The organism is Bradyrhizobium sp. Bra78 (assembly GCF_024519855.1).
In the GTDB taxonomy this organism is placed as follows: Bacteria; Pseudomonadota; Alphaproteobacteria; order Rhizobiales; family Xanthobacteraceae; genus Bradyrhizobium; species Bradyrhizobium japonicum_G.
Genome location: NZ_JALJRE010000001.1, coordinates 735,301 through 792,971 on the forward strand (window position 1 = coordinate 735,301; position 57,671 = coordinate 792,971).

The window sequence follows — 57,671 nt, forward strand, 5'->3', positions numbered from 1 at the left end:
CGCAAATAAGCAATATGCCGCGTTTATTTGCAGATATGCTTCCTGCCTTGCGTGTGCTGTAGGCGCAAGCGCCTCTCGAAACGTCGATCGACTTAAATGCTGCATCTCGCGATTAGTTGCAAAGACGCAGTGTTAAAGCGATCGCGATCTGAAAGCCTGGTTAAGCCAAGAAAGAGCTACGGCAATATGGAATGTCGCACAACGCACCTCTTTCGCGACAACCGGCCAGGGTCTGGGGCGAAAGCGATCCGCGACGAGGAGGCGATTAGCAGAGCAGGTGCCTGCCTTGGTTTCGTCGGGAAGCGCAAGTTTGACAGGCATTTGTGATATTCTCCGACCGTCCGCGTGAGATGACGTCAGTCGAGTGCCGGAGATTGAAGCCGATTCACCTCGCCAGATCGACAAGTCGGAGTGGAAGCTTTAGCCTGCTAACGATCTTTCTCACAGCTTGTGGTGTTCTTCCAAGGCGTCGTGAAACGGCGTGCAAGCTCTTTCCCTCTAAAATGAGGAACCGTACCTGCTCGATCTCGTGATGACTCCATGGCGGAGCAACCTTTCGCTTGGTGGTCTGCGGGGCCAACACTATAGCGCTCCTTTTCAGGCTGTTACGAAGAGGCAAGGGTCTCGGGGTCAGGGAAGCGGGGTGAGCTGGTAAGTCGTGACAATCGGGCTTGCTTGCTCCGCATCATAGTTCTGGCTGGCTATAGCTTGGATGGCCTCGCGATGCCGATGAAAGGTCGCTCGAATGTCCATTTCATCGGCGCCATCGACCGCTGCGCGATCAATAAGAGCGTCCCAATCAACTTTGCAGATCACTCGTTTGGGACCGTCAAACATCGCGAACAGGATGCCCGAATGTTGGTCAACAACGGTCATCTCTCCGGAAGGGTCATGTCGAAGGGGCATCGCAGCGGATCTCCGTTGTGCAATTCTTCGTTGGAGTTTGCTCCGGGGTTCAGGAGTTTCTTTCGCACTACGCCCTATGCCGGCGAAGACTGCCTTGCACGAGATGGAAGCTAGGGAAATAAAGCAATGTTGAATCTGATCACGGTCAAGTTGTGGGACCGGCCCCGGCATCAAATCGCCTCATGCCAAAGGAGTTCGCTATCGGCTCTCCGCAATAGCTGTCTCTGGTCCGCTGGTCCGAACCCGCGTCGCCCTCGATTGCGCCGCAAAAGGATCATGGATGGTTGAAGCTCGTACTGGTGCGCTCTGCTCAGATTTTATGCTGTCGACGATTGATTGGCGATTAGTGACTTCGCTTCGGGGTAGCAACCATGACCGACCGACCGACTGTCCTCGTCACGGGAGGCGCCGGCTATATTGGCTCGCATGCCTGCCGCGCCCTGGCCGCCGCCGGCTATCAGCCCGTCGTTTATGACAATCTTTCGACGGGTCATCGCAGCTTCGTTGCCGGCCCCCTGGTGACCGGCGACCTTCTCGACGGCGCAGCGCTGGCGCGCGCCTTCGCCGATCACAAGGTCACGGCCGTGATGCACTTCGCGGCGGCGAGCCTTGTCGGCGAATCCATGACCGACCCGCAGAAGTACTACATCAACAATTTGCAGGGCACGCTGTCGCTGCTCCAGGCGATGCGCAACGCCGATTGCCATCGCATCGTGTTCTCCTCGACCGGCGCCGTCTACGGCAACGCCGATTCCAAGGAACTGCCGGAAGACTTCCCCTGTGCGCCGATCAATCCCTATGGCGCGTCGAAATGGATGATCGAGCGGATGCTCGCCGACTACCGCGCGGCCTATGGCTTCGGCGCGTTCTGCCTGCGCTATTTCAACGCCAGCGGTGCCGATCCGGCCGGCGGCATCGGCGAGTTGCGCGACAACGAGACCCACCTCATTCCGCGCGCCATGATGGCTCTCCAGGGCCACGTCGACTTCGCGGTGTTCGGCGATGACTACGACACGCCCGACGGCACCGCGATCCGCGACTACATCCATGTCACCGACCTCGCCGCCGCGCATGTCGCGGCGCTGAAGCTGCTGGAACAGGGACATGCCGGCGGTAGCTTCAATCTCGGCACCGGCTCCGGCTTTTCGGTGCGCGAGATCCTGGGCGCGATCCGGCAGGAGACCGGCCGTGAGGTGCCGCACACCGTCAAGCCGCGCCGCGCCGGCGATCCCACCTATCTGGTCGCCGACGCCTCCGCCGCACGAAAAGTTCTTAACTTCGTGCCGCGCCATTCCGACCTGCCGACTGTGATCCGCACCGCCTGGGCCTGGCACCAGAAGGCGCATCCGCTCACGCGATTATAACGTACGAGCCAGTAGTCCGGCTTGGCGCATCGAGGTCAACCGTGCTGATGGGTTGCGACAAGCCCGGGGCATCGCTGTGCACGGGGATTGCTATGGAGCGGGGAGAACCACCGGTGGATTGCCGGCACGCCCGGTACGGTGGCCGGTCGCATGCAGGAGTGGTTAGAGGCCGGCGCCTGACGGCATCAGGTTGCAGGTCCCCTATCTTCCGAGCGGCTTGGAGGAACTGGTCCACGGGCTACTACCGGAGCGCAATGTAGCGGCTTATTCCGCACGGATTACGACGGTCCGAGCTTGCGCCAAGCGCTAGGCCTCCCCCGCCTGGCGAGTTAAGCGGCGCCTCTTGATCTATCCGTTGTACTCTTCAATTGCAGTCGTTCCCAACATCCTCAGCGCAGCGAGTATCGTGGTCGTGCGACAGATGCCCGATTGCGGCCGGATAAGCCCTAGTTCGCGACCGGTAAGTCATTGATGGTTCTCAACCCGTCGCTATCTCTTAATCAGCGGGTCCCAGGTTCGAGCCCTGGTGCGCCCACCATACAAGATCAAGACCTTAGCGAGAGAAACCGTTTGAGAGCGCCGAACTAAAACGGTTCTTCAAACGGTGTTTTTGGCGGCCGACCGGCGAGTCCCCTCGCGGCATCGTGCTCTACTTTGCTCGCTCAAGCAGAGGCGAAGCCGACTCGAAGGCCGACCGGAAGAACCGCTTCCTCAGTTCTCTATCTGGGTCAGAGCCGCCCGACGTAGCGGGTATTTTTCCACTTTTGTTCTACATCATCAGCGACGCATTGGGGCGGCTGTGCCGCGCTGCTGCTGAAATAGTGCTTGAAGTGGATGTGAACCCTCATGTTGTCCGGCCGATAAGCCGCCATGCAGTCGTAGAGGAGAACCGATCCCGCTTCGAAGGACCATATGGCGCTGTGCAGGATTTTGAATCCCAGGGAGCAGGCAAGTGCTTACCTGCAGTCTCAGCTGTTCGAGGCGGAATGATCGTGTGCCTGCTGGAGGTTGGGCAGGCGAGCTCGCGCCGGGCGAGATATCGTGCCGGACGAAGGCGCCGGCGTGAGCGTCTCTCCCTTCCCACCGACACCTCGGGCAGAATCGAAGAATACGCAGAGGTTTGCTGAAGAACGGGCTGACGCTGCATGACGGAGTACAGATCGTGATCGATGAAGGCGCAAACTCTTCGCGTCCCCGCCGCAGACGACCACAAAGGACGAATTCATCTTCGCGCGGTGGGCAGGAGGTAGTGCCTGAAGCTGACGTCGTCCTTCATGACCGGCCACGAATTCGACAGCCCAAGTGGAAGCACGCGCTGCGCGGTGTTGATGCAAGCATTTTGGGAGGCGCCATCCAGGAGAGTCGCGGAGCCGTCGATCGCCAAAAGGCAGCGCAAAACATCATCCGTGAAGCTGCCGGGATGAGGTACCTCGTAAGGGGAGTGCGACAAGGCGGCATCTTCACGGGCTTCGCCGGGCGCCTCAATATGTCGAGGTGGGCGGGAGTTGGGGCCCAATGTCTATCAAGCAATGCGAATGATGCATTCGAGGCGTTGATGCGCGAACTTGTTGAAGCGGCATATTGCGAGATGGTCAATCTGAAGCCTGCTCCGATTGAGCCGTCGTGGATCATTGAAGGCAATCCGGAAGCTTGTTCGCACCTTGTGTCGACGAGCGCATGTAAGACTGCCTGGACCATGATCTGGTCCTGCACCCAGGGCAAGTTCAACTGGCATTACGATTTCGACGAGACCGTCGTGATTCTCGAAGGATCAATCCTGCTCGAGGTCGATGGGGCGCCGCCGACGCGTTATGGAGTCGGAGACGTGATCGTGTTCCGTACCGGGGCGCGTGCCAAATGGCACGTCGAAGATAGTGTGAAGAAGGTCGCCTTCTGCCGGCTCAACAATCCGTCTCCGCTGGGCCTCGCCATCCGTGCCGTCAACAAGCTCAAGTCTCTGATGCCTAGCCAACCTGCAGCGTCGCGACTTACTTGATGGGATGCAACTTAATAGCCGGACACGAAAGAAGTCGCTCAATGCGAGCATCACTTCTCTCGATCGAATTGGAACGACCCTGGCGCGGGAGTCGATTCCAGTCAGGCCCCGACCCATGCTTTAATCCGGCTTCCCCGGGTCGATGTCGTCATCGATCGCCGCCACATAGTTCACATGCAGAGTGATTGGGACCTTCGATCCGTCCAGAACCACACGCAGGCTTCTCGGATAAAATCCGCCGCCGATGACGCGTCCGGTCTTTCCAGCCAAGCGAGCGCCGGCTTCAGGCTTTACCTGGACCCGTGAGCCCGGAGGAAACCCGAGATTGGTGCAGGCTGATTCCGGCATGGCCTTCTCAGTAGTGAAAGAGACAGTGCTCGACGCCGCGAAGTTCAAAGGAAATGTTCTTAGGCATGGCGGCCGACGTCGCTGTAGGTACCTGTCACGGCTTGACGTAGGTCCAGCCCAGCTCCTGCAATTCCATGACACGCACGACGCCAGATTTCACGATTTCCGCCTGACGAACAATCGGTATGTCCTTATCCTCGGCCTTCTTCATCTTCTCCTGGGTGTTGCCGCAGGCCTTGAACGAGACCTCGGGCGTGCTCAGGGCCATCTCCTCGATGCGTGCCTTTACCGGCGAGGTGTCGCCACGCAGCATGTGCAGGCCGGGCCCGAACGTGACGACCTCGATCTTCACCTTCTCGCCAGCGTCCTTGTAATATTGCGCCACATTGGTTGCGTTGTTAAGCGCGAGATTCATCGCTGCGGGGTCGTTGGTATTCACCTGCAGGATCAAATGATGTTCTCTTTTCTTCGGTGTGGCCGAAGCCTCCATGCGGGCAAACGCGGAGTGCTTCCACGTCGCCGTCGTCGGCTTCGCTACGTGCTGCCTCTCATGGCTCGCCTTATGCGGGACGGGTTGCCCGTCTGCCGGGGTCCAGTATTTTCCGCCCTGCTCCGCGGCCGCAAACGATGCGGAAACCAGAACGGTGATCGCTGCCATCGCGGCCGCTTTGGCAATATGTTGAAGCCTGATCATTATCCGCCTCCATTGAAGAAAATCATATGCACGCCATCAATGATTTGGTGTCGCGATCGCGCGCGGCCATTTGCACGCCGCGGCCATCTTCGCACGCGCCGCGTCCAGCCCGGCGAGGGAGAACGTTCCGTCATGGGCAGCGCCGCCCCGCGGTGAAAGCAGGACAATGAGGTCCCCGCTGTCTGGAAGCGACTGCAGCAAGCGAACGACGTCTCCTGCGAACGCGACGCCGGGACCGAATGCCGGGATGGCTGCCGCGACCTGCACCGCAGGACTATCATTGACGCGATAGGAAATTGCATCGTCACCGTCTCCGCGGGAGATGCCGGGTCCCGCGAGCACTAGCTCCGTCCGGCCGCTGCGACAGCGGATCGATAATTGCATTGAGGGCTCGCCGGTCCCACCGTGCGACGATGTCGTAGCGGTCGCGATCGGTGAGTAGTCTATGGGGGAGGTCGTTTGGCTGACGATCCAGTCGTCTTCCGGCGTCAGGCGATGCTGAGGCGTGACGGTACGCGTCAATTTATTCAGACACGCCAGGCGCTCCGCGTGTTCCTTCTGAAGACAGGAACGGAGCTGCGTCATGGGGTCCTGGGCCAACGCAATGCCGCCTGCACCCCCGAGCGCAACAAGAAGAAGCATCACGGCCCGTGTCATTGCGATGCTTGTGTTGCGCGGGGCTGGCGATTCAGCCACGCCTGCGCCGCAGGGACGCGCGTGAGACCCGGAACCGTTGCGGCGAGGTTGATGGATCTCCACTTTGGATCGAAACCGGGCCCCTGTAATCTGTCGATCCGGGAGAACAGGTGGTCGATGAAGCGCGCGACGCGCTCGGAGCGCTTCGAGTTGGCCGGCCAATTGAAGGCGACCAGAGCGGTCGGCACCGCGATCGTTGAAACCCGTTCGCCCGGTTTGATCAGATTGGGATAGTCAGCCCCATCGAGGGCGGCAGGAAGATAATAGTCCTCGAACTTGCTGTCGTATGTGAGGGGCAGGAACTTGAAACCCGGCTCCCAGCGGCCGCGCACAAAGGCATCCACCGGCTTCGAGGTAATGAAGACGACGGCTGCCATCTCGCCCTTGCGCATCTGTTCGAGCGCGATTTGATGCGGAATGAACGTCTTTTCCACCTCGAGATTGAGCCGGCTGAAGATCAGCGGCCCCGAATAGGCCGCGGCTGTGCCCTGCGTATTGAAGTTGACCTTCTTGCCGGCGAGATCACTCAAGCTCCGAATCTCGGGTCGAACGAAGATGTGCAGCTCGGACGGGAACAGATTCAGGACATACGCAATCCGTCGCTGGATGTCCGGCACCTGGCTCTTGTATTCCTCGAGCGCGTCGGAGTTGATGATGGCCGCATCGATGCCGCGCAAATAGAGCAGGGAATTCAGATTTTCAGTGGCTCCGCGAGTGACGACCGGCAGAACATGCATGTTGTCTCCGTCGTCGACCACACGGGCGATCTCCGCCGCCAGGCGGATCGGGGCGCCCTCAAGCAGGCCTCCAGCCAGGCCGATCGTCCAGGCGTTCATAGAGATCGCCTCAGGCCTTGGCTGCGGCGGCTCGGGCCGCGCCAGACGAACCTTGTGAGGCCGATTATTCTGCGGCCGGGCATCCGCCCAAGGCGGGAGGGCCAGGAGGAATGGTGCAAACGCCGCGAGCAAGATCAGCCGATGCAATCCAGTAAGCCTTTTCATTGCGCAAGGTCCTCTACACATGCCTCATGCGCGTCAGCGCTTTCGGATCTCGATAGCGCGTGGTCGTTTGGAAAAATGGCCGCACGGGACCGCGCTATCGACCCAACGCTTCGAATCGCGCCTTCGCCTCCTCGACTCCTCCGGCTTCGGCCCGCGCATAGAGATCACGCGCCTTGCTCGCGTCGCTGTGGGTTCCATAAGTTCCAAAACTGGGAAGCGTCAGCGGATCGTAGGTTTCCGCGAGCACGAACACTGCCTGCGCACTGCCCATTCGGGCGACGTGCTCCAGCACGATTCGCGCCGCGCCGATGTCGCCCCGTTCAAGCAGCAAGCTTGCGCGCGCGATCAGCCTCGCTACTTGCATCCCTTCGTCAGGATTGACCTGCGCATCGTCTGGGCTGCGCGCCACCATAGCCTGGTCTTGGACTGGCTCATCTTGGGCAGGCCGGTCCTGGAGTGGCCGTGCCGGCGCCTCGCGCGCGGCCTGGCCGGTGGTAGCGAACTGAGACGCAGCGGTGAGACCTTTCGCCACAAGTGCGCCGTTGTCGTCGTGACGCGCCAATGCAAGAGTTCTTTCCAGTCCCTCGGCCCGCTCGCGCTCACGCTGCAACAAGCTGCGCAACTCGGCCGAGTCGCGCTCTCTGGCCTGCTTGATCCACACGACTTCGTCGCTCGCCTTGGACGCCCGCTCGGTCTGCGCGTCGAGCTCGCGGCCTGCTTTAGCAAGATCCCGAGCCAGCTGCTCGACCCGCTCGCGCTCCCGTTGCTGCGATTGCCCCAGCGAGGCGGTATCGCTCGCCTCCGCCTGTTTGAGCTGTGCCGCTTCCTCGCTGGCTTTGGCGGCTTGAGCTTCGTAGGCGTAGACCTTGCTGCGTGCCATCGAGAGATCCTGCGCCAGCGCATCGGCTCTCTCGCGCTCCTTCTGCATCGATCGTCTCTGTTCCGCGGCGCCAGCTTTTTCAGCTTGCGTCAGCCTGGCGACCTCGTCGCTCGCCGCTGCCGCTCGCGCCGTTTGCACATCGATATCGCGTCGCGCGGCTGCGATCACCTGCTCCAGCTGACCGTTCCGATCCCGCTCCTGTTGCAGGGATTGCTGCAACTCCGCCAAGCCACCTTCCGCTGCCTGCTTCAGCTGGGCGGCCTCGTCGCTCGCCTTTGTCGCGAGTGCTGTCTGAGTATCGACGTCTCGATGCGCGACTGCAAGCGCCTGCTCGAGCCGGCCGGCCCGGTCGCGCTGCTGTTGCAGGGATTCCTGTAATTCCACGCGGCCACCTTCCGCCGCCTGCTTCAGCTGGACAACCTCGTCGCTCGTCTTTGCCGCAAGTGCTGTCTGAGCATCGACGTCGCGTCGCGCCGCCGTCAACGCCTGCTCCAGCTGTTCGGCTCGATCGTGCTCGTGTGCGAGACCTTGCAGGAGCTCGATATCGTGTTTCGCATTGCCGAGTTCGCAGGACAGCGCGTCAGGCCCGCGCGGCTCCAGTTCCGGAGACTGCTGCGGCTCTCCTCTTTCGGTTGTTGCCGCTTGCGCGAGCCGCATTGAGTCGCGATGGTCGGAAACACTCGCCTGTCGTGCATCCACGACGTATCGCGCGTGATCGGCGGACGCCTGCGCGTCCGGCATGGACGTGATCACGAGCATAGCCGCCGCCAGCCACAGGGGCGCGAACCATCCCAGCCCGGACAGGTGTCTTGCCGTCTCCGGCGCGAACAGCGTCTCGTCGCAAGCACGGCGCGACGTAGCTGCGACGTCGCAGGTGGTGTTCAAATGAAGAATGGCCGTGCGACCCATTTGCAGTGACCCGTCGCATGATGGTGCGGTTCGTTACAGGTGCATCATTATGCGCGCCGCCTATCCGTGATTCCTATTACTCGCATGGAGGACCCTCGCTTCCCCCTTTCCCTGCTCAGAAGAGGTACCTCCAGGGATGCCCACAAAGGGTCGTTGTGCCTGTGATCTTCAGAGGCCACGATGGGCAGCGTTATCGTACTTGTTGTCCACGTTTGCACCCAGTGACGGATGCGGCGGGATTGCTGCCATCGAAATCGAGAACCATTCACCATGGATGCCAAGGGAAAATCCGAGCCCGTCATTCGACTGCCCAACGTAGCTTTGCGCAGGGCAAAGAAACCCCTGCTGTTGTTCCTGGGGGCCGTCTCCGGGCTCGCGCTTCTGGGGGCCGGAGCGGCCAGGAATTGGGAGGCGGTCGAGGTTGCCTCCGGAGCCCTCGTGCAGAAGGTGTCCGCTGCAATCGGTACACAGCAAGACCAGCCGGGTCAGGCCATGGCTGAATCCGCCGGCGTGCTCGGAGCTCAGGCGCCGGGCGCAGCGCTGATCGAACGGAGCGCCGTCCTTGCCGTCCCCACCATGACTGAGCGCCCGAGAACGGTCGGCATGCCGCTGGACGCGCCGGCGGCTGGCCTTTTCGTCGTCGGCGACCGGCTCAAGCTCGCGTTCTACGAGCGCGTTGACGTCGAGGAAGACAAGTGGGGGCGCTCATCGTCCGCGTCGGCTCTACGCGGCATCCTGCAGCGCCCGGAACTGAGCGGGGAATACGCCGTCGAGGAGGACGGCAAGATTTCTGTGCCCTTGCTCGGCTCCATTCCGGTCGTCGATCGGTCAGCGCAACAGGTGCAAACCGAGCTGCTGGAGCGATTCGATCAGCTGCTGGGCCGCAAAGGAATGATCAACATTCTGTCGGTGGAGCGCTCGCCTATTTACGTGCTGGGACCGGTCAAGAATGCGGGCTCGTTCAAATACGTGCCCGGCATGACGGTCCTTCATGCGATCGCGCTGGCCGGGGGGCTTGATCGGGGTACCAATGAGCCATGGCAAAAGATCGAAGCTGTGCGGGAAATCCAGAGGCGCAGTGCGGCGGTCGATGCCATGCTGAAGTTATTGGCGCGTGCGGCGGTGCTGAAGGCCGAGCGCGAAGGGACCGAACCAAAGATTCCGCTCCGGCTGCTGGAATTGGTCGGCTCGACCGAGGCCGCCAATCTCGTCAATGAGCAGAGCGACCGACGCAAGGCCGTCGCTACGGCCCGCAAGAACCGCGAGCACGCCATCTTGACCGCATTGGATTCGGCCAAGCAGGATGTTGCTGTATACGGGCGCACGGAGGCGCTCGACGAGCTCGTCAAGCTGCGCCAGGATCGCGTCAGCAGCATGCGGACGCTCGTGGACCGCAACGTTCTCAGCATGACGGTACTTAATCAGGTCCAGAGCGAGTTGACCGACGCCGAGCAACGTCGGCGGGATGCCCTCAATCAGTACGGGATGGCCAAGCAGCGCCTCGCTTCCATGGAGGCCGAGGCAATGAAGGTCCAGGCCGATGTCAAGAACGATCTGGAGGTCGAGATCGAGACGATCGAGCGCCAGATTGCGGACAATGAGCGCGAGTTCAACATCAGCGAAGGCGTGCTTAGCACATTGCCGGCGACCCGTGCCCAGTTTGCGAAGGAGGCGAACCGGGTGACCTACGAGGTCGTGCGGCAGACTGCAGCCGGACCGGTCGCCATCGCCTCCGCGGGGATGAGCGTGTTGCTACCTGGTGACCTCGTCAACATCATCACGGGCGAAAGCGAGACAAAAGAGCGGGCCGGCGCGCCGGTCGCGACCTCGCCGGCGGGCGAGAGACTGCCGGCCGGGCGTCCGGCCGATCGTGCCGATACGACCGGTCGCGCTGTCGCGGACAAGAGGGCCGGTCCGAAGTGATGGCGTTCGGGAGATTGAACCGCAAAGGTGATGGGCCTGCTGGCAGCCAAATCGGATCGGAAGCGCCTGTGTCGACGAAGCTGAAGCCCGACTATAGGGCGATCCAGCGGCGCTTGAAGGACACTCGATCGCCCGAGCGCCTGATCGCGCACTACGAACTCGAGCGCCGGCTCGCGGATCGTCTGCGGGCCGCCACCCGCGACGAGCGCTCCCGTCTCTACACCGAAGTCTATTCGGAACTGTTCAACAGCCTGCCGGACCATCCGCAAAAAGCCGCCGTCAGCTCGCGGCCGGACCGGGTTGCGAGACAAGTCAGGCTGCTCAAGCCTCTGATGGAGCGCGGCGGCGTGTATCTGGAGATCGGCGCCGGTGACGCCCTGCTGCCCTACGCGCTGTCCAGCGTCGCCCGTGAGGTGCTCGGCTTGGATGTCACGGATGCTCTTGTGAATTTCCCCGCCGCTCCGGCGAATTTCCGATTCGTGAAGACCGATGGGGTCGACATTCCGCTCGCGGACAACTCCGTCGATCTGGCGAATTCGGATCAGCTCATGGAGCATCTGCATGTCGAGGACGCCAAGGACCAGCTCCGGGAGATCCACCGTGTGCTCAGGCGTGGCGGGCGTTATGTGTGTACGACGCCGAGCATCGTTACGGGGCCGCACGACATTTCTGCGCTCGTCGACGATGTGGCGACGGGCATGCACATGCGCGAATATGACTACCGTTCGCTGCGCGCCCTGATGCTCAGGGCCGGCTTCCGCCGGGTCGAGTTCCCCCTGGTGACCGCCGGATATCGGCTCGCCACGCCACCCTATCGCCTGATGCGCGGCGTCGAATGGGCTCTGCAACGCCTCCCGGCGCGTTTGCGGCGCAATCAATTGGCCGGCGTCCTGATGGGCATCACGGCAATTGCAACCAAATAATCGCGCGAGACTCAGAACAAGCCTCCGGCGGCGCCGATCACGATGGTCCGCAGGCATCCAATTTTGCGGATGATGCCCCTACACCGTGATCGGAGTTTTCTTGGGGCGGGCCATGCCTTCGCGCACTGAGCCGGCGGCAGAATCCAGCTTCGTTGCGAGGGCCAACACGAGGGCCGCACACGTCCCCTCGATGCTGACGGCGAGTATCCAGCCCAGGACCAGGCCTTGCAGTCCGCCAAGTTTTGCGCCAGCGACCGCGAAGCCGAGATCCAGCAATCCGCCAAGCGCGAACCAGACAGACGCCTTGCGCATCTTGTCGCCAAGCCGCGCCAGCGTGCAGCCATGAAACTTGAGCGTAAGTCCCAGAAGGCTGAATCCGAGCAAGCGCATGCTCGAACCGGCGATCTCCGGATAGGCCGGATTGAAGAGCGCAAGGAGTTGCCGCGAATAGGCGAAGACAACGACGGCGCAGACCAGGGAGAAGAGCAGTGACGCGGTCAGCGACACCAGCAGGTCGTGACCGAATTGTCTGGAGTTTGCTCTGACCACGGGGAACAGGACTGTGGCCAAGGCTGCCGGAATCAGCGCGGCCATCGAGACCAGCATCCACAAGGTTGCGAAGGCGGCGTTGATGGTCGGGGACAGGAGGACCAGCACAAGGTATGGCATGATGATGGCGGGAGCCTGGACGGAGACATCAAGCGCGTAATGGCCGAGCACCTTGCCGCGAAGAGCATGGAGCAGCCCGAAATCGGGCGCTCCGACGAGGCTACGCGCACCACCTCGAGTCAAGAGATCGAGACCGATCCAGGATGCGAGCAGGCCGACCACCCAGGTGAGAAGAATCGCGGCATTGGAGGCAAGTCCGGCGGTGGCGGCAGCGGCGATCAGCATCAGCTTGAGCGTCGAGAACAGCACTTGCCGGACCATCCTGGCGCCGCTGCGCAGACTGCCTACCAGCGCCTGCTCGAGCACGAAGCTGAGTGCGGTCAGGCTACAGCCAAGGACGAACAGGCAGGCCTCGGACCAGCCGCCGATCGGGCTGGCCGAGCTGAGTTGTCCTTCGGCGATGACAAACAACAAGGCCAGGCCGAGCGCCAGCGTCGCCGCGATACATGCCGCCGCGGCCGCAAGCCCGGCCCCTTGGCCGGGATGCCGGACGATTTCGCCGATCAGCAAGGTCCCGACTCCGGCCTCCCCCAGGAGAGCAATGAGGCCCATCACGGACAGAAGGCCGGAGGCGTTGCCGATCACCTCCGGCGGGAACATCCGCGCGGCGAGCCACCAATAGACAAATCCAAGACCCGCCGACGCTATCGTTCCGATCGCCAGTGCGCCCGAATTCGTGAAGAGAATCGCGCTCTTTCGAAGCGTCCTGGGTAGGCGCGCGATGAACGTCCATGCGAGCGCTAGCATGATGGCTCTCCCGAACATTGCTTTGCCGGCGGCTCGACCCTGCTGGCGGCCGGGCGCAGCACGTCGCGGTAGACCTGCTCGATCCGGGTCACGACCGCACCGGCCTTGAGACGCCCCACCCGGGCGAGACTTTTCGACTCGAGGTGGGCCAGCAAGGTGCGGTCGTCCAGAAGTGATTGCATCGCGCGGGCCAAGGCTTGCGGGTCGCCCGGCGGCACGAGAAGGCCCGTTTCGCCGTGATCGACGAGATCCGGCATACCACCGACGTCTGTCGCGACGACGGCTTTGCCGGACGCCATTGCTTCCATGATGACGGTCGCGCAAGCTTCCGGCCCGACCGAGGGCAGCACGCCGAACAGCGATCTGTGCCATGCATGCATGATGGCGGAATGTGGCCAGTTGTTGAAAACGCGAACGTTCGGCGGAAACGCGGTTGGCGTATCGGCGACCCGGCGTCCGATCAGGATCAGCGGCGGCGCCCGCTCGAGCCGGGCATAGGCCTTCAGGAGAACGTCGATGCCCTTGAGCCGCATCATGTCACCGACGAACAGGATGAATCCATTTTTCGGCAGCTCCCGCAGGCAGGGATCTTCCGAGCCAAGTACGCCGACATCATCGGGCACGAAGTTTGGGATGACCTCGTAGGGCGTGCGGCCTCCGGTGAGACCGGTGTGTCGCGCCACCGCGTGGCTCACCGCGATGAAGCGGTCGACCACGCGCCGCGCGACGAAACTTGATGCCCAGTTGCCAAGCGTCGTCGCGGTGGCTTTCACGGCGCCGTAGTGAGCGGTGGCGCAGGGCAGGCACTTCGCGAGTCGCGGGCCATCGCACAGATGCGTGCCCAGGTGCATGAAGTTCTTCCTGGCGCAGACGAGGCCGTAATCATGGAGCGTCACCACGAGGGGCGCGCCACCGAGAAGCCTGAGCGGCAGAAAGGAGGCGTAGATCCAGTTATGGGCGTGGACGATGTCCGGCCTCTCCTCTGCGACTAGCCGCTTCAGCGCCAGCAGCAATCCGGGATCGGGGAAGGGTGGGGCGTGGCGGCGCTCGGAATCGGCGTGGAGATTTGACAGGCGCTGGACTGTGCCGCGCAGGCGACGCACGCGGACTGCGCCGTCGAACTCAGTCTCTGGTGATCCGGGATGCATGAAGGTCCCGACGCTTACACTATGGCCGCGCTGCGCCAGTGCCCTGCCGAGGTTACGGACGTGTCGCTCCTCGCCTCCGATCACCGGAGGATAGAATTGCGACAGCAGCAGGATGCGCATGATCGGCCTCGTTTCAGGTGCGCGGCACCAGCGTCGAGACGCTGCGATAGAGTCGATGGTCGTCCGGCCTGTAGAGCCGGGCTTCGGCCCTTTGGGAGGTGGCCGAGACGGGTACCGGGATCTGTCGCGCCCAGGTCTCGCCCGGCGCGATGGTAAGCGAGCGGAAAACCGCGGACAGTCGCCCGTCGATGGTGATTTCCACGTCGAAACGGTGAGTCTGGGTCTCGGCGCTGCGGAGGCCGACGGTGAGCCGGCCCGGGCGATCGCCGGCCGGTGGCAACATCCACAACTCCGTGTAGCTGAATTGTCGGTAAGTCGTTTCGTCGCGGACAGCCAGCGCATAAGCGCCGGTCGCCAAGAGCAACGCGAGTACGATCGCTGCGCCCTGCCAGAAGCGGACCCGCACCGGACCTGGCCAGGGAGGCAGATCGGGAGCGTCGCTGCGACTGTCGGCCACGAGCGCAGCGCCGATGGTGATGGCGCAAAACCAGATCGCCCAGCCGAGCGGCCCCAGGAAACCTGCGGCGTTCAAGGCAAAGCCGCCGGCGATGCCGATGGCGAGGCTCGTGCCGACCGCGTAGGCGAGATGCTCGGATACGGAGGTGGTCCTGATGCCGATCGCCCGCAGCACGGCGTGACCAGAGACGAGGAAAACGATGGGTGCGCCCAGGATGGTGCGCAGGAACAAACTATCGCTGACGGCCACCGCAGCCAGCGTGACGGCCGCCCAGACGCAGGTGGCCAGAAGGTCCCGGCTGCTAGGAATTCCCATGCAATCCTCTCACGTCGTAGATGACGATCCAGCCGTTGTCGTAGATGCGCGTGATGCCCTTGATGTCGTCGAACTTGAGCAACATGTCGCTTGAAAGCGGCTTTCCTTGCTGCACCTGCCACGGCTCGAAGTAGAAGCCGAGCACCGGCGGGGCCGTGCACAAACGCAGATCCACCAGCAGGAAGTCGATGTCGCTCCTGGCCAACGCCCAGAAGTCATCGGGCCCCAACGTTTCGGCTTCGAACAAGCGCGCGGTATCAACGCCTGCGGCGATCTTGACCCTCACGTCCTGTCGCCCGTAGCTGGCAAGCAGCAGGCGATTGACGCGGTCGGCGGTGAAGCGATTGCCGGCCGCGAGCCACTGCTTGGTCCAGAGTGCAGTTTCGATTCCCATGGGCTCGACCGATTGCTGGTCGGCTGCCACCCTGTACGGTCCACGGATCGGATCGAGCGCAGAGCTCGTGACGCCGCCCATGACAATAACGGAGAGCGCGATTGCCGGCCCAATGAGGCGCCACCCACGGGGCTCGCGGCCTTGCCAGAAATGCACGATGCTCACCGCGACGACCAGCCCGACGGCGATGAACACGAACGTTCCCATGCGGTTGCCGATTTCCCATCCGGCGCTGGTCAGCCGGAACGCCACCGAGATCGGGAATCCGAAGGCCAATAGGGTGAGGAGCAAGATGCGGCCGTCGCGCCAGCGACGCCTCAGAATGTCCTGGATCGGACGCCAGCCTGCGCGCGCGCTGCTCGGTGCTGTCGTCGCCAGCGACCTGAAGAATCCTGTCGCCAGTCCCAGTGCCAACAGCAGGATCGCCACCATGGTTGTCAGCCGCATGCCGAGGGGCTGGGCCGGGGGGCCGAGATGCTCCGACCGTGGGGTGGGTGCGCCCATGATCTTCCCCAGCAACGTCCTAAAGCCGCCTTCGATGACCGGGCCAAGATAACCCGTGAGAAGGTTACCGTGGGCTTCCATCCACAGGAACGGCAGGGCGATGGCGAGGAGAGCCGTGGCGCCCATGGCAAATCTTGCCTCGATCTGCATGGGGCCGCGCCGCAAGGCTTCGAAGCCGGCCAGTGCTCCGAAATAGATGGCCGCGAAGGCGGCCGAGAGGTGATGCGTGACCGCAAGGGCCCCCAATAGCAAGGCGATCAACCCAAGCGCTCGCAGCCGCGGTCGCCCATCGAGATCCCTGGATGCTACTTCGACCGCGATGGCCAGCACGCACAGTACGACGCCAAGGCTCTCGTAGGAGAACATTGCCTCGAACACTGCGAAGGTTGTGCAGCCCATATAGACGAGACAGGCGATGGCCGAGGTGCGCGGTGATCCGGAGAGCTTTTCGTAGAACAGGAACAGACCGGCGACGAAGGTGCCCTTCAGGATGACCAACAGCAGCGTCCCCGCCGCAAACAACGACAGTCCGGTGAGATCGACGATCGCAGTCGTCAGAATTTCCAGTGCGGGATACGCCGGGCCGATCGGCAGAAGCGGGTTGGACAGGAATAGCCGGCGTGCCGTCAAGAGATCGTCGGCAGCGACCCAGTGCAGGAATTCGTCGTGACCGATGAAGCTCGTCGGAGAATAGACAGCCTTGCAGTAGAACAGGGCTTCGGCAAGCAGGAACAGCAGGAAGAGTCGTTCGCCCCGGGCGACCCTGGGCCAGCCGGTGCGAAGGCTGATTGGGACGACCAGCAGGACCACGCCAGACCAGAAAAGCAGTGGCGCCACGTCGTTGGACCGGCGCCCGGCGGCGTGCCCCGCCACCACGAGTAGCAAGGCCATAGCCGCCGTCAGGCACAAGGCCGCGATCCATTCGCAACTCACCGGTCGCGTCGGGGCGTCGGAGCTGCCGCCGTGAAGATCGGGGCCGATGACCGCCGAGACGAATTGGACTCCGGTCTGGAGCGGGTTTGTCCCGGTTGCTGCGGTTAGATGAGCCCGCGTCATCGGCGTGGTGCCTTCGTCGCAGAAGGCCACGAGGGGATGCCGCCGAGCGGTAGGCGCCCCCTGGACCGGCTGCTCAAAATGTCGTTGCAGACATCGTTGTAAACTTCGCTCAGCGCTTGTGCGCAGTCATCCCAGTCCGGCAACGCCCAATCCGGGACCTCCCGCTGGGCCTTTAGTCCCTCGGCCATAGCGGCAGCTAGCGCGATCGGGTTTGCGTCGCGCGCAATCGCCCGGCACAGACCTTTGGACGCAAGCTCTCCAAGCCCGGACGTGTCACTCACGAGGACCGGGCGCCGCAACGACAAGGCTTCCATCACGGCGACCGGATGGGCTTCGTATTCGCTGAACAGTACAAACAGCCCGGCGCTCGCCAGGAGGTCGGCCATCTTCTGTCGCTCGGATCCGGGAAGGGTTGAGATGCTGACCCGATTTTCAAGGCCAAGCGTCGCGACGAGGCGCCGCAATTCTCCCTCATATGGGCCCGATCCGACGACATGCAGTCGGACGTCTGGTACCCGGCGGATCAGTTCGGGCATAGCTGCAATCGCCCGGTGATGGCCCTTGTAGCGCTCGAGCCTGCCGCTGGAGACGATCAGGTGGGGATCGACCTTGACACCGGGACTCGCAGCCGGCATCGCCGCGCCGTTTGGAATGACGACGAAGCGTTCGCGCGGCACGCCCATCCTGGCGCTGAAGAACCTGGCTTCGAATTCGGAGACGCCGATCAGCCGCGCGGCTCGGGCCACGAGCGGCCGGAGCAGCGCGTGCTGCGTCCCGCGCACTGCATTGCGCAGCCGCGAGGAATGTCCGCCACTGTGGAAGGTCATGACGAATGGTATATCGCCGCGGATGGCCGCGAGCAGCCCGATCGGCGCCACGAAGGTGTTGTAGCCCTGGAAATGGATGAGATCCCAGACACCGCTCCGGATCGCAGTGTAGATGCCGGGCGACACATAAAGGTCCCGTTCCCTCGGCCAAGCCGGCACCCGCTGCACGCGCATGCCACGCATATACTCCTCAACCGGCAGTTCTCCCGAGGGGTCGGTGGTGAGCACGTCGACCACATGGCCACGCTCCACGAGGCGGGGGCCGACCTCATGGATGTGGGTTTCGATGCCTCCCGTGAAGGGGTAGCAGCGAGCAGCAACCATCAGGATTTGCATCGGGCTATCCCTTCACCAGACGATTTCTCGATCGTCCCAGCCCTTCACGGATATCCATAGGCTACCAGCGAGACCGGCGACAGCACGCGCTCGCGCAGGATCGTCTTGAGGACGCGCCAGCCGTCCGGGATCGCGCGTAGATTGCTCTCACCACTGATGCGCGGAGCCTCGAAACTCGCGACCTCGACTATGTTGAGGTGGTTCTTCAAGGCCCGCACGCTGATGAGGGTCTCGATCTCGAATCCGTCGCAATCGCAGTCGAGCGTGGCGACGTGCTTGGTCCAGAACGCTATGTATCCGTAGCAGAGATCGGAGAACACGCCGCCATAGAGCAGCCGCACGGTCTGGGTCAGCCCCCAGTTGCCGAGCATGCGGAACGGTGACATGTCGTCGGTACCGGCTCCCTGGAGGAAACGCGAGCCCTTGACCAGATCAGCGCCGGCCATCAACGCACTCACGAAGACGACGGCCTCTTCCGGGATCATGGAGCCGTCGGCGTCGATCATGACGATGATGTCGCCGGAGGCTGCCCGGAATCCCGCTCGCAGTGCCGCGCCTTTGCCTCGTCGGGGTTCCATGACAACCTTGACGTCACGCAGGCGGCGCGCCACCACGACGGTATCGTCCGTCGAACGACCGTCCACGATAATGATCTCATGTGCCCAGTTCGGGATGCGCGGCAGAAGCCAGGGGAGGTTCTTGGCTTCGTTGAGTGTCGGGACGATGAAGCTCACGCGAGGCAGAATCAGCGACCGCCCCATAGCGATATTGATCGGGGCGGGCGCCGGAGCGCCCCCGACATGGGCGAGAATGCTGGGGACAGGGGCGTTCATGGCGACACCGTACGGTCGAGCGGCCGAAGCTGGAACGCGGGCCGGTAGCGTACCAGGACAGCCGACAGGTGGCGGGCTAGATGACGGGCCGGGTGATATGTGCCGTAGACGAAGCGACACACCGGACCAAAGCTGTTTGCCGCGGCCGGACCAATGAAATGCAGGCCCGGCACGGTCGTCTCGTAATGCGCCGAGAGTTGCGGCGCTCCATCGATCAGCTGCATTCGACGCAACAGCGTTTCGTTCAGGAAGCCCAGCCGGCTCACGTCGACCTTGTAGCCGGTTGCAAAGATGACGTGGTCAGCCCGCATCGAACGCGGCGCACCAGCGAAGTCGACGAGATCGAGCATGACTTTACCATCGTGCGTCTCGATGCCACGAATGGCCTGACCGAGCCACACCGGCACTTGTCCGAGAACGCGGTCCTTCACGAAAGCGCCGCCCAGCGGGCCCAGCGCCCCGTGGTCGGCGAGCCGGACTCGCAAGTCCTTCGACAAAAGCCGGATCAGTTGCGGATATTTGGCGCAGGTCGCCAACGCCCAGCCATGGCCGATGCCGCTCATCGGAGCCGTGGTGCGCGCGAACAAGGAGCGGTGCCGGGGGCCGTCGGCGAAATTCAGCTTTGGCCGGCGCGCAACGAGCGAAACCGCAATCCCTCGCTCATGGAGCAGCGCCGCCAGATCAGACGCCGATGATCCGGATCCGACCACGATGACCTCTCTGCCGTTGAGGGCCTCCAGCGAACCGTACTCGCCGCTGTGCGAGCACAGCTCGACCGGCAGATGCGCAACCTCCTGCGGCAGGCACTTGAAGGGATTCAGGCCGATCGACACCACGACGCGGCGCGCATGGACCGTTTCGCCGTCGTCGAAAGTGGCGCGAAGAATGCCCGGGCCGGGCTCCAGGGCGATCAAAGTCTTGCGCTCAACGGCGGGTACGTAACGCGCCTGGAAAGCTTCGCCGTAGTCGATGAACCGGCTGAGCGGCAGCGGCATCAACTCGTCATGATAGGGCAGGGCACGTTCGTTGCAGAAGCTCTTCAGGCCGAATTCCGACTTCGGGTCTGAGAGGCTCGTGGCCCAAGGATAGGATTTGAGCAGCATGCCGCGGGGCATGTTGGTTTTCCAGGGCCCCATGGGCTCTCCGAAAATCCGGTGCTCCACGCCGCGTGCGCGCAGGTGCGCGGCCAGCGACAATCCGTAGGGGCCGGCTCCAATGACCGCCACATCTACGGACGTGCTTGACCTCGCCATTATGCAGACTCCGTACAGGGGGCAATGAAGATCAGATGATAGATCCTTGGAGAGGAAGGTTCTGGGGCCCTCTGACCTGACTTGACTGGAGCATCCCCGATGCGATGGTGCGATGGAAGCACGATAGATGGTTAGCTCATTGTGGTTATGCGTTCAGGTCGGTCTCGGCCGTACCACGGTCAGCTTCCCTCGGCCGCGGAACTCGGGGTTGCCGTGCAACTACTTTCGCAACGTCGCAAAATCCGAATCGACCGGTGCAGGAGTTTGGTCATAGGCGATCGATGGGCGGGATGAGAGCGGACCATAGGTGACTGTAACTTCCCGTAGGCCGCCGACGTGACCGAACAGGTCGACAACCTCCAGGCCGGACTGGCGGTTGTACGTGTGGCACCCGAACGCTCCGGACGTGATGCGGCCGACCGGAGTCTGCACAAACTTCGACCGGTCGAGCGCATCGATCTGGCAAAATGTCACCGCGCCGCCATAGTAGCGCGAGCAATCCTGGACCGGGCGTAGCGTGCGCCCGCCTTGCCGGATGAAGGCGCCTGCGGGACGGCTAAGTGTTGCATCGATCAGCACTGGGTCTTCTGCCTGGGGCGTCCATACTCCTGTCAGGCTCTCGGCACGGTAGATGCTGAGGACATCCCAGGACGTCGATCCCCACACCCTTCGACTGACGAAGAACCAGAAGGCGCCCGCATGCTGCAGCGGTGTGGTGTCGTAACACTCGATGCCTTCGACGAGGCAGGCTTCGCGCGTCCATCGATGTGGGAATTCCACGGCCCTGTAGAGGCTCACACTCCTGGCCGCCCCTGATTCCGGAATCATCCAGATCTGTCCGTCCTGCTCGAATACGAATGGGTAGGACAGATGATGCGGTTCCTCGACGACGATCTGTGGTGGGGTGGTGGTTCCATTCCGGTCCGCTGTCACGACCGCAATGCATCCCCGGCTCTTGGTGTTGAGATACTGTTCGACAAAGATGTAATCCCGACCCTGATGTCGAAACGGGAACGGGTCGGCAAGATAGCCATTGGCGTGCGAAGTGAGGACACGAAAGCCTGCGTTACCCTTGTCGAGCAGGCTGGCGTTTTCGTCGAAGCGCCAGCCGATTCCCCACGTCTTGCCGCCCCGCGCCAGGACATCCAGGAACCTGATTGCCTTCGATGCCACGGTGCTGGTCGCAAATGCGAGGGCCGAAAACGCGCCAAGGCACCGGGTGGTTGTCAGGGCGGCGCGGACATCGGACGCGGTCCCACCGGCTTCCTCGCGCAAGGCCTTGAGGATCAGCACCACAGCGCAGGAGAGCGCGCTGTCGAGGCCTGCTGCGAACACGTCGCGGTCCAAACGGGCCGGTCGCGCCGTCCATGAGCCCGAGGGGAAAGCCGTGTCGTGTAGGTCGATGAGGAGGTCCTGGTCATTGGCGAGCGCGGTCATGACGCCGATCTCGCCGGGTACGCCGTTGAAGAGTGGCGTCAGCAGACGTCCTCCTCCCGTGAGCGGCTCCTCTCCGCTGAAATTGATCACCACATCGACATCCCCGGCCGGAGCCGTCGGCAGGGACCGCAGCGCCGTTTCGACGGGATCGGTGGCGCGGTTCGCGCCAAAGCCATGGATCAGCCGTTCGAGGTCGATCAGAAGACGGCACATCGACGGGAGCGGGCGTCGGGTGGTTGCGAACGCGCAGGAGACCTCGTTGCCGGGCGTCCCGGCAAGCGCCTCCGCCAGCCACTGATGCCAGCGAAAAAGTCGAGACGGATCGAGATACAGGCAGATGCGCATTGTTGGTCTCACGCCTCCGAAGGACGCCGGCACGTGGCGGCGCCAAGTTTCCGCTGCGACTCCGCAATCCAAGGTTGCAGATGCAAGGCTACGCCGTGTGCCGCGTTGCGCGGATAGTGCGCGAGTGCTGGCAGCGGATCGTCGCGGCGCCAGTAGCCATCCACCACAACGGACCGAGGCGGGATCGGTGTCGCACCCAGGCGGATCCGCTCGATCCAGGAACTCTGCCACACCATTCGGCCGTCGATCGGGCCGTCAGGAAGGGGCGGCAGGCCGAGCTCGTGCCGATAAGCTATCAGCGGGATGTTGACCCCGGCGAGCGTCGCCGCCTCCTCCTGCCAGTCGGTGCGCCCGACCGTCGGCTCGATGATCAGGAAGCGTTCGCTCCTGGCATCCCGCTTGTATTCGATGCCACCAAATCCGAAGTAGTTCACCTGATCGAGAATGCCTTTCGTCGTGCGCTCCAGCTCCTCGTTGGTCGAAGCCGTACAGAAGGCCGTGCTGCCGCTGCCCGGCGGTGTGCTGGCGAGCTTTTGTCCGGTGAACAGGCCGAGCGTCTCACGGTCGCGGCCCCGGTAGAACAGGCAGAAGTAGATGTTGTCGTCCGGTCCCTCGATGGTTTCCTGCACCAGGACCTCGCCGGCCTGAGCCAGCAACCTCTCGGCCGTCGCGATTGCGTCGGCGTGACTGTGCGCAGTGAGCAGGCGGGGAGCGTGTCCTTCATGGACGTGGCGCTTGTCAGCCGGCTTCAGAATCATCGGCAGGCGGAGTGTCGCGATTTTCTGGACGTCCGTGAGAGCCCGCACGACCACGCCGTTCGGTATCGGCCAGCCGTGCAGGCCGGCGCTCTCGTGAAACCTGGCTTTGTCGTGCAGCATGAGAACCGTCCCGTGAGCCGGCAATCGGAAACGATAGAGTCTCTCGAGCTCTTTACGATGTTCCGAAATCGTGAGCAGTGCCAACTCGTCCGTGACGACCAGGAAGGGCGGCTTACCGAGCCGGCGTTGTAGATCACGCAGAAAGTCAATGAAGCCTGGACCGTGCAGGGTGTCCGTGAGGACCTGATGGGCGTAGCGTGACCACAGCGCCGGGTTCGAGCGCTTGCAGTCGACCACCCAGATGGGCATCCCGCCCACCGCAAGGCTGCGGCACACTCCGAGGCCGTTCAGCTCGCCACCGATTACGACAGCGGGGACGCGCCGCTCCGACGAGCCGGACATTTGGTTGGTTATTGACACCGCTGGGCTCTACCGAAACGACCGGAACCGGCAAAGCGCCACTATGCCTCATCGGCGACGGATCGTGCGACGCCAGTGGAGGTAATCCTTCGGGGCGGTTGCGTTCGGCCTCGGGCGAAGGTCACGTGGAGATATGATTGTCGACTGGCAACGGGCGAGAGACGGGCTGCGCGACGCCGGAATGCGTGTGCTGGTGCTCGCGTTGCTGTTTGCCCCGGAATCCGTGAGCGTCGCGCACGATATGTCGGCAACGTCCTTCGTCAAAACTTCCGGAACGGATTTCACGGTCGACGGCCGGCAGTTCTTCGTTGTCGGCGTCAACAACCATTATCTGACCTTCGGCTCGCGGAACGAGGTGACGCGTGTTCTCGACGACGCGGTGGCCATGGGCGCCAATGTAGTCCGTACGTTCCTCCAGCCGGTAGTTGGGTCGCTCGATGGAAGAAACGCAACGATCTGGAACTGGAAGGCTGATGGCGATGCCAATGATCTCGCGGTCAGGGGTACGTACCTACTCTACTGGGACGCTCGCGCTGGTGAGATGGCGATCAATGACGGCGCGAACGGTATGCAGAAGGTTGACTTCCTCATTGCCGAAGCGGGCAAGCGACGCCTGAGGCTAGTCATCGCCTTCCTGGATTTCTGGGCTTACACGGGCGGCGCCCAGCAGATGCGGGCTTGGTATGGGAGCCAGGACAAGTCCGGATTTTTCTTCAAGGATCCTCGCACGAAGCGCGACTACAAGAGCTGGGTCAGCCATGTCGTGCAGCGGGTCAACCCGCTCACAGGGCTCGCCTACCGGGATGATCCGACCATCATGGGCTGGGAGCTGATGAACGAGGGCAATGCGCAGCCAGAGGCCTTGCGTTTGGCCTGGACTGCCGAGATGTCGGCCTACGTAAAGTCGCTCGATCCCAATCACCTCGTCAGCTCGGGGCACGCGAACGTCGACGCGAAGCTATCCGATCTGACGATTCCGACTCTCGATTTCGGGACCTGGCACGGCTACCCGCTCTTCTACAAGCTGACCGTCAAGCAATTCAACGACACGATTACCGAGTTTTGCCAGCTGGCAGCGCGTGCGAAGAAGCCGGTCCTACTGGAGGAATTCGGCTATGCCCGCTCCAACCCCGGCTCGGCCGAGGCTTACGCGATGTGGCTTGACACGCTTGCGCGCGATCCAAACTGCGCCGGCTGGATGGTGTGGCGGCTGGTGTCGCGGCAGGACAGCGGACGCTATCCCGTCGACGAGCACGACCAGTTCGATATCCGTAACGATGGAAGCACGATCTGGAACATATTCAAAGCAGCGGAGCGGACGGCGCGGATCCGGGAGACCACCGGGAGCATCCGATGATCGAAGCTTCCGTCGTGATCTGCGCGCATACGCTCGACCGCTGGGACGAGCTGACACGCGCCGTCCAATCTGTCCGCAACCAAACGCGTGCCCCGCGCGAAATCGTCGTCGTGGTGGACAACAACGATGCCTTGCGAGAGCGCGCAGCACGAGAGCTTGCCGGTGTGACCGTCCTAGCCAATGCCAAGCAAGCGGGCTTGTCGGGCGGACGCATGACTGGGGCGGAATACATCACGGCGCCTGTGATCGCCTTTCTTGACGACGATGCCGCCGCCGATCCGCACTGGCTGGAGGAACTGCTGGAGGCCTACAAGGATCCAGCCGCGCTCGGAGCAGGCGGCCCGGTCGAGCCACTGTGGCAGGCGCCACCGCCCCCCTGGTTTCCGGGTGAATTCCGCTGGGTCGTCGGCTGCACCTACACGGGCATGCATGTGCAGGACGGCCGTATCCGCAATCCGATCGGCGCCAACATGTCGGTGCGTGCCGACGTGCTGCGGCGCGCAGGTGGCTTCACGTCGGAGCTCGGACGCCGCAAGCTCGGATTTTCCGTCAGCGGCCGCGCGAGGATCGGCGGCAAGGCCGAAAGCTGCGAAGAGACGGAGTTCTGCATCCGGGCTACCCGCCTTCACCCTGGAGGCTACTGGGCTTATCGGCTCGGTGCACGGGTGCATCACGCGGTGCCTGCCCAGCGTACGACATGGAAATACTTCGTCCACCGCTGTTTGGTGGAGGGCACCGCCAAGGCGGTCTTGACGGGTCTCGCAGGGTCCAAAGATGGCCTCGGAGCGGAAGGCCGCTACGTCAGGGACGTGTTGCCGCGCGCGGTCGCAAGCGATTTGAGGGCAGCCATGCGCGGCAAGGTCGGCGCCGCGCGTCGGGCCGGAGCGATTGTCGCGGGCTTCGCTCTTACCGCGTTCGCCTACGCCACGACCCGCCTAGGCGGAGCCGCGGAAGCGTTGTCGCAGCAGGTGTTATCGCGGGTCTGGGTCTGGAGAGCATAGCTGGCGTCGTACTGAGGCCCGGTTAGCGAATGCGGAAGGTGTCCGAGATGATCTTGGTGACCGGAGGTGCCGGCTATATCGGATCCCACGTCTGTATCGCGTTGCTGGACGCCGGGTTCGACGTCGTCGCGGTCGACAATCTCTCCAACAGCAACAAGGCCTCGCTCGAGCGCGTGCAATCCATCTGCGGACGTTCGCTCGTTTTTCGGCACGCCGATATCCGGAATGAAGAGGTACTCCGCGACATCCTCCATGCCTGCAGAGTGACTGCGGTCATTCACCTCGCAGGGCTGAAGGCGGTGGGCGATTCCAACGTACGGCCCATGATGTATTACGAAAACAACGTCCTGGGAACGATGCGGCTGGTGTCGGCCATGAGGAGGGCGCATGTAAAGACTCTCGTCTTCAGCTCGTCTGCGACCGTTTACGGGTTGCCGAGATACTTGCCGCTCGACGAGAAGCATCCCCTCGGTCCGACCAATCCGTACGGCCGCACAAAGCTCGTCATCGAAGAAATGCTGAAGGATCTCTGCAGGTCCGACGACGGTTGGCGGATCGGCAATCTGCGCTACTTCAATCCGGTTGGCGCGGACGAAAGCGGGCTCGTCGGAGAAGACCCACTGGGCGTTCCCAGCAACCTGCTACCGTTCGTGGCGCAGGTAGCGATTGGACGGCGGGAGAAGCTGCAGATCTGGGGAAACGACTATGACACGCCCGATGGGACTGGAATCCGCGACTTCATTCATGTGGTCGATCTCGCATCCGGACATTTGAGTGCCTTGCGCCACCTCACACAGCCCGGTGTGCTCACGGTCAATCTTGGAACGGGTTGCGGCAGCAGCGTTCTGGAGGTCATTCGCACATTTGAGGCAGCGAGTGGGCGATCGGTCCCCTATGAAATCGGGCCGCGCCGGGCCGGTGATGTCGCCGTCTGCTATGCCGACCCTACCTTTGCGAAGGACGCGCTGGGCTGGACATCGACGCGGTCGTTGCAGCAAATGTGTGAGGACCATTGGCGTTGGCAATTGCAGAACCCCAACGGCTATCAGCGTAGCGAGCTTCCGAAGGTTCGGGAGCGGTCCAGGCATCTCCGCCGTCATGGCTGAACTCGCACGCCCGAGGTGGTTGGCGAGCACCGAGGGCCTGACAGCAAGAGTGGAGTTCGAGGCGAGCCGCCGCCGCAAGTAAACCGCCCATCAGAGGTAGCTCGCAATGACCCGAAATCTCCACGCCGCAGAGCAAGCCTGCAGGTAAGATGCCGTCGCGTATGGGAATTTGCGATGCCACACTATCGTGCATACGTTCTGGACGAACACGGCCGGTTGGGGGGCGTGGTCAACCTTTACTGCCCAGACGACGCGTCCGCAACCAAGCGGGCCGGGCAGTTAGCGGACGGTCATGAGGTTCAGCTTTGGCGACTGGTCGCTGAGCTCAAATTTGACGATCCGCAGCATCGACCCAAGCGGCGGCGGAGTGTCCGCGCACCAATGCACTAGGATCGATTGGCGCGTGTGCGTTTGTTTCGCGCATCTTTGACAGTTTGGGGCGCTTCGACCGCGATGTCATCAAATCCGGAAACAGCGGCTCGCGCGTGGGAAATGGACGCACGATCACGCGGGCCGAAAGCGGTCGCCGGTAATCCGGTCTAGAATGGCCTGCACGGCATACCAACGTATGCCTGTATCCGCGTTTAGAAATCACATTTCGAAACTTTTTTCGCCATGTTTCATTAATACCTACCCTCCCAGCAGTCGGGGGGGCGCTTTCAAAAACCCACTGCACTGAAATCTGTTCGCCAAGCAGAGCTTGCGAGCATGCGGTATGTCGCGCGCGTTCACGCAGCGGCAGTGGAATTCCCTGTTATCAACGTCAAGAGGATACCGGAATGACCCTTTCCGCACCTGCGGGCTATACTTCGAGCGATCTCATCTTCCAGGAAGACTTCTCCGGCACGACGCTCGACAGCTACTGGCACAATTACATCACCAGCAACGCCGCCAACGGCTGGCCGTGGAACAGCTACGGATCAGGCGGTAGCGGGGTCGGCGGTCCGTATGACGCCGACTACTTCATGCCGAGCCAGGTGACCGTGAACAATGGAGTATTGGATCTCACGGCGATCCGGCAGTCGGTGTCCGGCATGAACCAGGGGACGCAACAGACATTCCCGATCACGTCTGGCACGGTCAGCAGCTACGGCAACTTCGAATTCAATGGCGGCTATCTTCAGATCAGCATGAAGGCGCCGAGCGGCGATGGTGCGTGGCCGGGCCTCTGGCTGATGCCGGGCAAAGGCGCGGGCAGCAGTGGCGATAATTTCGAAATCGATATCCAGGAGGGTGGATATACCGGCTCCGGCCCTGCAAACCAGGCCTTCAGTTGGCATCTTCATACGCCCTCCGGGACCGTCGGCGGCACCGTCGACACCGGCGTCGACCTGACGGCGGCCTTCCACACCTATGCCATCGACTGGCAGCCCGGGAAATCGATCACCTGGTACCTCGATGGGAAGCAGATCGCACAGGTGACCAGCGCGCAGGTGCCGATCCCGAATGAGCCGATGGAATTGATCATGGACAATCAGGTCGCTAATTCCAACACGACCGGATGGCATACGGCTCTTGACAGCTCGACCCCTTCCTCGATGCCGATGCAGATCGACGCGATCCAGCTCTATCAAAAAGCAGGGAGTGGCGAAACCGTCACGGGTGCGAACGTCACGGCCACGACGCAGCCGACGGTCCAGCCGGCGGTGACGCAGGCCACGGCTTCTCCCGCAACGGGCATCGAGCATGCCGGCGATACCATCACTCTGTCGCTCGCCTTCAACGAGGCCGTGACGGTGACGGGTACGCCGACGCTGTCGCTCAATGACGGCAATACCGCCACCTATGTGGGTGGTTCGGGCACAGGTACGCTCACTTTCCGCTCCACAGTTGCGTCCACCGACAAGGATACCTCGGCGCTCGCCATCACCGGCGTCAATCTTCCGAGTGGTGCGACCATCAAGGACGCGAGCGGCGTCGCTGCGAACCTCGCTGGCGCCGTGAAGACGTTCACCGGTCTCCAGATCGATCCAATCTTGCCGGCGGTGACACAGGCTACGGCTTCTCCGACAACCGGCACCGAGCACGTGGGAGACACGATTACGCTGTCGCTCGGCTTCAACGAGGCCGTGACCGTGACGGGTACGCCCACGCTGTCGCTCAATGACGGCGGCACGGCCACTTATGCCGGTGGTTCGGGCACGGGCACGCTCACCTTCAAGACCACGGTCGCCTCGACCAACACCAGCACCTCGGCGCTCGCCATCATCGGGGTCAATCTTCCGAGCGGTGCGACCATCAAGGACGCGAGCGGTGTCGCTGCGAATCTCGCTGGCGCCGTGAAGACGTTCTCCGGTCTGCAGGTCGACCCGACGTCATCGACGCCAACGTCGCCGTCGACCCCATCGGCGACCACGCCAGTCCTCACTATCGCGGATAACTCGCTCTGGGTGGCCGGGAGAGGTGGTACCGTCGATCTCGGGGCCAAGGTAACGACGACCGACGCCAACGATCTCGTGACCGTGAACATCACGGGGTTGCCGAGATATGAGTCGATTACCGACAAGCTGGATGGTCGGACCTTCACGGGGAAAAACATCACCCTGACGGCCGCGCAGGTCGACAGCGGACTGACACTGACCTCGCAATATCGGGGCGGGGGTCAGCCGGTTGCGACACTTTCGCTGACGGCAAGTGCAACGGATCCGTCAACCGGCGCGGTTTCGACGGCTTCGCCGCAGACCATCACGGTGACGGATCCTCGACCCGCAGACGTCACGACCACAACGTCGTCGCACCACCAACACACCGCGACGGATCATCAGCCTGCTGCCACCGCGACGGCCGTGGCTCCGATGGCGCCGCAGACGGTCGACTTTGCGAATCATCCGCAGCCGACCACTGCAAGCACGGTGGTCTTGGCAAGCCGGGCCTCTGCACTGCTCCAGCAACATGTGGACCCGGCCACCAACACCCTGGCAACGACCGCGCCGCAGCCGATCACTGTGGCAGATCATCCGGCTGCGAGCGGCACGACGACGGCGTCCATGGCAAGCCAGAGTTTTGCGCTGCTGAACCAGTATCTGGCCGCTCACACCGGCCAGGTGGATTCCGGCCAAATCGTGGCGGCTGTCTCGCAAGCGATCGGCTGGGGTCACGAACCGTTGCTGGCCCGACCGCAACATTAGTGCTCCGCCGCACCCAGGCTCAACGCCTGGGGTGCGGCTCCGTCTATGTTTGTGAATGCATGAGAAGGAACATCGTACGCGGCCGGTAGCCGCGAAGGGTTGAGTAAAAAATGGCGATCCAGAATGGAAATGCCCATGCCGCAGATCTCGGGCTTCGATCCCTGGCTCTGTTCTTGCGCCTTCATGGCGTGAATGCCGAATCCGACCAGATCCGCTACCGTTGCGGGGAGAGTGAAATCGGCATCCGTGCGATGCTTCGCTGCGCCCGCGATTTCGGACTGAAGGTCGGTTCGCGCACGACACATTGGAAAGAGCTCGCAGGCATCAGCTTGCCCGGAATCGCAGCGCTGCGTGATGGCGGATTTCTGCTGCTCGGGAAGGTCGAGGACGATGCGGCGCTCGTGTTGCATCCGACCTCGACACATCCGACGTTGATGCCGCGTGCGGAATTTGAAGAGATCTGGGACGGCCGCTTGATCCTGACCGGATCTCAAAGCCTCGCCGGTCGGGCGCATCATGCCTTTGCCGGTCTGATTGCGCTCGGGCGTGATGTGGTTGGCCGTGCCGGTGACGTCCTGACGCATGCCTTTTCCGCCCTTCGTCGCGATATGCCCGTCCATGAGCCGGTTCCTGAGCCTGCGGATGGCGATGAGTCTGGGCTCATCGCGGTGGCGATACTGCTGCGTTGCCATGGCATCGCGGCCGACCCGGAGCAGATTCGGCATCGCATGGGCACGTCTCGGGTCGGTGTGACCGAAATCCTGCGCAGTACGAGGGAGTTCGGGCTCAAGGCTCAAGCACAGCGGTCGGGCTGGAACAGGCTTGCCGTCACGCCGCTGCCGGCAATTGCCGTGCTGCGCGACGGCAGCTTCCTGATCCTGGGCAAGGTCATCGACGACAAGCTTCTTGTTCAACGCCCATTGTCTCCACGACCCGAATCCGTGACTCAGGCCGAACTCGAGGCCGTCTGGGACGGCGACATCATCCTGATGACCCGACGCGCCGCCCTGACGGATCTCTCCCGGCGATTCGATATCAGCTGGTTTCTCGGTGCGGTCCACAAGTATCGCCGTCTTCTCGGCGAAGTTCTGATCGCGTCTTTCTTCCTTCAGGTCTTTGCCCTCGTCGCGCCGTTGTTTTTCCAGGTCGTCATCGACAAGGTGCTCGTGCATCGAAGCATCAGCACGCTCGATGTTCTGGTCGCGGGCCTCGTTGCGTTGACGTTGTTCGAGACTGTTCTCGGCACGTTGCGCGTCTATCTCTTCGCGCACACGACGAACCGCATCGATGTAGAGCTCGGCGCTCGATTGTTTCGTCACCTGATGGCGTTGCCGATCGCATACTTCCAGACACGCCGTGTTGGCGATTCGGTCGCACGCGTTCGCGAGCTCGAGAACATCCGCCAGTTCCTGACGAGCTCGGCGCTCACACTCGTCGTCGATCTCCTGTTCACCGTCGTCTTCCTTGCGGTGATGTTCTACTATTCGACGCCGTTGACGCTGATCGTTCTGGCCTCGTTCCCCTTCTACATCGGAATTTCCGCCAGCGCCGCGCCGCTGTTTCGCCGACGCCTCGATGAGAAGTTCAATCGCGGCTCGGAGAACCAGGCCTTCCTGGTCGAGAGCGTCACGGGCATCGAGACGCTGAAGGCGATGGCGGTCGAACCGCAGATGCAACGCCGCTGGGAAGAGCAACTCGCCGGCTATGTAGGTGCGAGCTTCCGCGTGCTCAGCCTGAACAATACGGCGAGCCAAGCGGTTCAGATGATCAACAAGCTGGTCACCGTCGCAACGCTCTACTTCGGCGCCAGGCTCGTGATCGGCGGTGACCTGACCGTCGGCGAACTGGTCGCGTTCAATATGCTGGCGGCGCGGGTGAGCATGCCGGTACTTCGGCTCGCGCAGATCTGGCAGGATTTCCATCAGGCCCGTTTGTCGGTCGATCGTCTGGGCGACATCCTCAACACCATGCCAGAGCCAAGCTTCAGTTCGGCCCGCGCCGCGCTGCCGGCGATCCGCGGCAAGGTCACATTCGAGCACGTAACCTTCCGCTACCGCGTCGACGGCCCCGAAGTGCTGCACGATGTGTCCTTCGGCGTCGAGCCCGGCCAGGTCGTCGGTATCGTTGGCTCTTCGGGCTCGGGCAAGAGCACCATCGGCAAGTTGATCCAGCGTCTCTACGTGCCGGAGAGCGGACGCGTGCTGGTCGACGGCGTTGACCTCGCGACGGTCGACCTGACCTGGCTTCGGCGCCAGATCGGCGTGGTTTTGCAGGAGAACGTGCTCTTCAATTGCTCGATCCGCGAGAACATTGCGCTCGCCGACCCGGCCATGCCCATGGAGCGCGTCATCGAGGCGGCGGCGCTCGCCGGCGCTCACGACTTCATCCTGGAGCTGCCCGAGGGCTACGACACCATCGTGGGTGAACGCGGAAGCAGTTTATCCGGCGGGCAGCGCCAGCGTGTCGCGATCGCTCGCGCACTCATTACCAACCCCCGCATTCTTATCCTCGACGAGGCGACCAGCGCGCTCGATTACGAAAGCGAGCGCGCCATCCAGCAGAACATGAAACGGATTGCCGCCGGTCGGACTGTATTCGTCATCGCTCATCGGCTCTCGACCGTGCGCAATGCGAACCGGATCGTCACTCTCGAGCATGGCCGCATCGTCGAGGACGGAAGCCATGATGAGCTGATCCGCTCGAATGGGCGTTACGCAAACCTTCATTATCTGCAGGCCGGTATCCATGACGTCCGCTAGCCGAAATGTCGTTCCGTTTCCGAGAGCCGAGATTCGACGGCGTGAGCACGAGATCGCATTTCTGCCCGCGGCGCTCGAGATCACCGAATCGCCGCCATCGCCGATCGGTCGCGCGATCGGGGCGAGCATCATCGCAGTCTTTTGCGTCGCGCTGTTGTGGGCATCATTCGGCAGCGTCGATATCGTCGCCACTGCGACGGGCAAGATCGTGCCTGGTGGCCGTACAAAGCTGATCCAGCCGTTCGAGACGGGTGTTGTCCGCGCCATCCACGTCCGAGACGGACAGAGCGTCAAAGCCGGCGACGTTCTGATCGAGCTTGACCCAACGATGACGGAGGCCGATCAGGAGCGCCAGAGAAGCGATCTCGTCGCAGCCGAACTCGACGTTGCGCGGCTGCGCGCAGCGCTCAGCGACGATCCGCTTGGCGCTTTCCGATCACCGCCGGGCGCAAGTGCCGCGGAGATCGAGATGCATCGCCAGTTTCTGATCAGCCAGCGCGCTGAGCAGAGCGCCAAGCTCGCCGAGATCGAGCGCCAGCAAGGTCAGAAGGAAGCGGAGAGGGCGACCACGTCGGCGAGCGCGGCGAAGCTCCAGGCGACGATACCGGTGCTCCAGGAGCGAGTCGACATTCGCAAGAATCTCGTCGACAAGGCCTTGGCCTCGAAGGTTGTCTATCTCTCCGAGTATCAGGAGCTGGTCGGCCTTCAGCAGGATCTGGTGCTCCAGCAGAGCCGGCTCCGCGAAGCCGACGCTGCCATCGCCTTGTTGAAGGAAACGAAAGAAAGGACCGCCGCGGAGTATCGGCGTGCCACCTATGACGCACTCGCGAAAGCTGAGCAGAAGGCAGCGAGCGCCGCGCAGGAAGTGGTCAAGGCGGACCGGCGCACGAAGCTTCAGCATTTGACCGCGCCGGTCAACGGCGTCGTGCAACAGCTCGCGGTTCACACGGTGGGAGGTGTGGTGACGCCGGCACAGGCGCTGGCCATCGTGGTTCCAAGTGAGAGTCAGCTTGAGATCGAGGCCATGCTGTCCAATCGCGACATCGGCTTCGTGCATCCCGGACAGAAGGCGGAGATCAAGATCGATACGTTCAACTTCACGCGCTATGGGCTCCTGCATGGGGACGTACTCAGCGTGTCGACCGACGCGATCACGCGGGACAGGCAGGGCGGATCGAACGACCGCGCGCCCGGCACGGCGCAAGGCAGCAGCGAGCCGAAAGGCCAGGAGCTAGAGTATGCGGCGCGCATTTCACTCGACCGCACGCACATGCAGGTGGAGGATAAGCTCGTCAAGCTCGGTCCCGGCATGGCGGTGACGGTCGAGATCAAGACGGGCACGCGCAGGATCATCAGCTACCTTCTCTCGCCGCTGGCGAGATACAAGCAGGAGGCGCTGCGGGAGCGATAAAGGGCCGGCTCCCGCAGCCTGTGCGCTCCGCGTCGTCAGCCCGAGGAGCGTATCCGCGCGATCTCGAGTACCATTCATGCCGGAGCAGCGGGGAACACGCTGCCGGCGTCTAGACGTCGCGAAGCCGACGAAAGGGTCGCGGCTTAAGCCTTTACTCCGCATGACCGTTTGCGCGACGGCAGTTCGTTTCCGAGCCCCTGCGTCTACTTGTAGAACCGTACCGCGGCGGGATTCCCCCGGTCCACGCCCTGGCGGAGTAAGCCGTCGATAGGGGGTGCCACGACGGGAACTAGTGGAGCCGGCTCCATTTCGGAGATCGCCTCGATAGGCTTCGCGATCCCTCTGCCCGCATCGACTGCTGAGGGGGCGCGACCGTTTGCCGGCCGTACCAGCGACCCATGGTTCATCCCCCAGATGGCCGCTTGTGTCCGGTTCTGGACCCGGATCTTGCGCAGGATCGCCTTGACGTGAACTTTCACGGTGGCCTCGGCGATATTGATCTTTCTGGCGACGCACTTGTTGGAATCACCCTCGATAAGGCAGGATAGAATTGCCTTTTCTCGCGGAGAGAGCTGCGGAAGGATCGCGTCCTCTGCAGCGGCGAGGATGGCTTGTTCGCATTCGCTTGGCTCCGCCGTTTCGCGTGCGCGATTGGAATCAAGGGCGAATGACAGGAATGCAGGCGGGAAGACGGTCTCGCCCATCGTCACGAGCTCGACGGATTTGATGAATGCGTCGCACGAATTAACGTTCACGAAGTAGCCGTTCGCCCCTGCTCGAAATGCGGAGGCAAGGTCGACTGGCCGATAATTGTCGGACACGATCGCGATGCGCGCGTCCGGGTACCGATCTTTCACAAATCCGATTTGTTCTATCGCCACGCTGAAGCCATCGCCGGTATGGACGATGAGGAACATCAGTTTCTCTACTTGAAGTGAGCTTGGCAATTCCTCTGGGCGAGAGACCGATATCGGGATGCGAAAAGTCGCCGCGTGCAAAATTCTGGCAATTCCTTCTCGAATTAAAACGCTCTTTCCGATAAGAACTACCTCATGAGATTGATGCCTCCTCATTTGGTCCTCCAGCCAACGCAATGACACAACAGAAACGCAAATCAATTAAGTCTGGCGAGGGATGACCAGCCATTGTTGATGGTTGGCCGTTCTAGCTTCTAGCTATCTTGAGTACTCCGAGCCTTCCCGAACGCCATCGGCAAATCCACCGATCTTGTATTCTTTAGGCTTTTAATAATGTTAGTTGAATTTCCAATCGCCTATATGCCGTTCGTTATAGACGCGGGGGTAGGTCCAGGCCGACGGGCCTCGCGGAACTCGTTTCGCGCGCCGTCTCTGGGTGGCACGGCACGTTGCGAGCTTGAACCTGCCTGGAATTGAACTGCGCGTTAGGCGCCGTCCCTGCATTTTAGCCGGGGGCGGTTGTCTGCGGACCAATTTGATGGAATGCAACTAACAAGAAATGACGGGAATTTGTGCGCCGATGCTGTGAATTGCTTCACGGCGCTTTCTCAGACCAAACCCAAGATGTGGCGCGATCGAGCGCGCGCAATTCGAATAGGGAATTTGGTCATGGCTATTGCACAACACTCAGCACCTATGCCGTCCTTGGTTCGCAGTTACGACGGCATGATTATTTTGGGTTACATGGCGTTCGCCGTAGTGATGCCTGCCGCAATCGACTTTGCCTCGTGAGGTCCAGGCTTCGCTGATGCTGATCTGTCAGCTATGACTTCCTTGTTCCTCTCGAGGCACGCCAGTCTATCTAACTGACCGGCTAAACCCCGCAAGGTTCGGGCGATGTTTTTGAGGACGGCGGCGCGATCCTCAGAAGGGGTAACCTCACGGAAAAGTGTAGAGTAGTGGTCAGCAGCTTCTTGGCACTGTGTGATGCTTATCATCCATAGCCTCTGATGTCGTTCCGGCCACCGACATTCTTGTCATGCATGGCAGACCAGATCTGAGCAAAATTGCTCACCTTGGGGCAGCCTCACTGTTTGCATCGCGTCTGTCGTCTTCCTTCTGAAGACCGTTGTTTTCGAGACGGCCGTCAAGGCGAACTGATTTTCACTGATCCCGAAGGTGGGGCATTCTCTGAAAACGCGATGCTCGCGGTACTTGATCGTCTCGGCTAAGGCTCGCTGCCAAATAACGGGCAACAGCCTACGCCAACGGCTGGCTAGCGGCGTTTAGTTCGTCGCGAAGACGCCGAACGTCCTGTTCGTGGATGGCCTGCGTATCCCTCAGCGTGCCTAAAATCTTGAGGGCGTCCGTGGCGTCATGGCCGCGCTGATGTAGGTCCGTAACCCAGCGTCTCTTGGCGAGCGACAAGGCGCCTTCCTTCGGCGGCGTGCCGTTCAGCTTGGGCCAAGGTGCTTTGGGATCGTGGCCAGGTCCATCGGCTAACAACGCCAGTGGGCTGGAAGCGGTTCGGCGGCGCTGCGCAGAGCTTCTCCGTGGCCATGTTGATGATGCCGGGGCCAAGTGGCATTGCCGAGTCCTAGGGCAAGGTTTTTGCATGTTGCAGGTGAAGCCAAAACGGAACATCGCCGGCCATAGCGGCGGTTGGCTTGGCCGGTAGTCATACTGGCCTGGCGCGGAAGAGATTTAGGGCTGTGCCCACGTTGCGCAATTGCGCCGTGGTTCATCTCGGGCCATTGCAGACTGGTCGCGAGACGGTTTGAGGCATTCCAGCGCATATTGGGACGAAAAGCCGGGGCGTCCTGCTCTGATGTTGCGTCGCAATATGCCGTCGTCTCGGGAGATATTTGAACTGATCCTGCCTTTATGGGTTAGAAATAGGAACAGGTTTGGCGCGTTAAGATTGGGGGGCCTCGGCGGAGGAGTGCCCAATGCGACGTAGCAGCGTAGTCATTGCACACCGGCATCCGATCGTCTTGGTGGGCCTGAGTATCGTGCTCGATGCCCTGGCCGATTTTGAAATCGTTGCATCTTGTAAGAACGCTGCAAGCTGCGTCGAAGCGATTCGTAACTTCGCTCCCGATATCGCGATCGTCGATCCCGCAATGACCGAGTTCGCCGCACTAATGGTTCTTTCGACCCCTACTTCAGAAAATCGTTCGTTGGAAAGTCGTTCGACACATGTGGTCTTTCTTGGCTCAAGTGAAGATTGCGCCATGGTGCTGGAAGCCGCACCCGCAACCTGCAGCATTGTCCTGAAGGACACGGAGCCTGAGGCGCTGGTTGAGTTCTTGCGGCGCATCGCTAATGGCCACAGCTTGTTGCCACCGACGTCGTCCGATCCCGTGGCACCGCAGGGAATGGGGACGAATGCGGAACACATGCTGGCAACCCTCACGTACCGCGAGCGTCAAATCGTGCATCTGGTCTCGAGAGGATTGTCGAACAAGGAAATCGGGCGGCGGTTGAACATTGCCGATGGCACTATCAAACAGCATCTTCACAACATCTTTCAGAAGCTTGAAATCAGCAATCGGACGGTGCTCGCGGCCATTGCCATCTTGCAACATGATCGTACGACCACCTCCGGGGAGAAGGCGCCGCATGCCGGATTGAATCCGACGAGTGACGAGCGCTGGGAGTCGTAACTTTGGGTCAGCATCGGCGCGGCCAGTGATGTAAGCATGTTGTCACGGCGACGCCCCGGCAGCACAGCGGATCAGCTTGAACGAACAGTCTTGAGGGCTGGAGACTGATTTCAAGCGCTGCTTGACTGGCGGTTAGTGTCCGGGAAGCTAAATGGGGTAGTCCGTCGGGACTTGCGGCTGATCCGAAATCGCAGCCCAGGTAGCGGGAGGGAAGTGTAATCATTCGTCATCTGCAGCTCTGGGTCGATCGCGATTTGTCCGTTGTCAGGTAAAGCGAAGTCGCGGGCAACAGATCGGCTCCAGATGCGATCGCAGAGGTGTAGCGGTGTGCTGACTGGATATCGGTACATCGGGAGCGGCGGCCCTGGCCCTTCCTGCCCTGCCCCCAGCGGTCAGGGCCGCTTCTCTGTAGTCGGCCTGCCAAGAGAACTGAAATTCTTGGGTTGAGCTGAAAGCGAGTGCGCGGATTGGCGGTTCCGCGATTTCAACCTTCGCGGAGGCGGAGAAGGCCTGCAACATGATGCTTGAGCATCCGAAGGGGCTGTCGCCGAAATGACATGTCCAGCCTGCGGTCAGGCTAGGTCGACATTCGAGTAATTTAGCCAAGAGGAGAGGTCACCCGCGACGGGGATCCGATTCTCAGCGGTCAGGCAGTGCTACCGGCGTCGACCGTCACCACGGTGCCGGTGATGTTCCGGCCGCCTTCGCCGAGAAGATATTCGACCACGGAAGCGACGTCGTCGGCTTCGGGGCGGTGGCGCAATGCGCTGCGGCTAGCGATGCGTTGGCGGCCTTTTTCGTCCAAGGACCTGGTCAACTCCGTGTCGACGAAGCCGGGCGCGACCGCGTTCACGGTGATGCCGACCCTGCCGACTTCTCGGGCCAGCGAATGGGTGAAGCCGGCAATGGCGGCCTTGGACGCGGCGTACACGGACAGGCCGCTGTAACCCGTCGAGGCGACAATAGAGGAAATGTTGACGATCCGCCCGGCGCCGTTGGCCATCATATGGCGTGCCACGTATTTAGTCAGGATGATCGGCGACAGTACGTTTAGGCGAATCAAGGCCTCAATTTCGGAATTGTGCATGGTGGCCAGCAGCCCATCGGTACCGATTCCGGCGTTGTTGACGAGGCCGTAGATCGCGCCGAATTCGTCGCGCACTGATTTTGCGAAGACCGGAATCGTTTCGGTGAGCCCAAGGTCGCAGGCGCGGAAATGCAGTCGCCGTTGTGCTTCGCCGGCTGCAGCCGCAAGCTGTCCGCTCTCGCGGCGCGCCACCGCGACCACATTGTAGTCGCCGCATGCGGCGAGCCTGCGCGCAATGGCAAGACCGATACCGCGGCTGCCGCCGGTGACGATGACGTTACGCATCGGCGCGCGCCAGTTTCCCGGCTGCCGTGACGTCGAGTCGCTCGACGAAGCGGATCACCGCAGGCACCTTCCATGCAGCCAGGCAATCTTTGCAGCGGCCGAGAATCTCCGTGCGAATCGTCTCGTGGCGCTCGGCATCGGTGCCGTTGGCGAGAATGACGTCGGCGACCACAATGGCGCCGGTGATCGGGCTCCTGCGCGATCGCGCGCGCGACATCTGGACGGAGGCATGCCGGTTGATCACGGCTTCCACCTCCTCCGGATGCACCTTCAGCCCGCCGATGTTGATGATGCCGCCTCGCCGGCCCACGAAATGGTATCGTTCGCCGCGCAGTTCGACCATATCGCCGGTATCGACGAAGCCCTCGGTGTCGGCGAGCGGCGGAGCATCGGTGCCGACATAGGAGCGCGCGGTGCGCCGGGAACGGATCCGCAGTGAGCCGTCGACCACCTTCATCTCAACGCCGGTGTGACTCTGCCCGATCAGGTGGGCAGGAAAACCCTCGCGCCCATCGTCCACGCTGAAAACGACGCCCGCCTCGGTCGAGGCATAGGCATGCCCGATAGACGCACGCGGAAATGCCCCGGCCAGGCCGTCCAGCACTGCCTGGTCAGCGATTTCGCCCGACAGACGGACATAGTCCGGCGAGAAATTGGCGGACGCGCCGCTCATCAGGAGCTTGCGCCAGTGCGATGGCGTCCCTGAGATGTGGGTGACGCCGCCCGCGCGCAGCCGCGCCACATGGGCAGCGACGGCTTCCCCTGGCTCCGAAAGCACCATCGATCCGCCGCCGATCACGGCTCGCAGGAAAATTTGCAGGCCGCCGTAGCGGCGGATGTCGTAGAACGTCGCCCAGGTTGCGTTCCGGTTGCGCGCGGGCCCCTCGGCGATGATCGCGCCAGCGAGCCCATCAAGCGTATGCCGGACAATCTTCGGCAGCCCAGATGTCCCCGAGGTCAGCATCAGCCACTCGGTCGCGCGATCGACCTCCGATCCCATGGCCGGCCGCTCAGGCAGGTCGACGCCGATAACGATGTACTTGCCAGCACTACTTCGATGTAACGGCCGATCGGTGACGATGGTGTCGATATCGGCCTGCTCGAGCAGGACTTGCAGGCGATCCCAATCGAGGTCGGGCGGGCATAGAAGCAGGCGGCGGGCGATGCCGTCTAGCTCGATCATTGCGAGTGCGGACAGCAACTGTCCAGACGTCGCAAGCAGCACGGAGCGGCCGGACAGATCGCAGGATCTACCGGTCAAGCAGCTGTATTGGATTATGTCGGTCAACGATACAGTGTGCCGGGCATCAGAAATCGTGCGGTCCTTCAGCTCCGGGCCGAGATACTCGCGCAACGCGACGATGTCAGGCTGGGACATTCTCGTAGGCTCTGACAAACTCGCCGAGGGTTGACGGGAAGGCTGCGTCCTCGGCGACAGTGAATGGATCGACACCGACTTCGTCCTCGAGCCGCGCAACCAGGATTGCGAATGCCAGCGAATCGAACCCGGTTTCGTTCAGAGACAGATCGTCCTCAAGCGGCGGAAGCGTGACCTTTTGTTCCTCGGCGATCTGCTTCATCGCAGAGAAAATCTTCGACTTGACCGACATGATACACCTCACATTTCGGCTTTCCGAGCCGATGTTAGAGCCTGATTTCGCCCGCAACGATGCGCGCGTAGACCGCCCGGTCGATCGAACGATAGTCGCCGGTCACCGGATCGCGCAGGAACAGCGGATCGTCTACCACCGAAGGATCAAATCCCTCGCGGATCAGCCGCTGATTATTCTGCTTAAAAGTGTCGGTCGCCTCGAGCGCCCGGCACAATCTGACGAATGCCGGAACTGCATAGCGCGGAAGCCGATACAAAAGGTGTTCGCTGAATATCCCGAAATCGAATCCTCCGTCGACCACCAGGGCCGCCATGCCGACTCGGCCATCGGCCCCGGAAACGGCAACCCCATAGGTCGAGGCGTCCAGAACGCCGGGGCAGTCCCTTATTGCGTCGTTCACTTCGCTGGTCGCGACGTTCTCGCCCTTCCAGCGGAAGGTGTCGCCGACGCGGTCGACGAAGTGCAAGTAGCCCTGCTCGTCGCGCAGCATCAGATCACCGGTGCGGAACCACGCGTCGCCCTCGGCGAAGACGTCACGCAGAATCTTCTTCTCGGTCTCCTCGGGATCCGTGTAGCCTTCGAAAGGCCGGCCGTCACGATCGCCATCACTGATACGTCCAACGGCCTCGCCGATCTCGCCAGGTGCGCAGGCGATGCAGAGCCCTGCGACGCTCCGGACCGGGCTGCTGCTGTCGGCATCGATCTTGACGATCGAGGCGGGAAAGCGATGTGCCAGAACCGGCGGGATCCGGCCGATCGCACCGGGTTTTCCTTCGACGTTGTACAGCGAGAAATTGCCTTCCGTTGCGGCATAGAATTCGAGGATTTGCGGAATCGCGAACCGGCTGGCGAACATCTCCCAGATGTCGCCCCGCAATCCGTTGCCGACAGCCAGCCGCAGCCCGTGTCGCGCCTTTTGTTCAGACGCCGGCGCCTTCAGCAAATAGCGGCAGAGCTCGCCAATATATTGGAAAACAGTACAGTTGAAACGTTCGATGTCGTCCCAAAAGCTGCCAGCGGAAAACTTCTCCGCAATCACGACCGATCCGCCCGCGTAGAGCATGCTGCAGGGGGCAGCGACGCCGCCCACGGAATGATGGAGCGGCAGGCAATCGTAGAGACGATCGTCGGTGGACGCGTCCGTAAGTCCGGCAAACCACGCGCCCCAGGTGAGAATGCGGCGATGACTGACGTTCGCGGCCTTCGGTAGCCCCGTGGTGCCCGAGGTGTAGATAAGGAGTGCGCGTCCATCGATCGTGACGTCGCCACGTTCGGTGGAGGACAGCGGACTTGGCTCGAAGGCGGCGAGCGCCGCATCCAGATCGTCGCTTGGGTCGCCGGTGCCGAGGGGCGAAGTCTGCGGCACGCGGTGCAGGTGCGGACGTGCGCTCTCGAACGCATCCACGCAATCGGCAGCGAGGATGAGGTGATCCGCGTGCGCTACGTCGATGCAATGGGCGAGGGACCGGCCGACCAGCCTGGTATTGATCAGTGCCACTGTCCCGCCGACGCTGCTGATGCCGAGCCAGCAGGCGAGGTAGTCCGGCCGGTTCGGCATCATCAGACAGACGGTGCGGCCCGCATGAAGGCCGAGGCTCCGCGCCCAGCGCGCATACCGGTTGATCCGGGCGGTGAGTTCTCCATACGTGAAAGATTGGCCGTCCGAGAGCAAAGCGGGTCGCCTTGGCTGATGCTGTGCCCATTCTTCCACGACGTCGGCGAACAACCGATGCGGATGGGCGTCGACCCGCGCCGTTAGTGCGATGGCTTGCAGCCAGGTCCTGGCGGCGGAGCGTCGGCGCCGCGGAGCGCCGCGTCTGGTGGTCCGCTGCATCACAGCTGCCTTCACGACCGTATCGACGCCCGTGCTCGCCTGCTCGCTGGGCGGCGAGGTTGCAGCCCTAACGACCTCGCAATCCTTGTCGATGCCGCTCGCCAGGTTGTCGAAGCGGAATCTCCGTTCATCCGGCGTCATCCCGACCCGGGTCCGAGTTGGTTGAGGATCATTCGCTCCATCGCCTTCACCGATTGGAAATTTTCGGGCGTGATTTCGAGTTGGGGAAGGATGAGATCAAATTCCGCTTCAATCTTGAGCATTAGCTCGACCATGCCCATCGAGCTCAACCCGATATCCACCAGCCGGGACTCCGGGTGGACATCGGCGGTGATCGCGTTCTGCCGGATGACGTTCCTGACGACGGAGAGAACACGGTCCTGAACGTTGACGACAAAGTCGTGCATTTCACTGGCCCCCTCACCGCAGCCGGGCGTGATCACAATCGGGACGACGATACCCAACTACTCCTCGGGCCAATAGCTCTGCTTCGGAGGTACCTCGCCCGGGAGTGGTAGCTCCTTGACACCCACTTCTGCGCCAACGACGCAGCAAGGGAAGTGGGCTAGCTGTGAATTTTGAGCGGAATCCATCTCGACCGGGCACGCGTCGTCCAACCATGACAACGATGAAATAGGAGGCTTTGGCCCATGAGTGTGCAGGAGGTCCAGTTCCGCAACATCGCCACGGGCATCGGCCGAATAGCATTCTCTCCCGACGGCCCCTCGTTCCGGCAGCGGGCAGCGGTTGTCGCGGAGGTCGCTGCGGCGGAAGCCGAGGCGGTCGATCGTGAGGCACGCTTCCCGCGGAAGGCGATCGACGCGGCGCGCAAGGAGAGACTCCTGGGCGCTCAGATCCCGATCGAGTTCGGTGGAGGCGGAGCGTCTATCTCCGAGGTGGCCGATATGTGCTACGCACTCGGCCGCGCCTGCGCCTCGGCCGGGATGATCTTCGCGATGCATCAGACCAAGGTCGCATGCCTGGTCCGCCACGGAGCGGGCAGCGGCTGGCACGAAAGTCTCATGCGTCGCGTGGCTGCCGAGCAGCTGCTGCTGGCATCTTCGACCACGGAAGGCCAAAACGGCGGGAACATACGCTTCAGTTCGGCCGCAGTGGAGAGCGCTGGCACCGAGATTTCTCTGGTGCGCGACGCGACGGTGATTTCGTACGGAGCCGAGGCCGACGGCATCATCACCATCGCCCGTCGCTCCGACTCCGCTGCCGGATCCGATCAGGTGCTACTGGCCATCACCCGTGACGAATATACGCTGGAGCCCACTCTCGCGTGGGAGACGCTTGGCATGCGTGGGACCTGCAGCGCCGGGTTCAAACTGAATTTCAGGGGTGCTGCGGACCAGATATTCCCCGTGGCATACGAAAAGATTCATGCGCAGACGATGACGCCCGTCGCCCACCTGTGCTGGTCCTCGGTATGGGCAGGGATCGCGGCAGCCGCTGTGGATCGGGCGCAGCTCTTCATCCGCAAGGCCGCGCGTGGGTCGGGCGGCAATATGCCTCCCGGCGCGGCGCACTTCACCGCCGCCAAAATGACGCTGACGAAACTGCGCGCCATCATCGCCGCGAATCTTCAGTTCTATGAAGTTCGCGAACGGGACGAGCGCGCGCTGTCGTCCGTCGACTTCCAGTCCTCGATCAATCTTCTCAAGGTGGAAGCCTCCGAACTCGCGGTGGCAGCCGTCATGCACGCGATGCGCGCCTGCGGCCTGTCCGGTTATCGCAACGACACCGATGTAAGTATTGGCCGCCACCTGCGCGACGTGCTTTCCGCTCCGATCATGATCAACAACGATCGCATCCTCGCCAGCATCGGTACCTCCACGCTGATGAGCACCGTTCCGGACTCTCTATACGATTGACTTTCTCTCAAAAGGAATAGGCCTGATGAACGTGGCCATTGTTAAAGAACCGGCTGACTCCACTCTGTCTCCGGCCGATCCGTTGGACCATCTCGCCGATGCGCTGTTCCACGAGATGGGCTCTCCCGGCGTCTATGGCCGCACGGCGCTCTATGAGGACGTCGTGGAGCGAATTGCGGCGGTGATCTCACGGAATCGCGAACTGAACACTGAGGTGATGCGCTTCCCGCCGGTCATGAGCCGCGCCCAGCTTGAGAGGTCGGGCTATCTGAAGAGCTTTCCCAACCTCCTCGGTTGCGTCTGTGGCTTGCACGGCACGGAAAGCGAGATCGACGCGGCGGTCAGCCGCTTCGATGCCGGCGTTGACTGGACCGCGTCGTTATCGCCGGCCGATCTTGTTCTGTCGCCGGCCGCCTGCTATCCGGTCTATCCGATCGCGGCGAGCCGAGGTCCCGTGCCGGCAGGCGGTTGGAGCTTCGATGTGGCCGCCGAGTGCTTCCGTCGCGAGCCCTCGCGCCACCTCGACCGGCTGCAGTCCTTCAGGATGCGCGAATTCGTCTGCATCGGTAGCGCCGATCACGTCTCGGCGTTTCGGGAGCGCTGGATCATACGCGCCCAGAAGATCGCCCGAGATCTCGGGCTAACCTTCAGGGTCGACTATGCCAACGACCCGTTCTTCGGCCGGGTCGGTCAGATGATGGCGGTGAGCCAAAAGCAGCAGTCGCTGAAGTTCGAACTGCTGGTGCCTCTTCGCTCCGAGGAGCGGCCGACCGCCTGCATGAGCTTCAACTACCATCGGGATCATTTCGGCACTGCCTGGGGCCTCGTCGATGCTGCCTCCGAGCCGGCCCACACCGCCTGCGTGGCCTTTGGGATGGACCGTCTCGCCGTCGCCATGTTCCACACCCACGGCAATGACGTCACCTTGTGGCCGAGCGCAGTGCGGAATCTGCTGGGCTTCGCGCAGACCGATCGCCGGGCGCCGTCAGTATTAGAGGGGGTCCGATGCGCCAAGGAAGTCGGGAGCTAGCCCGGGATCGAAGAGCCGAAGGCCAGCCTCCATGAAGAGAGAGACTCTCGCCGTCCACGGCGGCTTCGAAAGCGATCCCGCAACGAAAGCCGTTGCCGTGCCGATCTACCAGACGGCCTCGTACGCATTCGACAGCGCCGACCATGGAGCCGCGCTCTTCAACCTTGAAGTGGACGGCTTCCGCTATACCCGGATCGGCAATCCGACCAACGCGGTGCTGGAGAAGCGCGTCGCCGCCCTGGAAGGAGGCATCGAGGCGCTCAGCGTGGCCTGTGGTCAGGCCGCGGTGAACTATGCGGTGGTCAACATCACGGAGATGGGCAGCAACATCGTCTCGGTTCCGCAGCTCTACGGCACGACGCATACGCTGTTCGCATACATCCTGCCGAGGCAGGGCATCACGGTCCGGTTTTCGGAAGACGACCGGTCGGCGAGCGTCGAAAAACTGATCGACGATGATACGCGGGCGGTGTTCTGTGAGAGCGTCGGAAATCCGGCCGGAAACGTCTGCGACATCGAAGCAATGGCCGACGTCGCGCACAGGCACGGCGTTCCGCTGATCGTCGACAACACGGTGCCGACACCGATCCTGCTCAGGCCGATCGAATACGGCGCAGACATCGTGGTGGAGTCGCTCACGAAATTCATGGGCGGGCATGGGACCACGCTCGGTGGAATTATCGTCGACAGCGGCAGGTTCCCGTGGGCGGAGCATCGCCGGCGCTTCCCGATGATGAATGAGCCGGAGAAATCGTACCACGGGCTGGTCTTTACCGAGCGCTACGGGGCCGCCGCTTACATTGCCCGTTGCCGTGCCGTCTCCCAGAGGACCACCGGCGCCGTCCTGGCGCCGATGAACGCGTTTCTGCTACTCCAGGGCATTGAGACCGTCGCGCTCCGGATCGAGCGGCACGTCGAGAATGGCGAAAAGGTCGCACAGTTCTTGCGCAATGACCGCCGTGTCGGGTGGGTGAATTATGCGGGCTTTCACGGCGGCCCCTATTACGAGTTGATGCAGAAGTATCTAGGTGGTCGGGCGTGTTCGCTGCTGACTTTTGGCGTGGCTGGAGGCTTCGAGGCGGGCAAGCGGTTCTACGACGCGCTGAAGCTCTGTAAGCGGCTGGTCAATATTGGCGACGCGAAAACGCTCGCCTGCCATCCCGCATCGACAACGCACCGGCAGATGTCGCCCGAAGAACAGGACAAAGCCGGCGTGCGGCCCGAGATGATCAGACTGAGCGTCGGAATCGAGCACATCGACGACATCGTCGCGGATCTCGATCAGGCTCTCTGTGCCGCGAATTGATGTTTCGTAAAGCATGAAGGCATTCGGATGACTGTCCTAATCGACATAGATTCGTACGAGCACCACCTCTTCTCGAGAGTATCGAACAGAGGTGCTTGTGCGACGGCGTCACCCGGAAATCGGGTGGATTGCCTCGACATCGGGCTCATCAACAACATGTCGGATGCTGCCTTGATGTCGACCGAGCGCCAGATCTTCGACCTGCTCGATGCGGCGGCCGGACGACTTAGCGTCAGGCTGCATTTCTATACGATGGAGGCGACTCCCCGTTCCGAATGGGGACGCGACTACGTGCGTCGATACTATCGCGGCATCGACGATCTGCTGAAAGGAAGCCTGGATGGAGTGATCGTGACCGGTGCCGAGCCGAGAGCTGCCAGTCTGACGGAAGAGCCATATTGGACCACCTTCGCCGAGATCGCCGACTGGGCCAGGGAGAATACCGTGTCGTCGGTGTTTTCCTGTCTGGCCGTCCATGGGGCCGTCCTGCATATGGACGGCATTGCGCGCCACAAGCTGCCTACCAAATGCTTCGGCGTCTTCGCTCAAACAAAGACGAGACATCATCCCTTGATGCACGATGTGCCGAGGACCTTCCGAATACCGCACGCCCGGTGGAACGAGGTGCAGGAGGAGGATCTCTCGAACTGCGGATATTCGGTTCTCACTTGGTCGGCGGAGGCTGGGGTCGACTGCTTCGTCAAGCAGCAGAAGAAGAGCCTTTTCGTCCATTTCCAGGGCCATCCGGAATACGAAACCCGGACCCTATTGGGCGAATACAGGAGAGATATGGGACGCTTCCTCCGCGGAGAGAATGAAGTCTGTCCGACGATACCGAGGGGTTATTTGGACGAGGAAGCGAAAGAGATGCTGATCGCTTTTCGACAGAAAGCCCTTTCCGGCAGACGCCCGGAGCTTTTCGCCGACTTTCCAGCCGATCAGACGGCGAAGGATCTGAGCAACGTCTGGCATCAGCCAGCCAAGCGCATATACCGCAACTGGTTGCTGTACATGGTGTCGCAGCGAGCTGGACGCACAAAGCCGCTGGGGGCGCGAGAAGCTGTTCTCTCCGCAACCGGGATTCCGGCGCGTCGTCATGGACGCAAGTTGGTCGTCGCTCGATCTGCTCATCTGGCGCGCTCGCCAAACCTGATGACCAGAAAGAAGCTGGGATATTATGAGTGAGAGTTCGGGCCATGATCCGATGCCGCGAGATAGGAGCAGCCGATCTTGACGCCATCGCCGATCTTCTGACACGCGGATTTCCGATCCGCTCGCGCAACTACTGGATCGACGGACTCCGGCGCCTGTCTGTGCGGGAGACGCCCGACAATTTCCCGCGCTTCGGCTACATGCTCGAGCATGACCGCAGGCCCGTCGGCGCTCTTCTGTTGATCCACACCGCACGGAATGATGACGGCTGTGCCTCCATTCGCTGCAATCTCTCCAGCTGGTACCTGGAACCTGCTTTTCGCAGCTATGCGCCGATGCTGACCAAGGTCGCGCAGCGCAACAAGGACGTCACCTACGTCAATATCAGTCCGGCGCAATGGACCTGGCGCGCCATCGAAGCGCAGGGATTCCGGCGCTATTGCGGCGGGTTATTTTTCTCTTTTCCGGCGGTGTCGCGTCCGGTCAAGGCTATGCGCGTCGAAGTCGTCGGGCCGGACGCACAGACGGTCGACGGCTTGTCCGAAGCCGACGGCGCGCTGCTAGCACGTCACGCAGCTTACGGCTGCCTCAGCCTGGTATGCCGCGCCGCCGATGGCCCCGCCTTTCCGTTTGTCCTGCAGCCGATGCGCGTCGGTCGCATCAGGCTGCCGGCGATGCAGATGATCTATTGCCCCGATGTGGCCGATTATGTCGCGTGCGCCGGCGCTATCGGCCGCTTCTTGCTGCGGCGCGGCAGGATATCGATTGCACTCGACGCCAACGGCCCCGTAGTTGCCCTCGTCGGCATCTACAGGAAGCAGATCGGCTGCAAATACTTCAAGGGTCCTCATTGCCCCCGGCTTGCCGATCTATCGGATTCCGAACTGGTGATTTACGGACCATAGTTCAGTCGTCCCAAATTGGAGATTCGTCATGGATCCCGGCAACAGCTCCGTCAGTCATTCGCGGACACTGAAATTCTTCCGGGCCAGTGGCACGAGGGTAACGTGCCGATCTTGGGGCCACGCACCCATGGGCTCTGGCTCCCCTCGATCGCGTTCGATGGCGCGCGCACCTTCGAAGGCGTTCGACCTTGATCGTCATTGCGCCCGCGTCAATCAATCCGCGGTCAACTTCGGGCTCAAAGTCGTCGATCTCGGCACGTGGCTCGGACTGTCGCGTGAAGGCATCGCTCGTTTCCCAGTCGATGCCGAACCGTACATTTGCCCGATGTACTGGCCGCAGAACGGTGTTGCGGAAAGTGCGCTGAGCCGAGGCAACTCGTACACGCCTCAGTATGGCTGAATGAGCCAATCCCATTGATGTTGCCATCGAGAATCGGATGCGCAGCTGGCGCATCCTGCGGGGACGTCATCCTGCAGGATGCGGCGTTCAGAGCCGGAAATGGCGGCCGTCAGCGGCAGACATAAGCCCCGTTGACCAGCACGCGGACGCATGCCGTGCCGACCGCGGCCGCGCCGACGGCCGCACCGCCAACCACCGCGCGCCTGGTCGTGCGGCGTGCAACGCCGGCCACCGACACTGGCGTGAGGGGCCGTCCGACGCGTGCCTGGGCCTCGCCCAGCGATAGCGAAAGGCCTTCGTCAGCTGACCAGCCAAGCGAACCAGATACTCCGAGGGCGATCACGGCAACAGCGAGTAGGAGCTTTCCGAGCATGCCACGCTTCATGATGGTCTCCATTCTGTGAGAGTGAATTTGGATCGATCCATGGACTGGTGCTCCGACCATTGATCAAGGTCAAGGAACTCGGAGAAATGTCCCAAGCGGTCGGTGACAGGCTCCGAGGCGGCATGGCGCTACTCGATCTGCGCTTCATCATCTCTGTCGTTTGGTCCGTTGGCCCGTGTTGCGCCGCGACAAATTTGCCGAATGCGAAGCAAAATCTGGCAACGACACCACTTCTCAATCCGTGCTCATCATGAAGCGTCTCGTCCGCCAGGCGTGACCAGCTTCTTGCCTCGGCCATCCACGCGGATCGGTTTTCCGGATCCCGGCTCGCAAGCTGCCGGCAAAGTGCTGCGCGCGAACTCAGCTCGAACTGACTCATCATCGGCCCTCCCTGCCAGAAGCTCGATGTACACCACGAGAGTCCTACGCTGCGAGCCGCGCCCGTCCAATTGCTCTCGTGGTCATTGTACCAAAGTGCATGTCACCGGAGCTGACCAAGCTGTGCAGCGTCGCGCGAGGCAACGTCGCTAAAACCCGATTCGTTGATCTGGCTCAAGCGAAGCCGGGCGGCAATGCGATGAACATCAGCCTGCTGAAGCATGCGTGCGCGAACGCCCCGCAAGCCTCGGCAAGTGCTTCGCCAGGGATACGCCGCGGCAGATGCAACGGCGGTTCGATTTAGGCAACCACGCCCATGCAGGTTGCGTTGTTTCGCCAATGTTGCCGCCGCCGGCCGTTGCTTTCCGGACGAAAAACCGCGGCAATGATGGCGCCGACAATGCCCGTCTCGTCATACCTGGTCTATGTCGGCGGTGCGTTGCTGGCGCTGCTCTTCATTGCGGATGCCTTTCTTCTGGATCGGCCCGCCATGCGCGGCGGGCCCGGTGCTTCGGTCGCCATCCGCATCCATTCCAATTTGAAATTGCCGGAGCGAGTCGTTCTCGACACCAGCCAGCCCACGATCGTGCCGACGGACATCGCGAAGGCGGAGCTTGCTGCCCCGCCCGGCGCCGACTCCCGAGAGATACGCGCGCAGGAGGCATTTGCCCAGCTTCGACCGCTCGATGCAGAACGACTGCAATCGCGTCAGTCGACAAAGCCTGAAGCGAAGCCGCAGCGTCAAAGCAAAATTGCAAGAAGGCACATCGAAAGACGCATCCGGCTCGTTGCGCGACCGCCGCAATTTGGCTGGTTCGGGTCCCAGTTGTGGTGAGCATGGCCGGTCCGATCGCTGGGTCTGAGCGGCCATGGCAACGACGCTGATCGCTGACGACGATCAATGCACGTCGAGCAATTGACGACTGAAACGTCCTCGAGATCGGGAGATCGCAGACATGCGTGAAACTTCAAGGTGTGAACCAGTCGCTCGCCGAGAGGCTCTTTCGCTGCCGGGATTGGCCGCGGCGCTCGGATTGGCGCCATCCGGCACGTTCCTGTTCGGAATACAAGCGCTGGCGCAGACGGTCGGCATGGAACGACGCCAGGAGAGACGGGGAAGCACGTCATGAGCGGCGCACGAGACGCACCGAGCGTCGCGAAGAGCGGCGCAACCAGGACGACGACATGATCTCACTGGTCATTTTGGGTCGACAGATATCCGCTTGATCGCGATACGGGAGCTGGCGGATGCCGCAGATCTGGTACGTTACCTTCGAAGTGCACAGGCGTGGGACCTTGCCGAAGCGGCGAAGTCCCCGGGAGACCCGCACATTCGAGAACGAAGAAGAAGCGCGGGCTTTTGCGCGAGAGAAGTTCAATGAAGGATTGATCGTGTTCGCAGGCACGCTCAATCCCTCTTTGCCGCGACGGCTGATCCCCTCGAGCGACATCCCGTCCTGGATCGAGCAAGACGAGGAGGTCTCCGGGGCCAAGCGCGACCTGGAAAGATAGTCGACGCAATCGCATCCGATCCTTGCCTGTCACGAGAAGCGAACCCTGGCGGGCAGGCTGCTTTCCGTCATTCGGACCAAGTCATCAACGGTCAAGTCATCAGCGGACAGGTCGTTCGTGCCGGCCGGCGAGACAGATTAGGGTCGAGTTTCAGTGCCGAGTTCGAAAAGTCTTGAGTGTTGCCATTATGGCACGGGGAGATCGAACGCTCGCCCGTAGAGTTTCAGCCGGAAGTTGGGGGATGATTGCATTGCAACAACCCGCCGTTTCGAGCAATCAGAGACGGCCGGCAAGGAGAGCACACAATGAGAAGGCTTCTGCTGACAACCGTTGGTCTGGTGGCGCTGTGCGCGGGGGGGACCGCCATGGCTGCCGATATGGCCGTAAAGGCTCCGCCACCGGCACCGATTATTCCGATCTACAATTGGACCGGCTTCTATATCGGCGGCAATGGTGGCTGGGCGCAGAACCACAACTGCGTTGATTTCCTTGACGCGGCCGGCGTAGCCGTCGCTTCCGGCTGCCGCGATCGGTCCGGTGGCGTCATCGGTGGCCAGCTCGGTTATCGCTGGCAAGCCAGCCAGTGGGTGTTTGGTCTGGAAGCTCAAGGCGATTGGGCGGATCTCAGCAACCAGCGCGTCAGCCTGATCGATGCGACGCTGTCCACGCGCTCCAAGACCAGTGCCATCGGCCTCTTCACCGGCCAGATCGGTTACGCCTGGAATGCGTCGCTGCTCTATGTGAAGGGCGGCGCGGCGGTCACCGACAACCGCCTCAGCATTCTTGACACGCCCTCCGGCACCGAGCTGGTCGCGCAAAGCGCAACCCGCTGGGGTGGCGTCATTGGTGTTGGGTTCGAGTATGGCTTCACGCCGAACTGGTCGGTGGGTCTCGAATACGACCATTTGTTCATGGGACACCGGAATAATTCGTTCACGATCGCTGATCCGCGACTTGCCGCCTTTGTCAACGACCGGGTCACCCAGGACGTCGATATGGTCACCGTGCGCTTCAACTACCGCTTCGGTAGCTATGGCAACCCGGTCGTCGCGAGGTACTGAGCTCTCCCGGTCTGAGGTCTTCAGGGGGCCGGCAGCAGTGCCGGCCCTGATTTTTCCGGGGCTATCGCAGCAGGCCGATCAGCGCCTGCCAACGCGATCGACTGGACCGCCGCGATTGGCCGGAGTGCCGGGCCGCACTGCCTCGCGTGCAACTGCGCCCGCGACGGGTCTGGGCCGCAGCACGACGCCCGCCCGCGCGACACAGCTGGGTGGATAGTCGACATATTGGCAGTACACCACGGCATTGGCGCTTTCAGAACTCGCGAAGACGTATCCGATCATCACCAACGCGACGGCTAATCCGATTGATGGCTTCATTTCCGGCCTCCTCTGGATTGGAGCCGTAGTCGATGCCTGCGCTCTGCGTGCGAGTTGATCCAGATCAACGAAAGTGTAGCGCCCGCGCCAGCAAGACGCAGAGCGCAGAGTGACGGTAGCAAAAGCGCGTGCTCATTAAGTCCCGAGCCAGGATTCACCAGCCGGAGTAATAGCTCCGCCTCGCGTAGTAGCCGCCATAACCGCCATAACTGCCGTAGGCGCCATAAGCGCTGGGCGGACAATAATCGGAGCCGTATCCGCCGCCGTAATAGGAGTATCCTCCTCCGTAGTAGGGGCTTCCGCCATAGTAGCCGGAGCTTGCGATCGCGCCGCCGACGAGGGCGCCTGCTACGACGGCGCCGGCTCCCCATCCGCGATAGCCATAACCTCTATATCCATAACCTCTATAGCCATATCCGGCGCTGCGATAACCCAGGCCACGATAACCCCATCCTCCTCCGCGGTAGCCTCCGCCCCATCCGCCGCGATAGCCCCAGCCGCCATAGCGTGCCTGCACGACATCGTTGTCGAGCACGGCTTTCATCGCGCCGACATGGGTCGGCAACGGCGCGGCTTGGCTTCCGGGTACAAAAATGAACGTGCCGGCGACAGTAAGAATCGTCGTAAATGCTGCCTTCGTGAACGTCATAACGTCCTCCGTCTGGGTTGAAATATCGACAGACCGGCGAGGGAAGGGCTCCGTCGCGCGGGCGGCATCACCGTGCAGATGAAATGTTTGCGGTCGCTGCGGAACCGGCCTTGATTTGAATCAAACGAGCGGAGATGGACGCCCCTAAGCGGCGCCGGCCGGTCACCGGCTCGCTTGTCCGAGGCGCCGCGCCAGATGGATCGTATGCGGGTCGCTGCGCGCGTCCGGCTTGAAACCGAACTTGCCGAACACGGCCAGCATCGCCTTGTTCTCGGGCAGGACTTCTGCCGTGAGCTCGTGCAATCCCGAATTGACGGCAATCCTGCCGAGATGATCCATCAGGATAGAGCCGACGCCGCGTCCCTGCCAGGCATCGACGACGACGAAGGCCATCTCGGCCCGTCCGGGCTCGAAGACAACGTATCGACCGCCTCCGACGATGATGTCCCGGCCGGCCTGCGCGGCCAGCACCACCAGCGCGACGTGATTACTGAAATCGACCTCCATGAAGAAGGCCCGCTCCTTGTCGGAGAAATGACGCTTCATGGCAAAGAACCGGCGCTGCAGCGACTGCGGGCTCGTCTGGTCCAGTGCGGCGAGCATTTCGGCCTCATCCTCCGGCCGAAGCGCGCGGATCTCGACCGGGCTGCCGTCCCGCAGGTGCTCTGTTGCGCTGTATGTGGCGGTGTTCGACATGCGCGGTCTTGTCTCAGGAGCTTGCCAATGCAACTACCGGAGCCTCGTCCATGACCAACCCGGTTGGCTGCGGGCTTGATCTGTGTCAAGGGCCGGCGCGATATCGGCCGCCGTACTTGTTCGTTCGCGGCGCTTGACTCATGGGGCGCGGAGAGTGGTGAGCCAGATCTAAAATATCGTCCCCATCTACCATCGTGGAGCGGCCTGATGATCACAGTTCCGGAACTGGTGTCGCAAGCTCTGGGCGCATTTCTGACCACAGAAACCAAGGACCGGTTCGGCGCCTCGCATTCCGGTCTGACCGAATTGCTTCCGTTCGCGGCAAAGCTCACCATGGAGTGCATCGGCAATAGCGATGCCCTCTATCATAACATCGAGCATACGTTGCTCGTGACCCTTGCCGGGCACGATATTCTGACTGGTCGTTCGCTGCTGCGTCCCACCACGGCGAACGACTATGCGAATTTCATTCTGGCGTGCCTTGCCCATGACATCGGATACGTGCGCGGCGTCGTTCAAGGCGATGAGGACGAGCTGTTCATCGCCGACGTGAACGGCGGCACTGTTCGTCTGCCGCGAGGATCGTCTGACGCGGCTCTCGCGCCATACCATGTCGATCGCTCGAAGCTGTTCGTGCTGGAGCGGTTGGATTCTGTCGAACAGCTGGACGCAGAGCGGGTCGCTCGTGCGATCGAGTATACCCGGTTTCCTTATACGATGCCCTCCAATGATAGCCTCATGGAGGAGGAGGGATTGTTGCTGCGCGCAGCTGATCTCATCGGTCAGCTCGGCGATCCCAATTATCTGAAGAAGTCGAACGCACTGTTCTACGAGTTTGAAGAGATTGGACTCAACAAGACCTTGGGCTACGCAACGCCGGCGGACGTCGTCTACAAATATCCGCAATTCTATTGGAGCAACGTAGCTCCCCAGATCCAGCCGGCGATACGCTACCTCAACGTGACCTCGCGCGGTCGGCAATGGATAGCGAGTCTCTACGGCAACGTATTCAGGGCCGAGCGTGAACTCAACCTGTCCGGACCTCAGCCCTAGAAGACCCATCGCCGCTTGATCTGGATCAAGATCGCCGCGCGAGTGCGGAGATTAGCGTCGCCTGCAACCTGCGTGGATGAGGGCACGTCCGTGAGAACACTTCGCCAGATATTCTCCGGAGACGAGATCGTCCAGCTTGCGATCCGGCTGGGGTTGCTCGCGGTCCTGATCGTCTGGACGCTGCTCCTGATCCGTCCGTTCGTGCCGATCCTGGCCTGGAGCGTCGTGCTCGCCGTCGCGCTCAACCCGGTGTTTCAGCGGCTCGCCAAAATTCTCGGCGGCCGGCCGAAGCTTGCGGCAGGAATTCTCACCCTCGTCAGTCTCGCCATTGTCATCGGTCCCGCGACCTGGCTCGGCATGGGCGCAGTCGATGGGATCAGGGATCTTGCCGGGCAACTGACGGCGGGTGAGGTGCTGGTTCCGACGCCGCCTCAGTCGCTCAAGGAATGGCCCCTCGTCGGACCTCAACTCTTTGATCTCTGGGATCAAGCCTCGACCAATCTTCGTTCCCTGCTGCGCCAAGTGGTGCCTTATCTCAAGCCTTTCGCGACGACGTTGCTTGGATTTGCCGGCAATGCCGGTGTGGGGACGGTCAAGTTCCTGCTGTCCGTTGTCGTGGCCGGTGTCCTGTTTCCGTACGGCCCGCAACTCGTCGCCGCGAGTCGCGACTTTCTGTCGCGGATCGTTCCTGAACAGAGCGAGCACTTCCTCGACCTCGCCGGTAGCACCATCCGTGCGGTAGCCCAGGGTGTGATCGGCGTTGCGATCGTCCAATCCTTGCTGGCCGGTATTGGATTCAAGCTGGCCGGCATCGGTGCCGCGGGACTTCTGGCATTCGTGGTGCTGTTGCTGTCGATCGTGCAGATCGGCGGCGCGATCGTCATCCTGCCGGTCATCATCTGGATCTGGGCCGACAAGGAATTTCCGATTGCGCTCCTGCTGACGGTGTTTCTCGTGGTCGTATCGGTGCTCGACAACATCCTGAAACCGCTGCTGATGGGGCGCGGCCTGACCACGCCCGCACTCGTCATCCTGATCGGGGTGATCGGCGGAACCCTTGTCCACGGCATCATCGGCCTCTTCATCGGACCGATCATTCTGTCGGTGGCCTGGGAGCTGACGGTTGCCTGGATTCACGCGAAACGTGTTCCGCCGGCGAAGCTGGCGGCCGAGCGTTGACCTAAATCAACACTGGCGGATGCGCAGGCCTTTGAATGAAATCGACACGACGATGAGGTCGAACCATGTCGATGGAAATGCCTGCGTTACCCGGTGGCGCGATGTCCGGACTTGTCGCTTCGGCGGTCGAATACATGGTCGATGCCGGACAGCGAAGTATCCTGTTTCTCGACGTGATGCGCCGGCGCGGCGACCAGTATCGGGAGCACGTCGCCCAGACGGCGCCGCACGTCCTGCAATATGCCGCCGAATTGATCATCGACGGTCGCAAGCTGGATGAACCCGTGAACTATGCGCTGGTCCGCATCATCCCGCCCAAGGATGTCGAGATCGATCCTGCACGCCGCCCGTTCATCGTGATCGATCCGCGCGCCGGGCACGGCCCGGGTATCGGCGGATTCAAGGCCGACAGCGAGATCGGTGTCGCGATGAAAGCGGGTCATCCCTGCTACTTCATCGGCTTCCTGCCGGAACCGATGCCGGGACAGACCATTGAACGGATTGCGCACGCCGAGGCGCTGTTCATCGAGAAGGTCATCAGCCGCCATCCGGAAGCCGACGGCAAGCCCTGCGTGATCGGCAATTGTCAAGCCGGCTGGGCCGTCATGATCCTGGCGTCGCTGCGGCCTGAACTGTTCGGACCGCTGATCATCGCCGGTGCGCCGCTCGCTTATTGGGCGGGCGTGCACGGCAAGAATCCAATGCGCTATTCCGGCGGCCTGCTGGGCGGAAGCTGGCTGACCGCACTTGTCGGTGATCTCGGCGCAGGCAAATTCGACGGCGCCTGGCTGGTACAGAATTTCGAGAGCCAGAATCCTTCGAACACGCTCTGGACCAAGCAGTATAACGTCTATTCGAAAGTCGACACCGAGGCCGAGCGTTACCTCGAGTTCGAGCGGTGGTGGGGCGGACACGTCAACCTCAACGCCGAGGAAATCCAGTTCATTGTCGATGAGCTCTTCGTCGGCAACAATCTGGCCGCCGGCAACATCAAGATGTCCGACGGCCAGCAGGTGGACTTGCGCAATATCAGGTCGCCGATCGTGGTGTTCTGCTCGAAAGGCGACAACATCACGCCGCCGCAGCAGGCGCTGGGCTGGATTCTCGATTGCTATGCCGACGTCGACGATATCAGGTCCTATGGGCAGACCATTGTCTACACCGTTCACGAGAGCGTCGGCCATCTCGGCATCTTCGTCTCCGGCGGCGTGGCCAAGAAGGAGCACGCGGAATTCTCCAGCAATATCGACCTGATCGACGTGCTGCCGCCCGGACTTTACGAGGCGA

Annotated in this window: 47 protein-coding genes and 1 pseudogene (1 of these 48 running past the window's edge); 23 read left to right on the forward strand and 25 right to left on the reverse strand. The window is 62.0% G+C overall.

Features of this window, described 5'->3' with window-relative positions; all coding sequences use genetic code 11:
- Nucleotides 1-630: 630 nt before the first annotated feature.
- Nucleotides 631-876, reverse strand: coding sequence for a DUF1488 family protein (locus OC450_RS03460; protein WP_211384698.1), 246 nt, complete (start codon nucleotides 874-876; stop codon nucleotides 631-633).
- 401 nt (nucleotides 877-1,277) lie between these two features.
- On the opposite strand from OC450_RS03460, the gene galE (OC450_RS03465) reads away from it, so the two are divergent.
- Nucleotides 1,278-2,270, forward strand: coding sequence for a UDP-glucose 4-epimerase GalE (gene galE, locus OC450_RS03465; RefSeq protein ID WP_211384699.1), 993 nt, complete (start codon nucleotides 1,278-1,280; stop codon nucleotides 2,268-2,270).
- 1,552 nt (nucleotides 2,271-3,822) lie between these two features.
- The gene (locus OC450_RS03470; RefSeq protein ID WP_410050491.1) at nucleotides 3,823-4,266 is read left to right on the forward strand and encodes a cupin domain-containing protein; all 444 of its coding nucleotides are present in this window, start codon (nucleotides 3,823-3,825) and stop codon (nucleotides 4,264-4,266) included.
- Between the two features lie 120 nt (nucleotides 4,267-4,386).
- On the opposite strand, the gene OC450_RS03475 is transcribed toward OC450_RS03470, so the two are convergent.
- The 5 genes from OC450_RS03475 to OC450_RS03495 form a co-directional block, all read right to left on the reverse strand.
- Nucleotides 4,387-4,614: a hypothetical protein gene (locus tag OC450_RS03475; RefSeq protein ID WP_256806130.1), complete on the reverse strand. Its 228-nt coding sequence runs from the start codon at nucleotides 4,612-4,614 to the stop codon at nucleotides 4,387-4,389.
- Between the two features lie 94 nt (nucleotides 4,615-4,708).
- Entirely contained in the window at nucleotides 4,709-5,308 is a 600-nt protein-coding gene (locus OC450_RS03480; RefSeq protein ID WP_262047170.1) for a DsrE family protein, read from the reverse strand.
- A gap of 36 nt (nucleotides 5,309-5,344) precedes the next feature.
- Nucleotides 5,345-5,950, reverse strand: a complete 606-nt coding sequence (locus tag OC450_RS03485; protein WP_262047233.1) for a hypothetical protein — start codon at nucleotides 5,948-5,950, stop codon at nucleotides 5,345-5,347.
- A gap of 11 nt (nucleotides 5,951-5,961) precedes the next feature.
- Nucleotides 5,962-7,005: a TAXI family TRAP transporter solute-binding subunit gene (locus OC450_RS03490; protein WP_262047171.1), complete on the reverse strand. Its 1,044-nt coding sequence runs from the start codon at nucleotides 7,003-7,005 to the stop codon at nucleotides 5,962-5,964.
- Nucleotides 7,006-7,099: 94 nt separating this feature from the next.
- Complete coding sequence (locus OC450_RS03495; protein WP_262047172.1) at nucleotides 7,100-8,794, reverse strand: hypothetical protein; 1,695 nt, start codon at nucleotides 8,792-8,794, stop codon at nucleotides 7,100-7,102.
- Nucleotides 8,795-9,064: 270 nt separating this feature from the next.
- On the opposite strand from OC450_RS03495, the gene OC450_RS03500 reads away from it, so the two are divergent.
- Complete coding sequence (locus OC450_RS03500; protein WP_262047173.1) at nucleotides 9,065-10,717, forward strand: polysaccharide biosynthesis/export family protein; 1,653 nt, start codon at nucleotides 9,065-9,067, stop codon at nucleotides 10,715-10,717.
- 68 nt (nucleotides 10,718-10,785) lie between these two features.
- On the forward strand, nucleotides 10,786-11,640 hold the full coding sequence (locus tag OC450_RS03505; RefSeq protein WP_262047174.1) for a class I SAM-dependent methyltransferase: 855 nt from the start codon (nucleotides 10,786-10,788) through the stop codon (nucleotides 11,638-11,640).
- Nucleotides 11,641-11,718: 78 nt separating this feature from the next.
- Here the strand turns inward: OC450_RS03505 and OC450_RS03510 are convergent, their stop codons facing one another.
- The 9 genes from OC450_RS03510 to OC450_RS03550 form a co-directional block, all read right to left on the reverse strand.
- Nucleotides 11,719-13,056: a hypothetical protein gene (locus tag OC450_RS03510; RefSeq protein WP_262047175.1), complete on the reverse strand. Its 1,338-nt coding sequence runs from the start codon at nucleotides 13,054-13,056 to the stop codon at nucleotides 11,719-11,721.
- A complete protein-coding gene (locus OC450_RS03515; protein WP_262047176.1) occupies nucleotides 13,050-14,324 on the reverse strand; it encodes a glycosyltransferase family 4 protein in 1,275 nt (424 codons plus the stop codon). The genes OC450_RS03510 and OC450_RS03515 overlap by 7 nt, the downstream gene beginning before the upstream one ends.
- A 13-nt stretch (nucleotides 14,325-14,337) precedes the next feature.
- Complete coding sequence (locus OC450_RS03520) at nucleotides 14,338-15,096, reverse strand: hypothetical protein (protein ID WP_262047177.1); 759 nt, start codon at nucleotides 15,094-15,096, stop codon at nucleotides 14,338-14,340.
- Complete coding sequence (locus OC450_RS03525) at nucleotides 15,083-17,080, reverse strand: hypothetical protein (RefSeq protein ID WP_262047178.1); 1,998 nt, start codon at nucleotides 17,078-17,080, stop codon at nucleotides 15,083-15,085. Before OC450_RS03525 ends, OC450_RS03520 begins: the two co-directional genes overlap by 14 nt.
- Nucleotides 17,047-18,213 (reverse strand): glycosyltransferase family 4 protein, encoded by a 1,167-nt coding sequence (locus OC450_RS03530; RefSeq protein WP_262047179.1) that lies wholly within the window; start codon nucleotides 18,211-18,213, stop codon nucleotides 17,047-17,049. The genes OC450_RS03525 and OC450_RS03530 overlap by 34 nt, the downstream gene beginning before the upstream one ends.
- A gap of 44 nt (nucleotides 18,214-18,257) precedes the next feature.
- The gene (locus OC450_RS03535) at nucleotides 18,258-19,046 is read right to left on the reverse strand and encodes a glycosyltransferase family 2 protein (protein WP_249129143.1); all 789 of its coding nucleotides are present in this window, start codon (nucleotides 19,044-19,046) and stop codon (nucleotides 18,258-18,260) included.
- Entirely contained in the window at nucleotides 19,043-20,299 is a 1,257-nt protein-coding gene (locus tag OC450_RS03540) for a SidA/IucD/PvdA family monooxygenase (protein ID WP_262047180.1), read from the reverse strand. Before OC450_RS03540 ends, OC450_RS03535 begins: the two co-directional genes overlap by 4 nt.
- A 219-nt stretch (nucleotides 20,300-20,518) precedes the next feature.
- Nucleotides 20,519-22,081: a hypothetical protein gene (locus tag OC450_RS03545; RefSeq protein WP_256806140.1), complete on the reverse strand. Its 1,563-nt coding sequence runs from the start codon at nucleotides 22,079-22,081 to the stop codon at nucleotides 20,519-20,521.
- A gap of 8 nt (nucleotides 22,082-22,089) precedes the next feature.
- On the reverse strand, nucleotides 22,090-23,208 hold the full coding sequence (locus OC450_RS03550) for a hypothetical protein (protein WP_211384712.1): 1,119 nt from the start codon (nucleotides 23,206-23,208) through the stop codon (nucleotides 22,090-22,092).
- Between the two features lie 244 nt (nucleotides 23,209-23,452).
- Between OC450_RS03550 and OC450_RS03555 the strand changes: the two genes are divergently transcribed.
- The 6 genes from OC450_RS03555 to OC450_RS03580 all read left to right on the forward strand — a co-directional run bounded on the left by OC450_RS03555 (nucleotide 23,453) and on the right by OC450_RS03580 (nucleotide 34,081).
- Nucleotides 23,453-24,676 (forward strand): glycoside hydrolase 5 family protein, encoded by a 1,224-nt coding sequence (locus OC450_RS03555; protein ID WP_315986371.1) that lies wholly within the window; start codon nucleotides 23,453-23,455, stop codon nucleotides 24,674-24,676.
- Nucleotides 24,673-25,677, forward strand: coding sequence for a glycosyltransferase family 2 protein (locus tag OC450_RS03560; protein ID WP_256806142.1), 1,005 nt, complete (start codon nucleotides 24,673-24,675; stop codon nucleotides 25,675-25,677). Before OC450_RS03555 ends, OC450_RS03560 begins: the two co-directional genes overlap by 4 nt.
- A 47-nt stretch (nucleotides 25,678-25,724) precedes the next feature.
- Nucleotides 25,725-26,783, forward strand: a complete 1,059-nt coding sequence (galE, locus tag OC450_RS03565) for a UDP-glucose 4-epimerase GalE (protein ID WP_262047181.1) — start codon at nucleotides 25,725-25,727, stop codon at nucleotides 26,781-26,783.
- A gap of 779 nt (nucleotides 26,784-27,562) precedes the next feature.
- Complete coding sequence (locus OC450_RS03570; RefSeq protein WP_262047182.1) at nucleotides 27,563-29,911, forward strand: glycoside hydrolase family 16 protein; 2,349 nt, start codon at nucleotides 27,563-27,565, stop codon at nucleotides 29,909-29,911.
- 110 nt (nucleotides 29,912-30,021) lie between these two features.
- On the forward strand, nucleotides 30,022-32,670 hold the full coding sequence (locus tag OC450_RS03575) for a type I secretion system permease/ATPase (RefSeq protein ID WP_262047183.1): 2,649 nt from the start codon (nucleotides 30,022-30,024) through the stop codon (nucleotides 32,668-32,670).
- Nucleotides 32,657-34,081, forward strand: a complete 1,425-nt coding sequence (locus OC450_RS03580) for an HlyD family type I secretion periplasmic adaptor subunit (protein WP_211384717.1) — start codon at nucleotides 32,657-32,659, stop codon at nucleotides 34,079-34,081. Before OC450_RS03575 ends, OC450_RS03580 begins: the two co-directional genes overlap by 14 nt.
- Before the next feature lie 203 nt (nucleotides 34,082-34,284).
- Here OC450_RS03580 and OC450_RS03585 read toward each other — a convergent pair whose 3' ends face one another.
- Nucleotides 34,285-34,998, reverse strand: coding sequence for a LuxR C-terminal-related transcriptional regulator (locus tag OC450_RS03585; protein ID WP_249129144.1), 714 nt, complete (start codon nucleotides 34,996-34,998; stop codon nucleotides 34,285-34,287).
- Nucleotides 34,999-36,947: 1,949 nt separating this feature from the next.
- Between OC450_RS03585 and OC450_RS03590 the strand changes: the two genes are divergently transcribed.
- Nucleotides 36,948-37,664, forward strand: a complete 717-nt coding sequence (locus OC450_RS03590; RefSeq protein ID WP_211384719.1) for a LuxR C-terminal-related transcriptional regulator — start codon at nucleotides 36,948-36,950, stop codon at nucleotides 37,662-37,664.
- Between the two features lie 646 nt (nucleotides 37,665-38,310).
- On the opposite strand, the gene OC450_RS03595 is transcribed toward OC450_RS03590, so the two are convergent.
- The 5 genes from OC450_RS03595 to OC450_RS03615 form a co-directional block, all read right to left on the reverse strand.
- Nucleotides 38,311-39,036, reverse strand: coding sequence for an SDR family NAD(P)-dependent oxidoreductase (locus tag OC450_RS03595; RefSeq protein WP_262047184.1), 726 nt, complete (start codon nucleotides 39,034-39,036; stop codon nucleotides 38,311-38,313).
- On the reverse strand, nucleotides 39,029-40,414 hold the full coding sequence (locus OC450_RS03600) for an AMP-binding protein (protein ID WP_211384721.1): 1,386 nt from the start codon (nucleotides 40,412-40,414) through the stop codon (nucleotides 39,029-39,031). The genes OC450_RS03595 and OC450_RS03600 overlap by 8 nt, the downstream gene beginning before the upstream one ends.
- Entirely contained in the window at nucleotides 40,401-40,646 is a 246-nt protein-coding gene (locus tag OC450_RS03605; protein ID WP_211384722.1) for an acyl carrier protein, read from the reverse strand. Before OC450_RS03605 ends, OC450_RS03600 begins: the two co-directional genes overlap by 14 nt.
- A gap of 34 nt (nucleotides 40,647-40,680) precedes the next feature.
- Nucleotides 40,681-42,483 carry a long-chain-acyl-CoA synthetase gene (locus OC450_RS03610; protein ID WP_262047234.1) on the reverse strand — a complete coding sequence of 601 codons (1,803 nt, stop codon included), beginning with the start codon at nucleotides 42,481-42,483 and terminating at the stop codon, nucleotides 40,681-40,683.
- 137 nt (nucleotides 42,484-42,620) lie between these two features.
- On the reverse strand, nucleotides 42,621-42,890 hold the full coding sequence (locus OC450_RS03615) for a phosphopantetheine-binding protein (RefSeq protein WP_211384822.1): 270 nt from the start codon (nucleotides 42,888-42,890) through the stop codon (nucleotides 42,621-42,623).
- Nucleotides 42,891-43,133: 243 nt separating this feature from the next.
- Here OC450_RS03615 and OC450_RS03620 point away from each other — a divergent pair, with 243 nt between their 5' ends.
- The 6 genes and pseudogenes from OC450_RS03620 to OC450_RS03645 form a co-directional block, all read left to right on the forward strand.
- Nucleotides 43,134-44,360 carry an acyl-CoA dehydrogenase family protein gene (locus OC450_RS03620; protein WP_262047185.1) on the forward strand — a complete coding sequence of 409 codons (1,227 nt, stop codon included), beginning with the start codon at nucleotides 43,134-43,136 and terminating at the stop codon, nucleotides 44,358-44,360.
- Between the two features lie 25 nt (nucleotides 44,361-44,385).
- Nucleotides 44,386-45,390 carry an amino acid--[acyl-carrier-protein] ligase gene (locus OC450_RS03625; RefSeq protein ID WP_262047186.1) on the forward strand — a complete coding sequence of 335 codons (1,005 nt, stop codon included), beginning with the start codon at nucleotides 44,386-44,388 and terminating at the stop codon, nucleotides 45,388-45,390.
- A gap of 31 nt (nucleotides 45,391-45,421) precedes the next feature.
- Nucleotides 45,422-46,696, forward strand: coding sequence for an O-acetylhomoserine aminocarboxypropyltransferase/cysteine synthase family protein (locus tag OC450_RS03630; RefSeq protein ID WP_211384725.1), 1,275 nt, complete (start codon nucleotides 45,422-45,424; stop codon nucleotides 46,694-46,696).
- 27 nt (nucleotides 46,697-46,723) lie between these two features.
- Complete coding sequence (locus OC450_RS03635) at nucleotides 46,724-47,881, forward strand: homoserine O-succinyltransferase (RefSeq protein WP_262047187.1); 1,158 nt, start codon at nucleotides 46,724-46,726, stop codon at nucleotides 47,879-47,881.
- An 11-nt stretch (nucleotides 47,882-47,892) separates the two neighbouring features.
- Nucleotides 47,893-48,753 carry an acyl-CoA acyltransferase gene (locus OC450_RS03640; protein ID WP_211384727.1) on the forward strand — a complete coding sequence of 287 codons (861 nt, stop codon included), beginning with the start codon at nucleotides 47,893-47,895 and terminating at the stop codon, nucleotides 48,751-48,753.
- Nucleotides 48,754-48,781: 28 nt separating this feature from the next.
- A pseudogene (locus tag OC450_RS03645) lies at nucleotides 48,782-49,117 on the forward strand (branched chain amino acid aminotransferase); the annotation flags it as partial.
- 145 nt (nucleotides 49,118-49,262) lie between these two features.
- On the opposite strand, the gene OC450_RS03650 reads toward OC450_RS03645, so the two are convergent.
- On the reverse strand, nucleotides 49,263-49,538 hold the full coding sequence (locus tag OC450_RS03650; RefSeq protein WP_211384728.1) for a hypothetical protein: 276 nt from the start codon (nucleotides 49,536-49,538) through the stop codon (nucleotides 49,263-49,265).
- Between the two features lie 694 nt (nucleotides 49,539-50,232).
- Here OC450_RS03650 and OC450_RS03655 point away from each other — a divergent pair.
- The 3 genes from OC450_RS03655 (at nucleotide 50,233) to OC450_RS03665 (ending at nucleotide 52,489) form a co-directional block, all read left to right on the forward strand.
- A complete protein-coding gene (locus OC450_RS03655) occupies nucleotides 50,233-50,751 on the forward strand; it encodes a hypothetical protein (protein ID WP_249129145.1) in 519 nt (172 codons plus the stop codon).
- A 413-nt stretch (nucleotides 50,752-51,164) separates the two neighbouring features.
- Complete coding sequence (locus OC450_RS03660; protein WP_211384729.1) at nucleotides 51,165-51,428, forward strand: hypothetical protein; 264 nt, start codon at nucleotides 51,165-51,167, stop codon at nucleotides 51,426-51,428.
- A 305-nt stretch (nucleotides 51,429-51,733) separates the two neighbouring features.
- Nucleotides 51,734-52,489, forward strand: a complete 756-nt coding sequence (locus OC450_RS03665; RefSeq protein ID WP_211384730.1) for an outer membrane protein — start codon at nucleotides 51,734-51,736, stop codon at nucleotides 52,487-52,489.
- A 78-nt stretch (nucleotides 52,490-52,567) separates the two neighbouring features.
- Here the strand turns inward: OC450_RS03665 and OC450_RS03670 are convergent, their stop codons facing one another.
- The 3 genes from OC450_RS03670 to OC450_RS03680 form a co-directional block, all read right to left on the reverse strand.
- A complete protein-coding gene (locus tag OC450_RS03670) occupies nucleotides 52,568-52,807 on the reverse strand; it encodes a hypothetical protein (RefSeq protein ID WP_211384731.1) in 240 nt (79 codons plus the stop codon).
- Nucleotides 52,808-52,961: 154 nt separating this feature from the next.
- The gene (locus tag OC450_RS03675) at nucleotides 52,962-53,456 is read right to left on the reverse strand and encodes a hypothetical protein (RefSeq protein ID WP_211384732.1); all 495 of its coding nucleotides are present in this window, start codon (nucleotides 53,454-53,456) and stop codon (nucleotides 52,962-52,964) included.
- A gap of 162 nt (nucleotides 53,457-53,618) precedes the next feature.
- Nucleotides 53,619-54,152: a GNAT family N-acetyltransferase gene (locus OC450_RS03680; RefSeq protein WP_262047188.1), complete on the reverse strand. Its 534-nt coding sequence runs from the start codon at nucleotides 54,150-54,152 to the stop codon at nucleotides 53,619-53,621.
- 207 nt (nucleotides 54,153-54,359) lie between these two features.
- Here OC450_RS03680 and OC450_RS03685 point away from each other — a divergent pair, with 207 nt between their 5' ends.
- From OC450_RS03685 to OC450_RS03695, 3 genes are all read left to right on the forward strand, one after another.
- Nucleotides 54,360-55,205 (forward strand): HD domain-containing protein, encoded by an 846-nt coding sequence (locus tag OC450_RS03685; RefSeq protein ID WP_211384734.1) that lies wholly within the window; start codon nucleotides 54,360-54,362, stop codon nucleotides 55,203-55,205.
- A 90-nt stretch (nucleotides 55,206-55,295) separates the two neighbouring features.
- Complete coding sequence (locus tag OC450_RS03690) at nucleotides 55,296-56,384, forward strand: AI-2E family transporter (protein ID WP_262047189.1); 1,089 nt, start codon at nucleotides 55,296-55,298, stop codon at nucleotides 56,382-56,384.
- Between the two features lie 65 nt (nucleotides 56,385-56,449).
- Nucleotides 56,450-57,671: the 5' portion of a DUF3141 domain-containing protein gene (locus OC450_RS03695; RefSeq protein ID WP_262047190.1), read on the forward strand. The gene runs 1,007 nt beyond the window's last position; only the first 1,222 of its 2,229 coding nucleotides appear in the window; its start codon is at nucleotides 56,450-56,452; the stop codon falls past the right edge of the window.

What these genes read in the sequence shown, in the direction of transcription:
- OC450_RS03460 (WP_211384698.1), bottom strand. Translation starts at nt 876, where the DNA reads ATGACCGTTGTTGACCAACATTCGGGCATCCTGTTCGCGATGTTTGAC.
- galE (WP_211384699.1), top strand. Translation starts at nt 1,278, where the DNA reads ATGACCGACCGACCGACTGTCCTCGTCACGGGAGGCGCCGGCTATATT.
- OC450_RS03475 (WP_256806130.1), bottom strand. Translation starts at nt 4,614, where the DNA reads ATGCCGGAATCAGCCTGCACCAATCTCGGGTTTCCTCCGGGCTCACGG.
- OC450_RS03480 (WP_262047170.1), bottom strand. Translation starts at nt 5,308, where the DNA reads ATGATCAGGCTTCAACATATTGCCAAAGCGGCCGCGATGGCAGCGATC.
- OC450_RS03485 (WP_262047233.1), bottom strand. Translation starts at nt 5,950, where the DNA reads ATGCTTCTTCTTGTTGCGCTCGGGGGTGCAGGCGGCATTGCGTTGGCC.
- OC450_RS03490 (WP_262047171.1), bottom strand. Translation starts at nt 7,005, where the DNA reads ATGAAAAGGCTTACTGGATTGCATCGGCTGATCTTGCTCGCGGCGTTT.
- OC450_RS03495 (WP_262047172.1), bottom strand. Translation starts at nt 8,794, where the DNA reads ATGGGTCGCACGGCCATTCTTCATTTGAACACCACCTGCGACGTCGCA.
- OC450_RS03500 (WP_262047173.1), top strand. Translation starts at nt 9,065, where the DNA reads ATGGATGCCAAGGGAAAATCCGAGCCCGTCATTCGACTGCCCAACGTA.
- OC450_RS03510 (WP_262047175.1), bottom strand. Translation starts at nt 13,056, where the DNA reads ATGCTAGCGCTCGCATGGACGTTCATCGCGCGCCTACCCAGGACGCTT.
- OC450_RS03515 (WP_262047176.1), bottom strand. Translation starts at nt 14,324, where the DNA reads ATGCGCATCCTGCTGCTGTCGCAATTCTATCCTCCGGTGATCGGAGGC.
- OC450_RS03520 (WP_262047177.1), bottom strand. Translation starts at nt 15,096, where the DNA reads ATGGGAATTCCTAGCAGCCGGGACCTTCTGGCCACCTGCGTCTGGGCG.
- OC450_RS03530 (WP_262047179.1), bottom strand. Translation starts at nt 18,213, where the DNA reads ATGCAAATCCTGATGGTTGCTGCTCGCTGCTACCCCTTCACGGGAGGC.
- OC450_RS03535 (WP_249129143.1), bottom strand. Translation starts at nt 19,046, where the DNA reads ATGAACGCCCCTGTCCCCAGCATTCTCGCCCATGTCGGGGGCGCTCCG.
- OC450_RS03540 (WP_262047180.1), bottom strand. Translation starts at nt 20,299, where the DNA reads ATGGCGAGGTCAAGCACGTCCGTAGATGTGGCGGTCATTGGAGCCGGC.
- OC450_RS03545 (WP_256806140.1), bottom strand. Translation starts at nt 22,081, where the DNA reads ATGCGCATCTGCCTGTATCTCGATCCGTCTCGACTTTTTCGCTGGCAT.
- OC450_RS03550 (WP_211384712.1), bottom strand. Translation starts at nt 23,208, where the DNA reads ATGCCCATCTGGGTGGTCGACTGCAAGCGCTCGAACCCGGCGCTGTGG.
- OC450_RS03555 (WP_315986371.1), top strand. Translation starts at nt 23,453, where the DNA reads ATGATTGTCGACTGGCAACGGGCGAGAGACGGGCTGCGCGACGCCGGA.
- OC450_RS03560 (WP_256806142.1), top strand. Translation starts at nt 24,673, where the DNA reads ATGATCGAAGCTTCCGTCGTGATCTGCGCGCATACGCTCGACCGCTGG.
- galE (WP_262047181.1), top strand. Translation starts at nt 25,725, where the DNA reads ATGATCTTGGTGACCGGAGGTGCCGGCTATATCGGATCCCACGTCTGT.
- OC450_RS03570 (WP_262047182.1), top strand. Translation starts at nt 27,563, where the DNA reads ATGACCCTTTCCGCACCTGCGGGCTATACTTCGAGCGATCTCATCTTC.
- OC450_RS03575 (WP_262047183.1), top strand. Translation starts at nt 30,022, where the DNA reads ATGGCGATCCAGAATGGAAATGCCCATGCCGCAGATCTCGGGCTTCGA.
- OC450_RS03580 (WP_211384717.1), top strand. Translation starts at nt 32,657, where the DNA reads ATGACGTCCGCTAGCCGAAATGTCGTTCCGTTTCCGAGAGCCGAGATT.
- OC450_RS03585 (WP_249129144.1), bottom strand. Translation starts at nt 34,998, where the DNA reads ATGTTCCTCATCGTCCATACCGGCGATGGCTTCAGCGTGGCGATAGAA.
- OC450_RS03590 (WP_211384719.1), top strand. Translation starts at nt 36,948, where the DNA reads ATGCGACGTAGCAGCGTAGTCATTGCACACCGGCATCCGATCGTCTTG.
- OC450_RS03595 (WP_262047184.1), bottom strand. Translation starts at nt 39,036, where the DNA reads ATGCGTAACGTCATCGTCACCGGCGGCAGCCGCGGTATCGGTCTTGCC.
- OC450_RS03600 (WP_211384721.1), bottom strand. Translation starts at nt 40,414, where the DNA reads ATGTCCCAGCCTGACATCGTCGCGTTGCGCGAGTATCTCGGCCCGGAG.
- OC450_RS03605 (WP_211384722.1), bottom strand. Translation starts at nt 40,646, where the DNA reads ATGTCGGTCAAGTCGAAGATTTTCTCTGCGATGAAGCAGATCGCCGAG.
- OC450_RS03610 (WP_262047234.1), bottom strand. Translation starts at nt 42,483, where the DNA reads ATGCAGCGGACCACCAGACGCGGCGCTCCGCGGCGCCGACGCTCCGCC.
- OC450_RS03615 (WP_211384822.1), bottom strand. Translation starts at nt 42,890, where the DNA reads ATGCACGACTTTGTCGTCAACGTTCAGGACCGTGTTCTCTCCGTCGTC.
- OC450_RS03620 (WP_262047185.1), top strand. Translation starts at nt 43,134, where the DNA reads ATGAGTGTGCAGGAGGTCCAGTTCCGCAACATCGCCACGGGCATCGGC.
- OC450_RS03625 (WP_262047186.1), top strand. Translation starts at nt 44,386, where the DNA reads ATGAACGTGGCCATTGTTAAAGAACCGGCTGACTCCACTCTGTCTCCG.
- OC450_RS03630 (WP_211384725.1), top strand. Translation starts at nt 45,422, where the DNA reads ATGAAGAGAGAGACTCTCGCCGTCCACGGCGGCTTCGAAAGCGATCCC.
- OC450_RS03635 (WP_262047187.1), top strand. Translation starts at nt 46,724, where the DNA reads ATGACTGTCCTAATCGACATAGATTCGTACGAGCACCACCTCTTCTCG.
- OC450_RS03640 (WP_211384727.1), top strand. Translation starts at nt 47,893, where the DNA reads ATGATCCGATGCCGCGAGATAGGAGCAGCCGATCTTGACGCCATCGCC.
- OC450_RS03650 (WP_211384728.1), bottom strand. Translation starts at nt 49,538, where the DNA reads ATGAAGCGTGGCATGCTCGGAAAGCTCCTACTCGCTGTTGCCGTGATC.
- OC450_RS03655 (WP_249129145.1), top strand. Translation starts at nt 50,233, where the DNA reads ATGCAGGTTGCGTTGTTTCGCCAATGTTGCCGCCGCCGGCCGTTGCTT.
- OC450_RS03660 (WP_211384729.1), top strand. Translation starts at nt 51,165, where the DNA reads ATGCCGCAGATCTGGTACGTTACCTTCGAAGTGCACAGGCGTGGGACC.
- OC450_RS03665 (WP_211384730.1), top strand. Translation starts at nt 51,734, where the DNA reads ATGAGAAGGCTTCTGCTGACAACCGTTGGTCTGGTGGCGCTGTGCGCG.
- OC450_RS03670 (WP_211384731.1), bottom strand. Translation starts at nt 52,807, where the DNA reads ATGAAGCCATCAATCGGATTAGCCGTCGCGTTGGTGATGATCGGATAC.
- OC450_RS03675 (WP_211384732.1), bottom strand. Translation starts at nt 53,456, where the DNA reads ATGACGTTCACGAAGGCAGCATTTACGACGATTCTTACTGTCGCCGGC.
- OC450_RS03680 (WP_262047188.1), bottom strand. Translation starts at nt 54,152, where the DNA reads ATGTCGAACACCGCCACATACAGCGCAACAGAGCACCTGCGGGACGGC.
- OC450_RS03685 (WP_211384734.1), top strand. Translation starts at nt 54,360, where the DNA reads ATGATCACAGTTCCGGAACTGGTGTCGCAAGCTCTGGGCGCATTTCTG.